Source organism: Achromobacter sp. SD115, from assembly GCF_017355315.1.
Taxonomy (GTDB): domain Bacteria; phylum Pseudomonadota; class Gammaproteobacteria; order Burkholderiales; family Burkholderiaceae_B; genus Achromobacter; species Achromobacter xylosoxidans_B.
Map to the genome: position 1 here is coordinate 1 of NZ_JADIJM010000038.1, position 42,961 is coordinate 42,961.

45 protein-coding genes and 1 other RNA gene are annotated in these 42,961 nt (G+C 65.0%); 23 read left to right on the top strand and 23 right to left on the bottom strand.

The features are described from left to right. Positions 1–81: 81 nt before the first annotated feature. Together IPU70_RS31375 and IPU70_RS31380 are read right to left on the bottom strand one after the other, a co-directional pair. A complete protein-coding gene (locus tag IPU70_RS31375; protein WP_207473466.1) occupies positions 82–969 on the bottom strand; it encodes an alpha/beta hydrolase in 888 nt (295 codons plus the stop codon). 38 nt (positions 970–1,007) lie between these two features. Next, on the bottom strand, positions 1,008–1,895 hold the full coding sequence (locus IPU70_RS31380; protein ID WP_207473469.1) for a LysR family transcriptional regulator: 888 nt from the start codon (positions 1,893–1,895) through the stop codon (positions 1,008–1,010). Between the two features lie 98 nt (positions 1,896–1,993). Between IPU70_RS31380 and IPU70_RS31385 the strand changes: the two genes are divergently transcribed. Both IPU70_RS31385 and IPU70_RS31390 read left to right on the top strand, forming a co-directional pair. Continuing rightward, entirely contained in the window at positions 1,994–2,398 is a 405-nt protein-coding gene (locus IPU70_RS31385; protein WP_207473471.1) for a CidA/LrgA family protein, read from the top strand. After that, entirely contained in the window at positions 2,388–3,080 is a 693-nt protein-coding gene (locus IPU70_RS31390; RefSeq protein ID WP_207473473.1) for an LrgB family protein, read from the top strand. The genes IPU70_RS31385 and IPU70_RS31390 overlap by 11 nt, the downstream gene beginning before the upstream one ends. 8 nt (positions 3,081–3,088) lie before the next feature. Here the strand turns inward: IPU70_RS31390 and IPU70_RS31395 are convergent, their stop codons facing one another. Next, entirely contained in the window at positions 3,089–3,733 is a 645-nt protein-coding gene (locus tag IPU70_RS31395; RefSeq protein ID WP_207473474.1) for a LysE family translocator, read from the bottom strand. After that, complete coding sequence (locus tag IPU70_RS31400) at positions 3,730–4,653, bottom strand: DMT family transporter (RefSeq protein ID WP_207473476.1); 924 nt, start codon at positions 4,651–4,653, stop codon at positions 3,730–3,732. Before IPU70_RS31400 ends, IPU70_RS31395 begins: the two co-directional genes overlap by 4 nt. A gap of 194 nt (positions 4,654–4,847) precedes the next feature. Between IPU70_RS31400 and IPU70_RS31405 the strand changes: the two genes are divergently transcribed. The 4 genes from IPU70_RS31405 (at position 4,848) to fusA (ending at position 9,592) form a co-directional block, all read left to right on the top strand. Next, positions 4,848–6,260: a PLP-dependent aminotransferase family protein gene (locus tag IPU70_RS31405; protein WP_207473558.1), complete on the top strand. Its 1,413-nt coding sequence runs from the start codon at positions 4,848–4,850 to the stop codon at positions 6,258–6,260. 41 nt (positions 6,261–6,301) lie between these two features. Next, positions 6,302–6,646 carry a TIGR01244 family sulfur transferase gene (locus IPU70_RS31410; protein ID WP_013391480.1) on the top strand — a complete coding sequence of 115 codons (345 nt, stop codon included), beginning with the start codon at positions 6,302–6,304 and terminating at the stop codon, positions 6,644–6,646. A gap of 100 nt (positions 6,647–6,746) precedes the next feature. Beyond that, positions 6,747–7,211 (top strand): universal stress protein, encoded by a 465-nt coding sequence (locus IPU70_RS31415; RefSeq protein ID WP_013391481.1) that lies wholly within the window; start codon positions 6,747–6,749, stop codon positions 7,209–7,211. 269 nt (positions 7,212–7,480) lie between these two features. Further along, positions 7,481–9,592: an elongation factor G gene (gene fusA, locus IPU70_RS31420; RefSeq protein ID WP_207473478.1), complete on the top strand. Its 2,112-nt coding sequence runs from the start codon at positions 7,481–7,483 to the stop codon at positions 9,590–9,592. Between the two features lie 25 nt (positions 9,593–9,617). Here fusA and IPU70_RS31425 read toward each other — a convergent pair whose 3' ends face one another. Continuing rightward, a complete protein-coding gene (locus IPU70_RS31425) occupies positions 9,618–10,517 on the bottom strand; it encodes a DMT family transporter (RefSeq protein ID WP_207473480.1) in 900 nt (299 codons plus the stop codon). A 301-nt stretch (positions 10,518–10,818) separates the two neighbouring features. On the opposite strand from IPU70_RS31425, the gene IPU70_RS31430 reads away from it, so the two are divergent. Continuing rightward, positions 10,819–11,289, top strand: coding sequence for an Lrp/AsnC family transcriptional regulator (locus tag IPU70_RS31430; RefSeq protein WP_207473483.1), 471 nt, complete (start codon positions 10,819–10,821; stop codon positions 11,287–11,289). A gap of 72 nt (positions 11,290–11,361) precedes the next feature. On the opposite strand, the gene IPU70_RS31435 is transcribed toward IPU70_RS31430, so the two are convergent. Next, positions 11,362–12,171: an alpha/beta fold hydrolase gene (locus IPU70_RS31435; protein ID WP_013391485.1), complete on the bottom strand. Its 810-nt coding sequence runs from the start codon at positions 12,169–12,171 to the stop codon at positions 11,362–11,364. 127 nt (positions 12,172–12,298) lie between these two features. On the opposite strand from IPU70_RS31435, the gene IPU70_RS31440 reads away from it, so the two are divergent. Then, positions 12,299–12,796: a YbaK/EbsC family protein gene (locus IPU70_RS31440; RefSeq protein ID WP_013391486.1), complete on the top strand. Its 498-nt coding sequence runs from the start codon at positions 12,299–12,301 to the stop codon at positions 12,794–12,796. Between the two features lie 17 nt (positions 12,797–12,813). Here IPU70_RS31440 and IPU70_RS31445 read toward each other — a convergent pair whose 3' ends face one another. The 10 genes from IPU70_RS31445 to IPU70_RS31490 all read right to left on the bottom strand — a co-directional run bounded on the left by IPU70_RS31445 (position 12,814) and on the right by IPU70_RS31490 (position 21,816). Next, positions 12,814–13,623: an ABC transporter ATP-binding protein gene (locus IPU70_RS31445; RefSeq protein WP_207473485.1), complete on the bottom strand. Its 810-nt coding sequence runs from the start codon at positions 13,621–13,623 to the stop codon at positions 12,814–12,816. Further along, positions 13,620–14,663: an iron ABC transporter permease gene (locus IPU70_RS31450; RefSeq protein ID WP_207473487.1), complete on the bottom strand. Its 1,044-nt coding sequence runs from the start codon at positions 14,661–14,663 to the stop codon at positions 13,620–13,622. The genes IPU70_RS31445 and IPU70_RS31450 overlap by 4 nt, the downstream gene beginning before the upstream one ends. Then, positions 14,663–15,352 carry a tol-pal system protein YbgF gene (gene ybgF, locus IPU70_RS31455; RefSeq protein WP_013391489.1) on the bottom strand — a complete coding sequence of 230 codons (690 nt, stop codon included), beginning with the start codon at positions 15,350–15,352 and terminating at the stop codon, positions 14,663–14,665. Before ybgF ends, IPU70_RS31450 begins: the two co-directional genes overlap by 1 nt. Positions 15,353–15,439: 87 nt before the next feature. Next, positions 15,440–15,940: a peptidoglycan-associated lipoprotein Pal gene (pal, locus tag IPU70_RS31460; protein ID WP_013391490.1), complete on the bottom strand. Its 501-nt coding sequence runs from the start codon at positions 15,938–15,940 to the stop codon at positions 15,440–15,442. Positions 15,941–15,971: 31 nt separating this feature from the next. Further along, on the bottom strand, positions 15,972–17,294 hold the full coding sequence (gene tolB, locus IPU70_RS31465) for a Tol-Pal system beta propeller repeat protein TolB (protein WP_041654868.1): 1,323 nt from the start codon (positions 17,292–17,294) through the stop codon (positions 15,972–15,974). 16 nt (positions 17,295–17,310) lie between these two features. Then, positions 17,311–18,432: a cell envelope integrity protein TolA gene (gene tolA, locus IPU70_RS31470; RefSeq protein WP_207473489.1), complete on the bottom strand. Its 1,122-nt coding sequence runs from the start codon at positions 18,430–18,432 to the stop codon at positions 17,311–17,313. A gap of 39 nt (positions 18,433–18,471) precedes the next feature. After that, on the bottom strand, positions 18,472–18,930 hold the full coding sequence (locus IPU70_RS31475; protein ID WP_041652194.1) for an ExbD/TolR family protein: 459 nt from the start codon (positions 18,928–18,930) through the stop codon (positions 18,472–18,474). Further along, positions 18,930–19,610: a protein TolQ gene (gene tolQ / locus IPU70_RS31480; protein ID WP_013391494.1), complete on the bottom strand. Its 681-nt coding sequence runs from the start codon at positions 19,608–19,610 to the stop codon at positions 18,930–18,932. Before tolQ ends, IPU70_RS31475 begins: the two co-directional genes overlap by 1 nt. A gap of 2 nt (positions 19,611–19,612) precedes the next feature. Then, on the bottom strand, positions 19,613–20,035 hold the full coding sequence (ybgC, locus tag IPU70_RS31485) for a tol-pal system-associated acyl-CoA thioesterase (RefSeq protein WP_088138355.1): 423 nt from the start codon (positions 20,033–20,035) through the stop codon (positions 19,613–19,615). Between the two features lie 53 nt (positions 20,036–20,088). Continuing rightward, complete coding sequence (locus tag IPU70_RS31490) at positions 20,089–21,816, bottom strand: proline--tRNA ligase (protein ID WP_207473491.1); 1,728 nt, start codon at positions 21,814–21,816, stop codon at positions 20,089–20,091. A gap of 65 nt (positions 21,817–21,881) precedes the next feature. On the opposite strand from IPU70_RS31490, the gene IPU70_RS31495 reads away from it, so the two are divergent. The 6 genes from IPU70_RS31495 (at position 21,882) to IPU70_RS31520 (ending at position 27,902) form a co-directional block, all read left to right on the top strand. After that, the gene (locus IPU70_RS31495; RefSeq protein WP_207473493.1) at positions 21,882–22,454 is read left to right on the top strand and encodes an RNA pyrophosphohydrolase; all 573 of its coding nucleotides are present in this window, start codon (positions 21,882–21,884) and stop codon (positions 22,452–22,454) included. Then, complete coding sequence (locus tag IPU70_RS31500) at positions 22,435–23,121, top strand: response regulator (RefSeq protein WP_013391498.1); 687 nt, start codon at positions 22,435–22,437, stop codon at positions 23,119–23,121. Before IPU70_RS31495 ends, IPU70_RS31500 begins: the two co-directional genes overlap by 20 nt. 30 nt (positions 23,122–23,151) lie before the next feature. Further along, on the top strand, positions 23,152–24,654 hold the full coding sequence (locus tag IPU70_RS31505; RefSeq protein WP_207473560.1) for a sensor histidine kinase: 1,503 nt from the start codon (positions 23,152–23,154) through the stop codon (positions 24,652–24,654). Positions 24,655–24,899: 245 nt separating this feature from the next. Beyond that, positions 24,900–25,328, top strand: a complete 429-nt coding sequence (locus tag IPU70_RS31510; protein WP_207473562.1) for a tripartite tricarboxylate transporter TctB family protein — start codon at positions 24,900–24,902, stop codon at positions 25,326–25,328. A gap of 6 nt (positions 25,329–25,334) precedes the next feature. Beyond that, a complete protein-coding gene (locus IPU70_RS31515; RefSeq protein WP_013391501.1) occupies positions 25,335–26,864 on the top strand; it encodes a tripartite tricarboxylate transporter permease in 1,530 nt (509 codons plus the stop codon). 108 nt (positions 26,865–26,972) lie between these two features. Beyond that, the gene (locus IPU70_RS31520; protein ID WP_207473495.1) at positions 26,973–27,902 is read left to right on the top strand and encodes a glyoxylate/hydroxypyruvate reductase A; all 930 of its coding nucleotides are present in this window, start codon (positions 26,973–26,975) and stop codon (positions 27,900–27,902) included. Here IPU70_RS31520 and IPU70_RS31525 read toward each other — a convergent pair. After that, positions 27,896–28,831: a LysR family transcriptional regulator gene (locus IPU70_RS31525; protein WP_088138358.1), complete on the bottom strand. Its 936-nt coding sequence runs from the start codon at positions 28,829–28,831 to the stop codon at positions 27,896–27,898. The two genes, IPU70_RS31520 and IPU70_RS31525, sit on opposite strands and share 7 nt — an antisense overlap. Positions 28,832–28,983: 152 nt before the next feature. On the opposite strand from IPU70_RS31525, the gene IPU70_RS31530 reads away from it, so the two are divergent. Further along, positions 28,984–29,613 carry an FMN-dependent NADH-azoreductase gene (locus IPU70_RS31530; RefSeq protein WP_207473505.1) on the top strand — a complete coding sequence of 210 codons (630 nt, stop codon included), beginning with the start codon at positions 28,984–28,986 and terminating at the stop codon, positions 29,611–29,613. A 65-nt stretch (positions 29,614–29,678) separates the two neighbouring features. Here IPU70_RS31530 and IPU70_RS31535 read toward each other — a convergent pair whose 3' ends face one another. The 4 genes from IPU70_RS31535 to IPU70_RS31550 form a co-directional block, all read right to left on the bottom strand. Continuing rightward, positions 29,679–30,584: an NAD(P)-dependent oxidoreductase gene (locus IPU70_RS31535; RefSeq protein ID WP_207473513.1), complete on the bottom strand. Its 906-nt coding sequence runs from the start codon at positions 30,582–30,584 to the stop codon at positions 29,679–29,681. Positions 30,585–30,660: 76 nt separating this feature from the next. Then, a complete protein-coding gene (locus IPU70_RS31540; RefSeq protein ID WP_207473522.1) occupies positions 30,661–32,265 on the bottom strand; it encodes a gamma-glutamyltransferase family protein in 1,605 nt (534 codons plus the stop codon). 185 nt (positions 32,266–32,450) lie between these two features. Then, complete coding sequence (locus IPU70_RS31545; protein ID WP_013391507.1) at positions 32,451–33,956, bottom strand: tripartite tricarboxylate transporter permease; 1,506 nt, start codon at positions 33,954–33,956, stop codon at positions 32,451–32,453. A 13-nt stretch (positions 33,957–33,969) separates the two neighbouring features. Continuing rightward, positions 33,970–34,434: a tripartite tricarboxylate transporter TctB family protein gene (locus IPU70_RS31550; RefSeq protein WP_013391508.1), complete on the bottom strand. Its 465-nt coding sequence runs from the start codon at positions 34,432–34,434 to the stop codon at positions 33,970–33,972. A 425-nt stretch (positions 34,435–34,859) separates the two neighbouring features. Between IPU70_RS31550 and IPU70_RS31555 the strand changes: the two genes are divergently transcribed. The 4 genes from IPU70_RS31555 to IPU70_RS31570 all read left to right on the top strand — a co-directional run bounded on the left by IPU70_RS31555 (position 34,860) and on the right by IPU70_RS31570 (position 36,675). After that, on the top strand, positions 34,860–35,306 hold the full coding sequence (locus IPU70_RS31555) for a hypothetical protein (RefSeq protein ID WP_207473524.1): 447 nt from the start codon (positions 34,860–34,862) through the stop codon (positions 35,304–35,306). Continuing rightward, complete coding sequence (locus IPU70_RS31560) at positions 35,306–35,617, top strand: cell division protein ZapA (protein WP_006388757.1); 312 nt, start codon at positions 35,306–35,308, stop codon at positions 35,615–35,617. The genes IPU70_RS31555 and IPU70_RS31560 overlap by 1 nt, the downstream gene beginning before the upstream one ends. 32 nt (positions 35,618–35,649) lie before the next feature. Then, positions 35,650–35,834, top strand: a non-coding RNA gene (gene ssrS / locus IPU70_RS31565) — 6S RNA. Positions 35,835–35,916: 82 nt separating this feature from the next. Next, positions 35,917–36,675, top strand: coding sequence for an SIMPL domain-containing protein (locus IPU70_RS31570; RefSeq protein WP_207473538.1), 759 nt, complete (start codon positions 35,917–35,919; stop codon positions 36,673–36,675). Here IPU70_RS31570 and lgt read toward each other — a convergent pair. Next, a complete protein-coding gene (gene lgt / locus IPU70_RS31575; RefSeq protein ID WP_013391511.1) occupies positions 36,650–37,438 on the bottom strand; it encodes a prolipoprotein diacylglyceryl transferase in 789 nt (262 codons plus the stop codon). The genes IPU70_RS31570 and lgt overlap by 26 nt on opposite strands. Before the next feature lie 126 nt (positions 37,439–37,564). Here lgt and ilvD point away from each other — a divergent pair, with 126 nt between their 5' ends. The 3 genes from ilvD (at position 37,565) to msrA (ending at position 40,203) form a co-directional block, all read left to right on the top strand. After that, positions 37,565–39,250 carry a dihydroxy-acid dehydratase gene (ilvD, locus tag IPU70_RS31580; protein WP_207473540.1) on the top strand — a complete coding sequence of 562 codons (1,686 nt, stop codon included), beginning with the start codon at positions 37,565–37,567 and terminating at the stop codon, positions 39,248–39,250. Further along, the gene (locus tag IPU70_RS31585) at positions 39,234–39,569 is read left to right on the top strand and encodes a c-type cytochrome (protein WP_054458538.1); all 336 of its coding nucleotides are present in this window, start codon (positions 39,234–39,236) and stop codon (positions 39,567–39,569) included. The genes ilvD and IPU70_RS31585 overlap by 17 nt, the downstream gene beginning before the upstream one ends. 79 nt (positions 39,570–39,648) lie before the next feature. Beyond that, complete coding sequence (gene msrA / locus IPU70_RS31590; protein ID WP_207473554.1) at positions 39,649–40,203, top strand: peptide-methionine (S)-S-oxide reductase MsrA; 555 nt, start codon at positions 39,649–39,651, stop codon at positions 40,201–40,203. An 82-nt stretch (positions 40,204–40,285) separates the two neighbouring features. Here msrA and hppD read toward each other — a convergent pair whose 3' ends face one another. Next, positions 40,286–41,398 (bottom strand): 4-hydroxyphenylpyruvate dioxygenase, encoded by a 1,113-nt coding sequence (hppD, locus tag IPU70_RS31595; protein WP_207473556.1) that lies wholly within the window; start codon positions 41,396–41,398, stop codon positions 40,286–40,288. A gap of 156 nt (positions 41,399–41,554) precedes the next feature. Here hppD and IPU70_RS31600 point away from each other — a divergent pair, with 156 nt between their 5' ends. Next, complete coding sequence (locus tag IPU70_RS31600) at positions 41,555–42,031, top strand: Lrp/AsnC family transcriptional regulator (RefSeq protein ID WP_013391516.1); 477 nt, start codon at positions 41,555–41,557, stop codon at positions 42,029–42,031. The last annotated feature ends 930 nt before the right edge of the window (positions 42,032–42,961 follow it).

Sequence of the window (42,961 nt, forward strand, 5' to 3'; positions counted from 1 at the left end):
GGCCGGGCAGGTGTACGGGAAACGCGCTATTGGCGCGTGCGGGCAGGGCCGGCTAAGAGCCAGCCGCGCCGGCTCGGGCCGTCAGCCCGCTTTGCGCGGATACGCGCGGCTGGCGTCCTGCATGAAGGTCTTCACTGCGGTCTCATACTGCGCGCCGCTGCGGAAGGCGCCCGAGTGCGTGGCGCCTTCGATCTTGACCAGGCGCTTGAGCTCGGGCGCGACATTGCTGGCGGCGGCGTAGAGCTCATCGCTCATGGTGTGCGGCACCACGCGGTCGGCGGTGCCGTGCATGAACAGCATGGGCGTGCGCATGCGCGCCAGCTTTTCCACCGAGGCGAAGGGCTGCGTGACCAGCAGGCTGGCGCCCGGCAGCTTGCCCCAACGCAGTGTGCCCAGCATCGCGCCGATGCTGGTGAAGCTGGATTCCACGATCAGGCCGGCGAATGCCGGCTGCTCCGGGCGCGCGGCCAGGTCGATCGCGATGGCGCCGCCCAGGCTGTGCCCGTAGATGAAGCGGCGCGCCGGATCGGGTTGGACTCGGGCCAGTTCCTTCAGCCCGGCCATGGCGTCTTCCAGCGCGCTGTCCTCGGACGGCAGGCGCGGCGTCGAGGCGCCGAAGCCGCGGTAGTCGATAGCCAGCACGGAATAGCCCATGCGGGTCCAGCCGTCGATGCGAAAGGCGCTGCCGTTCAGGTTCCAGCGCGCGCCATGCAGGTACAGCACGGTGGGCGCGCCGGCTTGCGGGCTTTGCCAGTACCAGGCGCGCACCTTGTCGCCGCCGGCCAGCGTCAGGTCGTAGACCTGGGTGCCGGCGGCGGGTTCGCGCCACCAGGTCTGCGGTTCGGACTGGGGAGAGAAAATCGTCTGCCGCTGCCAGGAATCGAGCTGGGTGCAGCCGACGACGCTGGCGCCGGCCAAGAGGGCAACGGCGAACAGGCGGCGGGGAGAGAGGCGGGGTATGGCGGGCATGGAGTATCTGACCCTGGCGGGGCGGCTGGGTTCCGGCATCAGCATACTTCGGGACGGACTTCGCGCGTCAAGGCCAGCCAGGCCTGGGCGGCGTGCGACAGGTAGCCGCCACGGCGCCAGACCAGCACCATCTCCCAGTCCGTGCCGGCATCGCGCAGCGGCACGCGCGCGACACCCGCGTGCAGTTCTTCCCGGGCCTTGAGGCGCGGCAGGAAGGCGACGCCCAGGCCGGCCGCCACCAGCGCCACGATGAAATCGATCTGGCCGCTGCGCGCGGCAATGGTGGGCGCGAAGCCGGCGCGCTGGCAGGCGTCCTGGAGAATGCGGTTCAGGGCGAAGCCCGTCTCGAACAGGATGAAGGGCGAGTCCCGCAGTTCGCTCAGTCCCACCGTTGCGGCGCGCGCCTTGGGATGGTCGGCCGGCATCAGCGCCACCAACGGTTCGCGCGCCACCGGCTGCCACTCGAAAATGTCGGGCACCGGCTTGAGCGAGCCGGCCAGCTCGATCTCGCCGGCCATCACCATTTCCTCCAGGCGGCGGCTGCCGTGTTCCACCAGGCTGATCTCGATCTGCGGGTAGCGGCTGCGAAAGCGCGCGAACATGGGCGCGAACAAGGTGCTGCTGCCCAGCGGCGGCAGGCCCAGCCGCAGCACGCCGCGCTTGAGCCCCTTCAATTCGTCCAGTTCGGCGTACAGGTCGTCGCGCTGCGCCAGCATGGCCACGGCGCGGCGGTAGACGATTTCGCCGGCGGCCGTCAGCCGCGGCGGCTGGGCGTGGCGGTCCAGCAAGGGCATGCCCAGCTCGTCTTCCAGCTGGCGCACCGCCTTGCTCACGGTGGGCTGGGTGGCGAAGACGATCTTGGCCGCCTGGGAAAAGCCGCCTTGGCGCACGACCTCGACCAGGGCGCGCAAGGGACGCAGTTCCATGGTTATGCCTGTTTGGAATGGGTTGGATTCGATGAATTCATTTTATCTATGGACGGCCCGGGCGTAAAACATCTACTTGCCGCTGGAACTTCCATTCAATGTCTCGCCCACGCCTCATCATTCTTCTACGCAGTTGGCTGCGCCGCAGCCGCGTGCTGCAGATCTGCCTGCTCGTCCTCTTTTCCCTGCTGGGCCAGGCGCTGGCGCAAGTGCTGGGCCTGCCCGTGCCGGGCGGCGTCATCGGCATGGCGCTGGTGCTGCTACTGCTGGCCACGCGCCGCTTGCGGGTGCGCAATGTGCACCGCGGCGCCAGCTGGCTGCTGGGCGAGATGCTGCTGTTCTTCGTACCCGCCGTCATGTCGCTGCTGGACCACCGCGAATTCCTTGGCCTGCTGGGGCTGAAGCTGCTGGCTGTCATCGTGTTGGGCACGGCCTTGGTGATGAGCGGCACAGCGCTGACCATCGACCTCTGCTATCGCTGGATGAACCGCCATGCCGGCTGATTTCAACCTGTGGTTCTGGCCCGCCGCGACCGTGCTGGCCTACGTCTGCGCGCGTCTGTTCTACCGGCGCTTCGCCTGCTGGTGGACCTCGACGCTGGTGGTGGCGCCGGCGCTGCTGCTGGGGCTGGCGCTTGCGCTGCACACGGGTTACCGGGATTACATGGCGGGATCGCACTGGCTGATGGCGATGCTGGGACCGGTCATCGTCGCGTTTGCGCTGCCCTTGTACGAGCAGCGCGCCTTGATCCGCCGCTACTGGCCGGTGCTGGTGGCCGGCGTGGCGGTCGGCAGCCTGATCGCGGGCGCCAGCGCCTGGATGCTGGGCAGCCTGCTGGGCCTGTCGCCGGACCTGCGCCTGAGCCTGCTGCCGCGCTCCGTGGCCACGCCGTTCGCGGTGGCCGTGTCGTCGCACGTGGGCGGGGTGCCGGATCTGACGGCCGTCTTCGTGATCGTCACGGGCGTGTTCGGTGCGGCCATCGGCCAGCTGATGCGGCGCTGGCTGCCGCTGCGCTCGGCCTTGGCGCGCGGCGCGCTGTTCGGCATGGGCGCGCACGGCGCCGGAACGGCCAAGGCCCGGGAGCTGGCGGCCGATGAAGGCGCCGTCGCGGGCCTGGTGATGGTAATGGCGGGCTTGTTCAACGTGCTGGTCACGCCCGCCGTGGTGGTGGGACTGCTGGCCTGACGGCCGCGTCAGTGCAGCATTTCCAGCGCCACCGGATACAGCGAGGCCACCAGCAGCAGCGCCATGCCCACATTGAATGCGCGGATCGCCCAGGGCTTGTGCAGCACGCGGCGCAGCGCAGTGCCGAAGGTCACCCAGATGCCGATACTGGGCAGGTTGACGATGCCGCAGACGACGGTGGCGATGACCAGGTTGGCGAAGAAGCCATTCTGCGGCGTGTAGGTCGCGATCACGCCCACGGCCATGACCCAGGCCTTGGGGTTGACCCACTGGAAGGCAGCGGCCTGCAGAAAAGTGAAGGGCTTGCCGCGCGCCTCGCCGTCGTCCATTTCGCCGGAATTCGCGATCTTCCAGGCCAGGTACAGCAGATAGGCCGCGCCGGCGTACTTCAGCACGGCGTACAGCTGCGGCACCTGCTGGAACACCGAGCCCAGCCCGATGCCCACCAGGAAGATCATGAAGGTAAAGCCCAGGTTCACGCCCAGCAGGTGCGGCACGCTGCGGCGGAAACCGAAGTTCAGGCCGGAGGAGGCCAGCATCACGTTGTTGGGACCGGGCGTAATCGAACTGACCAGCGCGAACATGGCCAGCGGGCCCAGCAAGGACAGGGACATCAGGGGCACGTCGGCCCAGTTGGAGGGGAACGGATTCATTTTTTGGTCCTGACGATGGCGCGGCGTCCGCCGGCGATAACGGCGATCACGGCAGCGGCGAAGACATACGTCGCCGGCTCCACGGATTCGCCAAACAACATTGCGGCCGCCACCACCGTCAGGAACGGTTGCAGCAACTGCACCTGGCCGACCCGGGCGATGCCGCCCACGGCCAAGCCGCGATACCAGGCAAAAAAGCCCAGGAACATCGAGCCCAGCGCCAGATAGGCGCAGGCATAGATTACCGAGGTGGTGGGCCAACTGGCCTGCTGCGCGGCCATCCAGCCAACAGGCGCCGCCACCACGGGTGCGCTGACCACCAGTGCCCAGCAGATGGTGCGCCCGCCGCCCAGCGTGCGGGAAGCGCGCGCGCCTTCGGCGTAGCCCATGCCGCCCAGCACCACGGCCAGCAGCAGCCAGAGGTAACCCGTCTCCAGTGTGCCGTTGCCTTGGCGCAAGGCATAGGCCGTGACCAGGGCGGCACCCAGTACAGCCCAGGCCCAGAAGCCGGGAGAAGGGCGCTCGCCGCTGCGCAGCGCGGCAAACGCCGCGGTCGACAGTGGCAGCAAGCCGTTGAACACCGCGCCCTGCGCAGCGGGCACGGTCTGCATGGCGAGCGAGGACGCCAGCGGCCAGCCCACCACGATCCCGAGCGCGGCCAGGATCACGCCGGGCCACTCCTCGCGGTTCGGCCGGCGCGCGCGCGTCAGCCAGAGCACGGCAACGGCTGGCACGGCCGCCAGCAGGGCGCGGCCCAGCCCCACCAGCAGCGGCGCCAGTTCGGCGACCGCCAGACGGGTCATGGGCAGCGTCAGGGAAAAGACCAGCACCCCCAAAAACCCATAGCCATAGCCCTCCCAAAGCGCAGCGGGCGCGGCAGGCGCGCCTTGGGAGGTCGGATAGAAAGCGGGACGGGTCATTACAGCCACCAGGGTATGGGAATGCCGCGGGCATCGCGCCCGTCCGCTCTTGCGGGTTTCCGGCATTGCTGTCACTCTACGCATAGTTATCGGTACAGTACCGGTACACTTTTGCATATCACTTTAACCACTGGCCTGGTGAAATTCCCATGACAGTTGCGTCCGCCGCTACCCCCTCCATGCCCTGGCAGCCCGTGCGCCAGGCCGACGCTACCCTGGTGGCGCAACTGGCCGACGGGCTGGCGCGCCGCATCGACGAGCAGGGCCTGCGGCCCGGCACCCGGCTGCCGTCGATCCGCAAGATGGCGGAACAGTCAGGCGTCAGTCGCTTTACCGTGGTCGAGGCCTACGACCGGCTGGTGGCCCGCGGCCTGGTGCAGTCGCGTCGCGGCGCGGGTTTTTTCGTGCGGGCGCGCAGCGGCCAGTTGGCGGCGGTCGCCAGCGCGGCGCCCGTGGCGCTGACGCCGCCTGCCCGCATCGACGTCGCCTGGCTGCTGCGCAGCATGTTCCGCGACACCAATCCCTCAGGCATGCCGGGCGGCGCGGGGCTGCTGCCGGCGGACTGGCTGGATCCGGAGATGGTGGCGGGGGCGGTGCGCGCGGTGGGGCGCTCGGTGCGCGGACACCTGGTCAGCTATGGCCATCCCCAGGGCTTTGCGCCGCTGCGCCAGCAGATCGCCGCCTTTCTGCAGAACGACGGCGTGCCGGCGCACCCGGAACTCAATCTGCTCACCACCAACGGCGTCACGCACGGGCTGGACCTGATCGCGCGCCACCTGGTCAAGCCGGGCGACACCGTGCTGGTCGAGGATCCCGCCTGGTTCGTCATTTTCGGCCGTTTGGCCGCCTTCGGCGCGCGCCTGATCGGCGTGCCGCGCGGCCCCGACGGCCCCGACACGGCACTGCTTGAACAGTTGGCGGCCCAGCACAAGCCCAAGCTCTTCATCATCAACAGCTCGGTGCACAACCCCACCGGCCACCGGCTGTCGGCCGGTGCCGCTTACGACATCCTGCGCATCGCCGAACGCCACGATTTCCTGGTAGTCGAAGACGACACCTACGGCGAACTGCACCCCGGCGGCGCCATGAAGCTGGCCGCGCTGGACGGCCTGAAGCGGGTGATCCTGGTGGGCGGCTATTCCAAGATGCTGGCCGCCAGCCTGCGTGTGGGCTATCTGGCCGCGAATCCCGAGATCCTGCAGAAGCTGGCGGACCTGAAGATGCTGGCCGGTCTGACCTCGCCCGAACTGGGCGAGCGGGTCATCCACCGCGTGCTGATGGAAGGTCAATACCGCCGCCACATCGAGCGCGTGCGCCTGCGGGTGGACGACGCCCGCCAGCGTTGCCTGAAAGGGCTGCTGAAGCTGGGGCTGACGGTGCCGCATGAGCCGCATGCGGGAATGTTCGTCTGGGCCGACTATGGCCGCGATACCGAGGCGCTGGCGCGCGTGGCGGCCGATCACGGCATGCTGCTGGCGCCGGGCACGCTATTTTCCCCGTCACAGGCGCCTTCGACCATGCTGCGCTTTTCGGTCACCATCGTCGATCATCGCGGCGTCTGGACCGATCTGGAAAAAATCTTCGCGCAAAACGCCTCCAGCAATTAATAATAGAGAGCTATCTCGTTGACGCCATTGAAGGAAACGCCATGTCCGCACCCATCAAGCCCCTGACCCAGAATTTCGCCGTCGCGCCGCAGCTCGGCCCGGACGACATGGCGGACGTCGCCGCCGCCGGCTACAAGAGCGTCATCATCAACCGTCCCGATTTCGAAGGCGGCCCCGACCAGCCCACCGCCGCGGACGTGTCCAAGGCCGCGCTGGCCGCCGGCCTGCAGATCGAGTACCAGCCCGTGGTGGGCAGCGCCATGACCTCCGCCGACGTGGTGCGCTTCGCCGAACTGCTGCGCACCCTGCCCGGCCCGGTCCTGGCGTATTGCCGCACCGGCACGCGCTGCACCAATCTGTTCGCCGCTGCTCAGCAACTGGGCTGAACGCGCGCTTGACGCGCGTCAAGGCGCGCCGGGTTCCGTTGATGTGAACCTGGCGCGTTTCCGGTAGCATGGAGGTACCTCACAGACAGGAGCAGGCAAGATGTTCAAGAAGATCCTGATTCCCACCGACGGTTCTCCGCTCTCGGCCCAGGCCGCCAACGCCGGTATTTGCTTCGCGCGCTCCGTGGGCGCTGAAGTCGTCGCCCTCTACGTGACCCAGCCTTTCGCTGCCACGATCGGTTTCGACGGCATGGCCGCCGCTTACGCCATCACCGACGAAGACTACGAAAAGGCTTCGGCCGAGCAAGCTGACAAGTACCTCAAGCAGATCACCGATCGCGCCGACACCGCCGGCGTGAAGTCCGAATCGCGCGCCGTGTCCAACTTCAACGTGGCCGACGGCATCGTGCAAGCCGCCGCCGACGCCGGCTGCGACCTGATCTTCATCGGCAGCCACGGCCGCAGCGGCCTGTCGCGCCTGCTGCTGGGCAGCGTCACCGCCAAGGTCCTGTCGCTGGCCAGCACCGCCGTGCTGGTGTACCGCGTCAAGGAAGAAAAGAAGTAGCCTGCTGGATCAGCCGCCGCGGAATGCTCTACGGAGTTGCCCCAGGCTGGTGCATGGCTACCGAGCCCCTCTCGCTGGAGGGGCTTTTTTTATCCTTGGCCTTTGCAGGGACTAGGCTTGTTTCTTGCTACGCCGCGCGTAATATTTGTGGATCAGTGCGGGCGCGATTTCGCCATTCTCAAGCACCCTACGCGGCATGGCGCCCGCCGCGGCAAGGCCCGGTCGGGCTTGCCGTCTTCGCCCGGTAGTTCACTGCAAGGGAAGAGGCCATGACTCGCAAGACGCGTATCGAGCTATACCGCAATATCGGCATCAGCGCCCATATCGACGCGGGCAAAACGACCACCACCGAGCGCATCCTCTTCTACACCGGCATCACCCATAAAATCGGCGAAGTGCACGACGGCGCCGCCGTGATGGACTGGATGGAGCAGGAGCAGGAACGCGGCATCACCATCACGTCGGCCGCCACCACCGCCTTCTGGAAGGGCATGGCGGGCAATTATCCCGAACACCGCATCAACATCATCGATACGCCGGGCCACGTCGACTTCACCATCGAGGTCGAGCGTTCCATGCGCGTGCTGGACGGCGCGGTCATGGTCTATGACGCCGTGGGCGGCGTGCAGCCGCAATCCGAAACCGTCTGGCGCCAGGCCAACAAGTACAAGGTGCCGCGCCTGGCCTTCGTCAACAAGATGGACCGGGTCGGCGCGGATTTCCTGCGCGTGCAGCGCCAGATCGCCGAACGCCTGAACGGCGACGCCGTGCCTATCCAGTTGCCGGTGGGCGCCGAGGACCATTTCGAAGGCGTGATCGACCTGGTCAAGATGAAGGCCATCATCTGGGACGAGGACAGCCAGGGCGTGCGTTTCGAGTACCGCGACATTCCGGCCGAGATGCAGGCGCAAGCCCAGGAATGGCACGACAAGATGGTGGAAAAGGCGGCGGAAGCCAACGAAACCCTGCTGGAGAAATACCTGTCGGGCGAAGCGCTGACCGAGGACGAGATCAAGCAGGGCCTGCGCATGCGCACGGTCGCCAACGAAATCGTGCCCATGCTCTGTGGCAGCGCGTTCAAGAACAAAGGCGTGCAGGCCATGCTGGACGCGGTCATCGACTACATGCCTTCGCCCGTTGACGTGCCCGCGATCAAGGGCCACGATGTGCGCGACCATGAAATCGAACGCCATCCCGCCGACAACGAACCGTTCTCGGCCTTGGCCTTCAAGATCATGACCGACCCCTTCGTCGGCCAGCTGGTGTTCTTCCGTGTCTATTCGGGCGTGGTGAAGTCGGGCGACTCCGTCTTCAATCCCATCAAGGAAAAGAAGGAGAGGCTGGGCCGCATCCTGCAGATGCACGCCAACGAGCGGCGCGAGATCACCGAGGTCTACGCGGGCGACATCGCCGCGGCGGTGGGCATCAAGGACGTCACCACGGGCGACACGCTGACCGATCCCGCCCACATCATCATCCTGGAACGCATGGTGTTTCCGGAGCCGGTGATTTCCCAGGCCGTGGAGCCCAAGACCAAGGCCGACCAGGAAAAAATGGGCATCGCGCTGGGCCGCCTGGCGCAAGAGGATCCGTCGTTCCGCGTGCGCACCGACGAGGAATCCGGGCAGACCATCATTTCCGGGATGGGCGAGCTGCACCTGGAAATCCTGGTCGATCGCATGAAGCGCGAGTTCGGCGTCGAAGCCACCGTGGGCAAGCCCCAGGTCGCGTATCGTGAAACCATCCGCAAGACCTGCAACGAGGTCGAAGGCAAGTTCGTCAAGCAATCCGGCGGGCGCGGCCAGTACGGCCACGTGGTGCTCAAGCTGGAACCGCAGGAACCGGGCAAGGGCTACGAGTTCGTCGACGCCATCAAGGGCGGCGTGGTGCCGCGCGAATTCATTCCGGCGGTCGACAAGGGCATACGCGAAGCGCTGAACGCGGGCGTGCTGGCGGGCTACCCCGTAGTGGACGTGAAGGCGACGCTGTTCTTCGGGTCCTACCATGACGTGGACTCGAACGAGAATGCCTTCAAGATGGCGGGCTCGATGGCCTTCAAGGAAGGCATGCGCCGCGCGGATCCGGTGCTGCTGGAGCCCATGATGCACGTCGAAGTGGAAACGCCCGAGGACTTCACCGGCAACGTCATGGGCGACCTGTCGTCGCGGCGCGGCATGGTGCAGGGCATGGAGGACATCGCCGGCGGCAGCGGCAAGCTGGTGCGGGCCGAAGTGCCGCTGGCCGAGATGTTCGGCTATTCGACGTCGCTGCGTTCGCTGACCCAGGGGCGCGCGACCTACAGCATGGAGTTCAAGCACTATGCCGAGGCGCCGCGCCAGGTGGCGCAGGAAGTGATGGCGGCCCAGGGCGCCGGCCGCTGAGCCGGCGTCGCGGGCGGTGTGCTTTTCAGGCGGGCGCGGCGGCGGTGGCCGCCGCCGCGCGCATGCGCGACGAGGCCAGTTTCACGCCCAGCAGGATCATTACGAAGCCGTAGGCATGGAATAGCTGCGGGGCCTCGCCCAGCAGGGGCCAGGCCAGCAGCGCGGCATAGACCGGCACCAGGAACATCGACAGTCCCGCGGTGGCCGGGCCGGCCTGGCTGATCAGACGGCCATACACGTAGTACGCGCCCAGGCTGGGCACCACCGCCAGGAACAGCAGCACTGCCGCCAGGCGCGGATCGCCCCAGGGCGGCGTGGCGCCAGTCGCGGCCTCAATGGCGGCGAAGGGCGCCAGCGCCAGCACGCCGCCCAGCATCAGGGTCGCCAGCCGGGCGCTGTCGGGCACCGCAGGCAGGCGCAGGCGCTTTTGCAGCACGGTATAGAAAGCCCAGCCGGTGGCGGCCAGCAAGACCCAGAGGTCGCCCTGGCCGAAAGCCAACCGCGCCAGCGTCTGCGCGTCGCCGCGCGCCAGCACCACCAGTACGCCGCCCAGGGCCAGCGCCAGTCCCGCACCGCGCAGGGTGGACAGCGGCTTGCGCCAGATGACGGCTTCCAGCAGCGCCACCAGGATGGGGCTGCACGAAAAGATCAGGGCGATATTGGTCGCGCTGGTGCTCTGCGCGCCGATGTATTGCGGCGCCACCGCCACGCCCATGCCCAGCACCGCCAAGGGCGCCAGCGAGGGCAAGGCGCGCCACAGCGTCTTGCGATGCGTGCGCAGGGCGGGTGCGGCGAGCGGCAACAGGATCAGCAGGGCGATCAGCCAGCGGCCGAAAGCCAGGAAGACGGGAGGAAGGTTGGCGTCGTGGGCCCAGCGGGCCGCCACCATGTTGGAGGCGAATAGTGCCGGAGCGGCGAAAAGCATAGCGGTGCCGGAGAGGCCCTGGCCGGTTCTTGCGGGTGCTGCTGCTGCGAGAGACATGGTTTCCTGCCGCGCGGATCGGCGCGCGGCGTGCTGCGTTGATGCTGCCGGCGCCTGCGCCAGGTTGTGCCGCAGCGTGGACGCCGAAATCGGACGGCCAGGATAGGTGGCCGTCTTGCAGGAGAGTCTACGGGCAGGAAAGCAAAATAGGTTTCCTGATTCACGCCTTTTTGGCCAGATGTGGAAAAGATCTGTCTTGTAGAATTGTTTTTTTTAGAGATATTATCTTCAGATCAGGCCCGCCATGCCCGCACCCCCCAAAATCGACGAAACCGACCGCAAGATTCTGCGTGCCTTGCGCGCGGACGGACGCCTTACCAATCTGAAGCTGGCCGAACAAGTGGGGCTGTCGCCCACGCCCTGCTGGAACCGGGTCAAGGCGCTGGAAGAGGCGGGCGTGATCGAGGGCTACGCGGCGCTGCTGAACCAGAAGGCGCTGGGTTTGCCGGACACCGTCATGATCGAGGTGACGCTGGAGCATCACGACGACGACACCCTGGCGCGCTTCGGCGAAGAAATCACGCGGCTGCCTGAAGTGGTCGAGGCCTTTCTCGTGACGGGCGAGTACGACTATCTGATCAAGGTGGCGGTGGCGGGCACCGAAGGCTACGAGGAATTCCTGCGCAAGCGGCTATACAAGCTGCGTGGCGTGCGGCACAGCCGCTCCACTTTCGTGTTGCGGCGCTTGAAGCACACGCCTTCGGTCGAGCCCTAGCCCTGGCGCGCTGTCGGCCAAGTCCAGGCTGGTGCGCTTACGGCCGCACCCCGACGCATTGCCGGCGCCGGCTCAGCCGCCGATGAACGTCTCGATGGCGCCGTTGAAGGCGCGGGGATTGCCCAGGTTCATGCCGTGCGACGATCCCGTGATGGTCACGCGCTGCGCCTGCGGCAGCCACTGCGACAGGGCGTCCAGCACGGCCGGGTAGGGCGCGGGGCTGAGCGCGCCGCCGATCAGCAGGGTCGGCAGCTTCAGCGTGCCGATCTGCGCCGGCGTCAGCGCCTCGGGCTTTTCCTCGGCCTGCCCGAACAGCGTGCCGACGTTATCGCGCACCATCTCCTTGAACCACGGCACCATGCGCTGCCAGGTGTCGGGTCCGGTCACGGTATCGACGAACAGCGCCAGGCCGGTTTCGATCTCGCCGTCGCGGATGAGGGCCAGCGCCCGCTGGCGAAAGCCGCCGCGCTGGTCGTCGTCGCCCGGCAGGGGCAGGCCGGGGTCGGCCAGGGTCAGGCTGCGCAGCGCGCCGGGCTGTTGCAGCGCCGCTTCCAGCGCCACGCGGCCGCCGCGGGAATGGCCCACCAGATGGGCCGGTCCGCCGGCCACGGTATCGATGAATTCCAGCACGTCATTGGCATGCTGCTCGATCGAAAAGCCTTCGCCTTCGCCGTCCCAGGTTTCGGGCCAGTAGCGGCGCAGGCACACCGCCAGCACACGGAACGACTTGCCCAGCGGCGCCATCTGCGACTTCCAGTAGCGGCAGTCGGACAGGGAGCCATGCACCAGCACCATGGGCGCGCCGCTGCCGTACTCGGTGTAGGACATGGCGTAGCCGCCGATCAGCGCGGTTTGCAGGGGCAGGACGGGTTCGGAACGCATGGGTGTCGTATGGGAAAGCCAGGTCCGCATTCTAGCCCGCTGGCGTCTGCCGGCGGCGCTGATAAACTCGTTTCCGACCTGCCGGCGCGCTGTCCGCGCCGGCTTTCCACCCAACGGAGCCGTCCCGATGTCCCCTGAGTCGCTTGCCGCCTTGCCCGAATCCGCCCAGCGCGTCGCGCGCCTGCTGCTGGAGCTGGGGCATGACAAGCCCGTGGTCGTGCTGCCGCAAACCGGCAAGACCTCGGCGGAAGCGGCGGCGGGGCTAGGCTGCGAGGTCGCGCAGATCGCCAAGTCCATCATCTTCCGGCGCGCCACGGACGACGCTCCGGTGCTGGTCATTGCCAGCGGCGCGAACCGCGTGGACGAGGCCAAGGTGGCCGCGCAGGTGGGCGCGTTGGCCAAGGCGGACGCGAAGTTCGTGCGCGACATGACCGGCTATGCGATCGGCGGCGTGTGTCCTATCGGCCACGCGGTCAAGCCGGTGATGCTGCTGGACGCGGATCTGTTCAACTACGACAGCCTGTGGGCTGCGGCGGGACATCCGCATGCGGTGTTCAACCTGACGCCGCGGCAACTGGCGGACATGACTGGCGCGCCGGTGGTGGACGTGGCCCTGCGCGGCTGAGTCCGCGCCTGCCACAATCAGTGCGGGTGCGTGTCAAGGCCGTCGATCAGCACCTGCCGCAAGCCGCGCGAGCAGGTCTCCACCCGCCCTTCCACCCCGTAAACAGCGGCCAGCGAGGCCGGCGTGATCACGTCCGCCGGCAAGCCCGCGGCATGCAGTCTGCCTTCATGGATCATGAGCGCGCGGTCGGCGTGCTGCAGCGCCACGTTCAGGTCATGCAGCACGATGACGCTGATCAGGCCGTGCTCCCGGGTTTCCTGCCGCAGCAGCCGCATGACGTGGAACTGGTAGTTCAGGTCTAGCGCCGATAGCGGCTCGTCCAGCAGCAGCACGCGGGGATGCCGGATCAGCGCCTGCGCCAGTCCCACCAGTTGCTTCTGCCCGCCGGATAGCGAATCCAGATACTGCAAGGCCAGATGGGCAATGCCCAGCCGCTCCAGCAGCCGGTCTATGGCCTGCATGTCCACCGGCGTGACCAGGCCGTCGCCGGCCTTGGCCGCCACCAGCACGGACTCGAACACCCGCAGGTGGACGGCGGCGGGCAGGCCCTGGGGCAGGTAGACCACATGACGGGCGCGCTCCCCGAAACTCTGGCGGATCAGATCCCGTCCATCCAGCGTCACGTCGCCTGCGCGCACACGAATCAGGCCCGCCAGGGCCTTGAGCAGCGTGGATTTGCCGCTGCCGTTGGGGCCGAGCAGGGCGGTCACCTGGCCGCTTGCCAGTTCAGGCAGCGACAGCCCCTGCAGCACGTCCGCGCGGCCATAGCCGGCTGTCAGGCCGCGCACGGCCAGCGCAGACGAGGGGGCGGTCTGGGGCGCGGTCATGGCATGCGCCGGCGCAGCACGACCGACGCGAAGAAGGGTATGCCGACCAGGGAGGTCACGATGCCGATCGGCACGATCACGCCGGGCATGAGATTCTTGGAAGCGATCGACGCCAGCGACAGAATCACGGCGCCCACCAGCGCGCTACCCGGCAGGAAGAACCGGTGATCCTCGCCGAACAGCCGCCGCGCAATATGCGGCGCGACCAGCCCGATGAAGCCTATGGTGCCGACAAAGGCCACCGCCAGCGCCGACAGCAGGCTGACCCGGGCCAGCGCCGCGACGCGTACCCGGCGCACGTCCACGCCGAAACTCGCGGCGCGGTCCTCTCCCAGGCGCAGCGCGGTCAGTTTCCAGGATTGGCGCATGGCCAGCGGCAGCGCCAGCGCGAAGGCCGCCGCCAGCACGGCCACGGTGGTCCAGCTGGAGCGCGACAGGCTGCCCATGGTCCAGAACACCAGGTTCTGCAGCGCTTCGGCGCTGGCCATGAACTGCACCAGCGATACCAGGGCATTGAAGGTGAACAGCATGGCGATGCCGAACAGCACCACGCCCGAGGTGTTCATGCCGCCCCAGCGGGTCACGGCATCCAGCAACAAGGCCGCCAGCAGGGCGAACAGGAAGGCGTTGCCCGCCACCAGCCAGGCGGCGGGTATGCCGGGCACGCCGAGCTGCAGCACGATGGCCAGCGAGGCCCCGAAAGCGGCGGCTGAAGACACGCCAAGGGTGAACGGGCTGGCCAGCGGATTGTTCAGGATGGTCTGCATTTCAGCGCCCGCCATCCCCAACGCCATGCCGACCAGCGCGGCCATCAGCGCGGACGGCAGGCGGATGTCCCACACGATCACGCGGGTGGTCGGGTCGGCGGCGGCGGGGCGGGTGAGTGTCTGCCAGAGCTCGCCCCAGGGCAGGCCGGACGGACCCACCGTGAAGTCGGCCAGCAGCGCAATGAAAAGCGCCGCCAGCAGCAGGGCGATAAGCCCTGCCCGGCGGCGCAGGATGTGCCGGTAGGCGGCAACCGCGCTCGCGGTTGGCGGCATTACTGCAGCAGCTGCAGGCGGCTCTTGGCCGTGCTCGCGGCCGGCGTGGTCGGATAGTCGCGGACGATGCGTTGCAGCGTGGTCTTGGCGCCGGCGCGGTTGTTCATTTCGATCTGGCTACCGGCGATGACCAGCAGGGCGTCCGGCGCACGCGCGTTGTCCGGGGCCTTCTGCACCATGGCGTTCAACTGTTCGATGGCGCCCTTGAAGTCCTTCAGCGCGTAGCGGCTGCTGCCCAGGTAGAACTGGGCGCTGGGCGCAAGCTGGCTGGCAGGGTACAGGGCGGTGAAGGCGGCCAGCGATTCGGACGCTTCCTTGTACTGGCCCTTGCGGAACAGGTCGATTGCGCCGTCATAGGCCGCCTGTTCCTGGGGATCGCCGGCGGAGGCTCCCGGAGGATTGGCGCTGCCCGCGGCGCCGCCCGGCTTGGCCGAGGGCTGCTGGCGCGATACCAGTTCCAGCTGGTCGCGCAGTTGGGCGACTTCCTGCTGCAAGGCCTGGATCTGGTCGGCCAGTTGCAGCTTGGCGCGCTGGCTTTGTTCGTTCTGCTGCTGCACCTGTTGGCGCAAATCCAGGATGGCCCGGCGGGCTTCATCGTCGGAAAAAGCGTGGGCGGGCGCCGCCAGGGCCGCCAGCACCAAGCCGGTGGCCGCAATCAGAGGACGCAGGGACAGAACGTTATCGCGCATGAAAATTCCCGGGGTATAAAAACAAACGTCGGGACGGCCGGTTGACCGTCCCGACGCGTGGTAGGGCTCTAGACTATACGAAAAAGCTTAGCGGCGATAAACGATATCGGCGCGGCGGTTTTCCGCAAAGTCGGCTTCCGACGTGCCAGTCGACTTCGGCTTTTCTTTACCGAAGCTGATGGTTTCGATCTGGTTGTCGCTGACGCCCAGCAGGGTCATCATGCGGCGCACGGCGTCGGCACGGCGCTGGCCCAGGGCCAGGTTGTATTCAGCGCCGCCGCGTTCGTCGGTGTTGCCTTCGATCTTGATGGTCTGCTGCTGATGCGAGGCCAGGTACTTGGCGTGGGTTTCGACCAGGCTGCGGTACTGGTCCGACACCGTGTAGCTGTCGAAGTCAAAGTACACCGAGCGCTGTTGCGCCAGGATGCTTTGGGGGTTGAAGGGATCAAGGATCTGGCCAGAGGCCGAGGATCCTTGGCCAGCGCCTCCGCCCTGACCCGCTTTATCGTCGAGAGGGACGGAGCTGCAAGCTGCCAGGGCGGCAGCCAGAGCGGCGATGGTTAGGCTTTTGGCAATGCGCGACTTCATGATAGTTCCTTTGCAAAGAGAGTCACACGTGTTATCGGGTAAATGGGCCCCAAGTCGGTTCACGTATTTCCCCATTCAGTACCGAAAGCGTCTGCCGTACGCGGCCATCGCTCGACACACCAGCAAGCACGCTACGTCCATTTTGGATGGCGGCGTAGAGGACTTGCATTCCATTTGGCGCAAAACTCGGGGACTGATCGTCACGACCATCAGTCAGCAAGGTCTCGGAGCCTGAGGACAGGTTCAGCGATGCGATACGAAACGCGCCGTCGCGTCTTGCAACGTACAGTAGCGTCGATCCATCGGGGGAAATTCGGGGTGATATGTTGTAACCACCATTAAACGTGAGGCGGCGTGCTTCGCCGCCACTCGAGCCGGTCTGATAGATTTGCGGCCCGCCGCTGCGGTCACTCGTAAAGATAATGGAAGCACCGTCTGGCGTAAAGCTCGGTTCGGTGTCAATCCCGGGAGAACGCGTAACTCGCGTCGGATTGGAGCCGTCTGTTGCGCCAACGATGTAAATTTGCGACAAACCATCGCGCGTCAGGGCCACGGCCAGCTTGCTGCCATCAGGAGACCAGCCGGGGGCACTGTTGTTGCCCTTGAAGTTGGCGACAGGCGAGCGGGCGCTGGTGGCCAGATTGTGCACGTAGACGACAGGTTTGCCGGATTCGAAGCTCACATAGGCGAGCTTGGAGCCATCGGGCGACCAGGACGGCGAAATGATGGGCTCGCGCGAACGCAGCGCCACCTGGGGGTTCTGGCCGTCGGCGTCCGCCACCTGCAGTTCGTAGGTGGCGCCCTTCTTCAGCACATACGCGATACGGGTCGAGAAGACGCCCTTAACGCCGGTGATCTTCTCGTAAATGCGGTCGGCGATCTGGTGCGCGACGCGGCGCAGTTCCTGCTCGGTGCCCGAGAACGCCACGCCATCCAGCTGGCTCTTCTTGACCGTGTCGGCCAAGCGGTAGCGGACGTCGTAGCGGCCGTCGCCGCCGCGCGTGATGCTGCCGTAAGCGATGAAATCGGCACCCTTGCCGCGCCAGTCGTCGTGGGCGATGGGGGAGTCCACATTCAGGCCGGAACCCGCGGCGTTGATCAGGCGGAACTGGCCCGTGCGGGTCAGGTCGGCGCGGATCACTTCGGCCAAGGCGCGGCCATGGGTATCGTCAACCGCGAAATCGGCGATGGCCACGGGGTACTGGGTGGCGCCGGTGCCGGAAATGTCGACACGCAACTGCGCATGGGCGGGCTTGATGGCCATCAGGCAGGCCAGGGTCAGCATCAGCAGCCCGAGTCCATACGATCGCCAGAGAGCGAGGGGGGGTACTCGTCGGCTATAAGCGGGAGTCATATTCATCAATCTCCTGTCAATCATACATTCTGTACACAACGTCAATAATGGGTTCGTAGCGGCCCGTCGAGGGCTTCGGGAACGGGTTGCAACGGCGGATGCCTGTCTCGACCGCACGGTCGAAGCCGACATTGCCCGAAGAACTGGTCAAGGTGACGCCATTGACCTTCCCGTCGGAACCTAACTGTACCCGGTATTGTGCCGTGGGATTTTCCGATCCGCTGCGGGCCGGGGGCGGATATGCCACCCCGGGTTGTACGCAGGCGCGGACCTTGGCGCCATAGCCGCTGTCACGTCCGCCGCCCGCCTGGTTGCGGTCGGCCGTGCCGCCGGGGATGCCGGCTGCGCCCAGGGCGTCGTTGCGGAAGGCATCCTTCAGCGCCTTGTCGGCGGCAGCCTTCTTGGCGGCTTCTTCCTTGGCCTTCTTCTCGGCTGCAGCCTTTTTCTCGGCGGCAGCCTTCTCGGCGGCGGCTTTTTCGGCCTTTTCCTCGGCCGCCTTGTCGGCGGCAGCCTTTTCGGCAGCGGCCTTCTCCGCCGCCGCCTTCTTGGCGGCGTCGTCCTTGGCCTTCTTTTCCGCGGCCGCCTTGTCGGCGGCGGCCTTTTCAGCCGCGGCCTTCTCGGCAGCAGCCTTGTCGGCGGCTTGGCGTTCCTGCTCCAAGCGCTTCTTTTCCTTCAGTTCGGCCTGCTTGCGCTCTTCCTCGAGGCGCGCCTTTTCTTTGGCGGCTTCGGCCGCCTGGCGTGCCTTTTCTTCCTGCTCGCGCTTCTTCTTGGCTTCCTGCAGCGCGATCTCGGGGTCGACTTCCTCGGTCTTGGGCTGAGCTTCGGGCTCAGGCTTGGGAGGAGGCGGCGGAGGAGGCGGCTCGGGCGCCTTTTCAGGCTCCGGCTTGGGTTCCGGTTTGGGCTGCGGCTTCGGTGGTTCGGGTTGCGGCGTGGGCGGCGGAGAGTCGGGCGAGTTGCCGTCTGCCCAGAGCTGGACCTGGACGGGGCCGGGGCTCTCGGAGCGCCAGTTCACGCCAAAGATCAAGACGATCAGCAGCAGCACGTGCACCGCCACGGCCAGAATCAAAGCCTTCCGGTTGTCGTGGTTGGGCGGGGTGGCCGGGGGGCCGCTGCGGTGTCGGATTATGGGTGGCGTCATGAGCGTTGCATGCCGGCGGCGCCGGCGGAAGGCGTCGCGTTAGCGTTTTTTCGCGGGTGCGGGCTGGGAGCCGCCGGCGGACTGGTCCACCAGCAGGCCCAGGCGGGTGATGCCGTTGGTGCGAAGTTCATCCATGACCTTCACGACCGTCTCATAGGGCACCTTGCCGTCGGCGGCGATGACCACCGGGGTTTCCGCGGTAATGCGCGAACGCACTTGCGCCACCAGTTCGGGGCGCGCGATGTCCTGCATGGTGGCGCCGGGTTCGCGCATGCGCAGGGCGATCTTGCCGTCTTCCGAAATCTGGACTTCCAGCGGCTTGACCGGCACGTCCGAAGCTGCGCCGACCGAGGGCAGCTGGATCAGGCCGGGTGTGATGAGGGGCGCGGTCACCATGAAGATGACCAGCAGCACCAGCATCACGTCGATGTACGGCACCACGTTGATGTCGGCCTTCATGCGGCGGCCGGACCTGCCGCGTGAGCTTACCGAGGGCATTAGCGCACCTGCCGTTGCAGAATGTTCAGGAATTCATCGACGAAGCTGTCGAAACGGATCGAGATGCGATCGATGTCGTTCGTGAAGCGGTTGTAGGCGACCACGGCCGGAATTGCCGCGAACAGGCCGATGGCGGTGGCGATCAGTGCTTCCGCGATGCCGGGGGCCACCGAGGCCAGCGTGGCCTGCTGCATGTTCGACAGGCCGATGAAGGCGTGCATGATCCCCCAGACCGTGCCCAGCAGGCCGATGTAAGGGGACACGGAGCCGGCCGAAGCCAGGAAGTTCAGGTGCGACTCCAGCGAATCCATTTCACGCTGGTAGGCGGCGCGCATGGCGCGGCGCGGGCCGTCCAGCACGGCGGTGGCGTCACCCGCGGCATTGCCGCGGCGGGCTTTCAGGAATTCGGTCATGCCGGCGTCAAAGATGCGGGCCAGGGCGCCTTGCTCATCGCGGCGCGAGGCCACGGCCTGCTGCAGCATGGAGAGGTCGCCGCCCGACCAGAAATCGTCTTCGAAACGGCGGGTCTGGGCGTGGGCCCGCTTGATCGCCAGCCGCTTGGCGAAAATGTAGGTCCAGGACATGATCGAAATGCCCAACAGCATCAGCATGATCAGCTGGACCGGCACGCTGGCGTGCGAAATCAGCGAAAGCAACGACATGTCGTTGGTGACTTGCATGGTTATTCCTGAATGAATTCCAGTTTGGCGCGAACGTCAGCCGGCAACTCCGCCGGCCGCATGTGAATGGCATCGACGCAGCAGACTTGGATGTTGCCTTCGGCAAGCAGTTCCCCGTCGCGTTCCGCGCGTTGCGCGAAGTGTATCGAAGCGCGGCCCAGTCGTGTGACCCGGCTGCGTATGGTAAGTAAATCGTCCAGCCTGGCCGGCTTGCGGTAGGACATGTCCAGGGAGCGGACAACGAATAGCCGTTGCTCGCTGACCGCCAGGTTGGACTGGTTGACTCCCAGGTCGCGCAGCCACTCGGTGCGTGCGCGTTCCAGGAATTTCAAGTAGTTGGCGTAGAAAACCACTCCGCCTGCATCCGTGTCTTCGTAGTAGACACGGACTTGCAGGACGGATTCGGCGGACTTCGGATCGGTCACGATGGATGGCAAAGGGCGGTCGGGACGCGAAAAGTCCGTAGTTACTATAAGGTTTACAGCGTGTCGAGTTTCGTCAGCACGGCTTCAAGCGCGGACTCTACCGGAATCTTGGCCGCTTCGGTTTCCCGACGGGCCTGCAATTCCACCACACCATCGTTCAGGCCGCGTTCTCCAACTGTTACACGCAGCGGCGCGCCGATCAGCTCCCATTCAGCAAACATCACGCCCGGGCGGGCATCGCGGTCGTCCAGGATGACGTCCACGCCGCGCGCCAGCAGCGATTCATAAAGTTTCTGCGCGGTGTCACGCACGGTTTCACTTTTGCCCCAGCCGACCGGGCAGATTACCACTTCGAAGGGGGCGATCGCGCGCGGCCAGATGATGCCGCGGGCATCGTGGTTCTGCTCGATGGCCGCGCCCACGATGCGGGTCACGCCGATGCCGTAGCAGCCCATTTCCAGGACGGCGGGTTTGCCGGTCTCGTCCAGGAAGGTGGCCTTGAGGGCCTCCGAGTACTTCTTGCCCAGGTAGAAGACGTGGCCCACTTCGATGCCGCGCTGGATCGACAGGGTGCCCTTGCCGTCCGGCGAGGGGTCGCCCGCGACCACGTTGCGCAGGTCGGCCACCAGTTCGGGCTCGGGCAGGTCGCGGCCCCAGTTCACGCCCTGGATGTGGAAGTCTTCCTTGTTCGCGCCGCAGACGAAATCGGCCATGTTGGCCACGGTGCGGTCGGCGATGACGTGCACCGGACGGACGGTCTTGACCGGGCCCAGGTAGCCGGGCTTGCAGCCGAAGGCCTCGACGATCTCGGTTTCCGTGGCGAAGCGGAAACCGGCCAAGCCGGGCAGCTTGCCGGCCTTGATTTCATTGAGTTCATGGTCGCCGCGCAGCAGCAGCAGCCAGATGTCGGCGCCTTTCTCGCCGTCGGTGGCCAGCACGATGGATTTGATGGTGCGTTCCAGCGGCAGGCCCAGCAGCTTGGCCACGTCTTCGCACTTGGCGGCGCCCGGCGTGGGCACGTCGGCCATGGCCTGGGCAGGTTCGGCGCGGGTGGGGTACAGGGCCACGGCCTCGGCCAGTTCGATGTTGGCGGCGTAGTCGGTGTCGGCGTTGTAGACCAGCAGGTCTTCGCCGGTGTCGGCGATCACCTGGAATTCGTGGCTGCGGGTGCCGCCGATCGAGCCCGTGTCCGCGGCCACGGCGCGGAATCCCAGGCCCAGACGGCCGAAAATGCGCATGTAGGCGTTGTACATGGTGTCGTAGCTGGCCTGCGCGCCAGCTTCGTCACGGTCGAAGGAGTAGGCGTCCTTCATGGTGAACTCGCGGCCACGCATCAGGCCGAAGCGCGGACGGCGCTCGTCCCGGAATTTGGTCTGGATGTGATAGAAGTTCACCGGCAACTGGCGATAGCTGTGGATTTCGTTGCGCGCGATGTCGGTGATGACTTCCTCGGACGTGGGCTGCAGCACGAAATCGCGCTGGTGCCGGTCCTTGATGCGCAGCAGTTCGGCGCCGTATTGCTCCCAGCGGCCCGATTCCTGCCAGAGCTCGGCCGGCTGGACCACCGGCATCAGCAGCTCGATCGCGCCCGCGGCGTTCATTTCTTCGCGGACGATGGCTTCGACCTTGCGGATGACCTTCAGCCCCAGGGGCATATAGGTGTAGATGCCGCCCGCGAGCTTGCGGATCATCCCGGCCCGGGTCATCAGCTGGTGGCTGGCGACTTCGGCTTCGGAAGGGGCTTCTTTGAGGGTGTTGATGTGGTAGTTGGATGCGCGCATGTTTAAAGGTGGCAGCAGATACGTATAATCGACCGTAATTGTATTGAATTCGGTGGGGGTGGCCCATGCTTGACCGCGAAGGCTACCGCCCCAATGTCGGCATCATTCTCGTCAACGGTAGAAACGAGGTCTTTTGGGGCAAGCGTATCAGGGAACATGCCTGGCAGTTCCCCCAAGGCGGCATCAAGTACGGCGAAAGCCCGGTGCAAGCCATGTATCGCGAACTCCATGAAGAGGTGGGCTTGAAGCCCGAGCATGTCCGTATTTTGGGGCGTACACGCGATTGGTTACGTTATAACGTGCCCGATCACTTCGTCCGGCGTGAGTGGCGCGGCCACTATAAAGGACAAAAGCAGATTTGGTTCTTGTTGCGCCTGGTAGGACGTGACAGCGATGTGTGCTTGCGCGCGACGCAGCATCCGGAATTCGATGCCTGGCGCTGGAGCCAGTATTGGGTGCCCCTGGATGCCGTGATCGAGTTCAAGCGCGATGTCTACACCCAGGCGCTGAACGAGCTGTCGGCTATCCTCTTCCGGCGCCATCACGAAACCCGCTACCTGCGCCAACGGGTGCACGGGCAACGGACGGCAGACAATCTGCCCGAAGGAACGGACGGTCATGCGCATATTGTTGGTTGAAGACGAACGGGACATGGCGTCCTGGTTGATGCGCGCGCTCGCCCAGAGCGGATTCGTGCCGGACCACGCGGCCGATGCCCGAACCGCCGAAGCCTTCATGGCGGGTACCGAATACGACGCCATCGTCATGGACCTGCGCCTGCCCGACAAGCACGGGCTGGTGGTGCTGCGCGAAATGCGCAACCGCGACGACCGCACCCCCGTGCTGCTGCTGACCGCCCAGGGCGCCCTGCAGGATCGCGTGCGCGGCCTGAACCTGGGCGCGGATGACTTTCTGACCAAGCCGTTCGCGCTCGAGGAACTGGAAGCGCGCCTGACCGCGCTGGTGCGCCGCAGCCGTGGCCGCCAGCATCCGCGGCTGCAATGCGGTTCGCTGTCCTACGACAGCGAAAGCCGCGCCTTCACCCTGGATGGCTCGCTGCTATTCCTGACCCCGCGCGAACATGCCGCCCTGGCCGCCCTGCTGACCCGCAGCGGCTATCCGGTGGACAAGTCCCAGCTGTTCGGCAAGGTCTTCACCCACGACAGCGAAGCCAATCCGGACGCCATCGAGGTCGTGCTGCACCGGCTACGCAAGAAGCTGACCGGCAGCGACGTGCGTATCGTCACCGTGCGCGGGCTGGGCTACATGCTGGAAAGCGTCGCCAGCGAGTCCGCGGAATCCTGAGTGAGGCTGCGGCTATCCGAGCTGCCGCGTGTGGGCATCCGCGCGCTGCTGATCATTCTGCTGCTGCCCGGCGTGATCATGCTGCTGGTGGTGGACAGCGTGAACGACTACCGCACCCTGGCCGAGATCACCAACGAAGCCTACGACAGCGCCCTGGTGGAGCCGGCCCGGGTGCTGGAAAGCAGCCTGGAATTCACGCCTGACGGCAATCTGCAGGTCGCCACGCCGCTGTACGCGCAGGTGATGCTCGAGTCCCGCGCGGGCCTGCGCAAGTACTTCCGCATCGAAGAGATCGACCCGCCCCTGCCCGACGGCGCCGCGGTGCCCACGGCCCCGGGCAAGACCCTGCTGGGCATGCCGGAAATGCCGCGTCCGCCCAGCTGGCCGCGATCCAACAGCCAGCCTATTTTCTACGACAGCGTCTATCGCAACGATCCCGTGCGGGTCGTCGCGGTGGTGCGGGATCTGTATTACCAGGGGCAGCACCGGCAGGTACTGGTGGTCGTGGCCGAAAGCACCGGCAAGCGTATCGAAGCCGAGAACAACGCGCGGCGCCAGGAAATCCTGCGCGACACGCGCATGCTGGCGCTGGTGGCGCTGCTGGTGTGGTGGGGCGTGTCGTGGGCGCTGAAGCCGCTACGCCGGCTGCGCAACGATATCCGTGCGCGCCGCCCGGATGACCTGACGCCGCTGGACGCCTCGCGCGTGCCCAGCGAAGTGGCGCCGCTGGTCGATGCGGTCAATCACCATATCGCCCGCTACCGTCGCGTCCTCGATGAACAATCACAATTCCTGGCCGATGCCTCGCATCAGCTGCGCACGCCGCTGGCCATCATGCTGACCCAGGCCCAGTACGCCCTGCGCGAGCGCGATCCGGCCCGCGCGCAGGAAGGCCTGCGCGGCATCGTCGACCAACTGGGCCGCACGCGCCGCCTGACCGAGCAGTTGCTGTCCCTGGCCCACGCCAATCAGGCCGATCAGCTGCCGCGGCAGTTGCTGGGCATGAACGCCGTGTCGCGCGAGGTGGTGCTGCAATACCTGCCGCTGGCGCACGAAAAGCAGCAGGACCTGGGCTGGGTGCAGGCCGGCTCCGAAGAGGGGCTGGAGATCCCCGCGCCGGTTTCGGGCAACGAGGCCGAACTGCACGAGGCGCTTTCGAACCTGGTGCACAACGCCATCCATTACGCCCCAGTTGGCGCGCGCATTACCGTATCGGTCTGCTGCCACGCCAACCGCGCCGAGGTTGCCGTGTCCGACAACGGGCCGGGGCTGGACCCGATACTGCGCCAGCGGGCCTTCGCGCGTTTCGAACGCGTCGGCACGGACAAGCCGGTCGCCTCGTCAGGGTCCGGCCTGGGGCTGGCGATCGCCCGCGCCTATGCCCGCCGCAACGACGGCGACATCGAACTGCGCGACGGCGAACCCAACGCCCAGGGGGGCGTAGGACTGGCTTCCGTGCTGTGGTTGCCGCTCGCGTCCACCGTCTCGCAGTATCCGCGTCCGCTCGATGTCGAGCTCAAGGGCGATCAGTAACTTCTCCGCATTTCCGCTTTCATCCGCAGCTTCCGTTCAGGGATAACCCCCGAATTCAGGATCGCGACAGCGCACAGAAAGCGGATTAGCAGCTTCCTTCCGTAATCTGCGTCCGGGCCTGTCGCCAGGACCCGGGTCGCGCTCGCTTCGAGCGGCACATCCCCGGGCAGGCGCGCGGCCGCACCACGAAGGAGGATGAAGTGCAAAAGACAATCAATAGAAAGGACTATTACGGCGGAGCGCTGATGGTCCTCATCGGGCTGGGGGCAATCTACGGCGGGACCGACTATCACATCGGCACCTTGAGCCACATGGGACCCGGCTTTTTCCCTGCGGCGCTCGGCGGTCTGCTGGCGCTGACCGGCGTGCTGATCGCCATCTCGGCGCGCTCGGGCGAATCGTCGGCGCCGCCACCCGGCGACGGCCACGGCCATGGACTGCCGGATTTCCGCGGCGGCGCCTGCATCCTGCTGGGCATCCTGGCTTTCCTGCTGCTGGGCCATTACGGCGGCTTGCTGCCCGCTACGTTCGCCATCGTATTCATCTCTGCGCTGGGCGACCGCAAGAACACGATCAAGCAGGCCATCCTGCTTTCGGTCGCCATGACCGCCATCGCGGTCGTCGTCTTCTGGTGGGCGCTGCAGCTGCAGCTTCCCCTGTTTCGCTGGGGTTGAAGCGCCATGATTTCGCAATCCTTGATGGACCTCTGGTACGGCTTCGGGGTCGCCTTCCAGTGGCATAACCTGATGTGGTCGTTCTTCGGCGTGCTGGTGGGCAACCTCATCGGCGTGCTGCCCGGCATGGGCGCGCTGTCAGCCATTTCCATTCTGCTGCCGCTGACCTACGTGATGCATCCGGTGCCCGCCATCCTGATGCTGGCCGGCATTTTCTATGGCTCGCAGTACGGCGGCGCCATTGGCGCGATCCTGCTGAATCTGCCTTCGCACCCGCCGCACGCGGTCACCTGCCTGGACGGCTATCCGCTGACCAAGCAGGGCAAGGGCGGAACAGCGTTGGGCATCACGATGATCTGTTCGTTCTTCGCCGCATCGGTGGGGATCATTGTCATGATCTTCGCTTCGCCGCTGCTGGTGGAAGTCGCGTTCAAGTTCGGTCCGACCGAGATTTTCTCGATCATGCTGCTGGGTCTGTTGGCCGGCGCCACGATGTCGCGCGGCTCGCCGCTCAAGGGCGTGGCAATGACCTTGTTCGGCCTGATGTGCGGCGTGGTGGGCACGGACGTGAACACCGGCACCATCCGCTTCTCCTTCGGTCTGCTGGACCTGTCCGACGGCCTGGAACTGGTGGCGATTTCGATGGGCCTGTTCGGCGTGGCCGACTTCCTGATGAGCGTCAACCGCATGACCATCATCGGCAGCGGCGCCAAGCTGCGCCTGCGCGACATGCGGCCCAGCAAGCAGGAACTCAAGACTGCTTTCTGGCCCATGGTTCGCGGCACGGCGGTGGGCACGCTGTTCGGCGCCATGCCCGGCACCGGTCCCACCATCACCACCTTCGTGGCCTATGCGCTGGAGCGCAAGATCTCCAAGACGCCCGAGAAATTCGGCACCGGCATGATTGCCGGCGTGGCTTCGCCCGAAGCCTCTTCGCACTCCAAGACGCAGGTCGACTTCATCCCCACGATGAGCCTGGGCATTCCCGGCGACGCGGTGATGGCGCTGATCCTGGGCGCGCTGCTGATCCAGGGCATCCAGCCCGGCCCGCAGCTGATCACCGAGCATCCGGACATCTTCTGGGGCCTGATCGCCAGCTTCTGGGTGGGTAATGTGCTGCTCATGGTGCTGAACGTGCCGCTGATCGGCGTGTGGGTGAAACTGCTGCAGGTGCCGTACCGCTACCTGTTCCCGTCGGCGCTGTTCTTCATCGCGGTGGGCGTGTTCAGCACGCAGAACAGCCTCTTCCAGATTTGGGAAGTGCTGGCGTTCGGCGTGATCGGCGCGATCCTGATGACGCTGGAGTTTTCCGTCGCGCCCATCCTGCTCGGCTTCGTGCTGGGGCCAATGGTCGAAGAGAACTTCCGCCGCGCGCTGTTGCTGTCCCGTGGCGATCTGGCGGTATTCGTGGAACGGCCGATCAGCGCCTGGTTCATTGGCGCAAGCGCCTTGCTGATCTTCCTGCAAGTGTGGGCATTCCTGCGCCGCAACAAGAACAAGGACAAGAGCAAGCCCGAGGTGCCGCAAGCGGCCTGAGCGCGGCTGCCCTCAGCCTGAACACGGCCCGGCATCTGCCGGGCCGTTTGATTTGTGGGGCGGCATCCCTCATGCTTGAGCCTTCCCGAGCCTGCACTCAGAGCCATCATGCACATACTCTTTGCCTGCCCCCACCACGATCCCGCCGCCTGGGTTCCGCTCCTGGAAGCCGCCATGCCCGGCTGTCGCATCTCCGTGTGGAACCCTGACGGCCCGCCCTCGGGCGCGGAAGCCGCCCTGGTCTGGCGTCCACCGGCAGAGCTCTTCGCGCACGAGACCGGCCTGAAGACGCTGTTCAATCTGGGCGCCGGCGTCGATGCCTTGCTGAAGATGCCCGAGATCCCGCCGCATGTGCGCATCGTCCGCCTGGAGGACGCGGGCATGTCGGTGCAGATGGCCGAGTACGCGCTGTACGCGCTGCTGCGCGTCTCGCGCGATTTCGAAGACTTCGATCATGCGCAGGCGCGCCAGCATTGGGACACTCGCGAAGGCTCGCGCCAGGCGGACTGGCCGGTCGGCGTGCTGGGGCTGGGGCAGGTGGGCGCGCGCGTGGCGCAGATCCTGGCCCAGTTTGGCTATCCCGTGGCCGGCTGGTCGCGTTCGCCGCGCGAGATCCCGGGCGTGGAGTCCTACGCGGGCGAAGCCGCCTTGCCGGCGTTCCTGGCCCGCACGCGCTTCCTGGTGAACGTGCTGCCGCTCACGCCGGACACGATCGGCATCCTCAATCGCGACACGCTGTCGCAGCTTCTGCCGCATGCGCATCTGGTCAACGTGGGCCGCGGCGAACATCTGGTCGAAGACGATCTGGTGCAGATGCTTGAAGAAGGCGAGATCGACGGCGCCACGCTGGACGTCTTCCACACCGAGCCCTTGCCCAAGGACCATGCGTTCTGGCGCGATGCGCGCGTGCACGTCACGCCGCATATCGCGGCGCGCACCTTGCGCGACGAAAGCATCCGGCAGATCGCGGACAAGGTTGCGCAACTGCAGCGCGGCGAATCCATCACCGGCGTGGTAGACCGCTCGCGCGGCTACTGAGCCGGGGGCAGCGGGGCCTTTTCCAGCCGCTGGTACATGGCGGGCAGGCGCTCCGACAGGAAATCGAGCAGGGCGCGCACGGCGGGCATCATGCCCCGCCGCGACGGATAGATGCAATGCACGATGCCTTCGGGCGACTGCCACTGCGGCAGGACCTGCACCAGCTGGCCGCGCCGCAGCTGTTCATGCGTGGCGATCGAAGGCAGCAGGGCGATGCCGCGACCGCGCACCGCGGCCTCGGTCAGCACGATGAAGTCGTTGCAGGACAGCTGCGGCTTCAATTCCACATGCACCTCTTCGCCCTTGTCGTTGCGCAACGGCCAGCGCACTTCGTTTTGCGGATCGCTGAAACTCAGCGTGGTATGCGTGGCGAGATCTTGCGGCGTATCGGGCGTGCCGTGGCGCTGCAGGTAGCTGGGGCTGGCGACCAGCGTGCCGCGCGCCGTGCCGAAGTGGCGCACGACCAGCTCGGCGTCCGTATCCAGCTTGGTGCGTACGCGCAGGGCCAGGTCCACGCCTTCGCGGATCAGGTCCACGCGGCGGTTGGTCACCAGCAATTGCACCGACACGGCGGGCCAGGCGTCCAGGAACTCGGGCAGCAGCGGCGACAGCACGTCCTGCGCGATGGACACCGGGCAGCTCACGATCACAGGGCCGGTGGGCTCCGCCTGCAACTGTCGCATGGCGTCGTCCGCCGCGCGCGCCGAGGCGGCCATTTCACGGCAATAGTGCAGATAGCGTTCGCCGGCCGAGGTCAGGCGCAAGCGGCGCGTCGTGCGTTGCAAGAGGCGCACGCCCAGGCTTTCCTCCAGGTGCGAGATCCGGCGCGACAAGCGGGATTTCGGGATATCCAGCGCCCTGGCCGCCGCACTGAAGCCTCCCTGCTCGACCACCTGGGAGAAGTAATAGAGATCGTTGAGATCTTGCATAATTGTTCTATTCCTGGAACGAATAGTTCATCATAACCGTATTTATGTGAACAATTAAGCGGTCTACAGTGACGCCATGCACTCGGGATCTGATCAAAGCCTACGGATCCTGACCGCCCGCAGCGAGCGGGCCCTCACTGGAGAAATTTGCAATGAAGACCCTGGTTATCCTTTCCTCTATTCTCGGCGATCGTTCCAACAGCAAGCAATTGGCCGATCACCTGATCAACCGCGTCAAGGCGTCCAACCCGGCCGCGGCCATCAAGGTCCGTGACCTTGGTGCGCAACCCATCCCGTACTTCGACGGCAACACCGCCGGCGCGCTGTTCACCCCGGCGGATGCCCGCAGCGTGGAACAGCAACGCCTGGTTGAGATGAGCGACACGCTGGTCGCCGAAGTGATGGAGGCCGACCGTATCGTCTTCGCCGTTCCGGTCTACAACTTCAACATGCCGGCGCAGTTCAAGAGCTATCTCGACCATCTGGCGCGCGCCGGCATCACCTTCCGCTATACCGCCGAAGGCGTGCCGGAGGGACTGGTCAAGGGCAAGCAGGTGTTCGTGCTGACCGCCCGCGGCGGCAAGGCCGAAGGCACGCCCTCGGATACGCTGACACCTTACCTGCGCCAGATGCTCGCCTTCCTGGGCATGACTGACGTCAACTTCATCGCCGCCGAAGGCATGGCCATGGGCGAAGTGGCTGCGCTGGAAGGCATTGCGCAGGCCAAGCAGCGTATCGATGCGCTGCTGCCCGTCGTGCAACAGGACAGCCTGGCCGCTTAAGCGCAGGCGCCCAAAGCAAAGGCGAGCCGCGCGGCTCGCCTTTTTTCTTGCCGTGAAGGCCAGGCTCAGTCGCGCAGGCGCTTGATCAGGCTGGACGTATCCCAGCGGCTACCGCCCATCTTCTGGACGTCGCCATAGAACTGGTCCACCAGCGCCGTCAGGGGCAGGCGTGCGCCGTTGTGGCGGGCTTCGGCCAGCACCAGGCCCAGATCCTTGCGCATCCAGTCCACCGCGAAACCGAACTCGAACTTGTCGTCGACCATGGTGCCGCCGCGGTTCTCCATCTGCCAGCTCTGGGCCGCGCCCTTGCTGATCACGTCCAGCACGAGTTTCATGTCCAGATCGGCCGCCTGGCCGAAAGCGATGGCTTCGGACAGCCCCTGCACCACGCCCGCGATGCAGATCTGGTTGACCATCTTGGCCAACTGGCCCGCTCCCGGAGGGCCCACCAGCGTGACGGCGCGGCCAAAAGACTGCGCCACGGGCTTGATCGCATCGAACACGGCCTGTTCACCGCCGCACATGATGGTCAGCACGCCATTGACCGCGCCCGCTTGTCCGCCCGACACCGGGGCATCGACGAAATTCAGGCCGAGGTCCTTCGCTTGCGCGTAGAGCTCGCGCGCCACGTCGGCGGACGCGGTGGTGTGGTCGACGAAGACCGCGCCCGGCGCCATGCCCGCGAAGGCGCCGTCCGGTCCCAACACGACGCTGCGCAGGTCATCGTCATTGCCCACGCAGGCGAACACGATTTGCGCGCCGGCCACGGCCTCGCGCGGCGTGGCCGCGCTCTTGCCGCCGAACTCGGCGACCCAGGCCTGCGCCTTGGCGGGCGAGCGGTTGTAGACCGTGACCTCGTGTCCCGCGCGCGCCAGATGGCCGGCCATGGGCAGGCCCATCACGCCCAAACCGAGGAAAGTGACTTTCTGGGCTACGACAGCGTCGTAGCTCTTGGTACCGATCGTTGCCATGCAGGGAACTCCGCTTTATGAAGTTAGGGGCATCAGGGGCGCTGGCGCCTGTAAACAGGTCCTAACCTTAACGCAATCAAAAGCCCGCGGCGAGTCCATCGCGCCGGCTGTCGCTGGCGCTGACATATCCGTCCACGGCCGGGTCGCCCAGGCGCCAGATGAATTGACCCGATCCGAAATCCATGTAGGGGTCCGCCATGCTTTCGAGCACGTGGCCGCGGGTGCGCAGCCCCTCGGCGACCGCCGGGGCCATGCCGGCCTCCACGTCCAATGACAGCCCGTGGTTCCATTTCCAGCGAGGCGCGTCGCAGGCGGCTTGCGGCTGCTGCCCGTAGTCCAGCATCCGCACCAGCGCCTGCACCTGCCCCTGGGGCTGCATATTGCCTCCCATGACCCCGAAACTCATGACGGGGGCGCCATTACGCATCAGGAAACCGGGGATGATGGTGTGGAAAGGGCGCTTGCCGCCCGCCACCGCATTGGGGTGGCCGGGATCGGTACTGAAGCAATGACCGCGGTTCTGCAGGCTGACGCCCGTACCCGGCACCACCACGCCGGAACCGAAGCCCATGTAGTTCGACTGGATGAAGCTGACCATCATGCCGCACTTGTCGGCTGCGGTCAGGTAGACGGTGCCCCCGCGCGGCGCATGGCCGCTGGCTGGAGCCTGTGCCGCGTTGAGGTCGATCAGGCGCGCGCGCTGCGCCAGATAATCCGCAGCCAGCATCTGTTCGGGCGTGACGCGCATGTGGCGCGCATCGGCCACGTGATCGTAGACATCGGCGAAGGCCAGTTTCATCGCCTCGACCAGCAGATGCTGCGTCTCGGGATGGTCCACCGGGCGGGCCGCCACGTCGAAGTATTGCAGGATGCCCAGGGCGATCAGGGCGGCGATGCCCTGGCCATTGGGTGGAATCTGATGCAGCGTGTGGCCGCGATACGCCTGGCTGATCGGCGTGACCCATTGCGGCGCGTAATCGCGCAGGTCCGCCAGCGTCAGGGCGGCGTCGTGGGCCTGCGCATGGGCCACCAGCTTGTGGGCGGTTTCGCCTTCGTAGAAGTCCCTGCCGCCGCTGGCCGCGATGCGCTTGAGCGTGGCGGCCGCGCCTTGCAGCACGAAGTGCTCGCCGACTTGCGGCGCGCGCCCGCGGGGCAGGAAATGCTCGGCGAAGCCCGGCTGCGGCTGCAGCACATCGGCTTGCGCCGCCCATTTCTGCTGCACGATGGGCGACACGGCAAAGCCGCGCTCGGCGTACTCGATGGCGGGCGCCAGCACGTCGGCATAGGCCAGGCGGCCCAGTTTTTCATGCAGGGCGGCCCAGCCGGCCACGCAGCCCGGCACCGTCACGCTGTCCCAGCCCCGGGCCGGGATGGCGCCCTGATGCTTGCGCCGGAAATAATCCATGTTCCATCCGGCCGGCGCCGTGCCCGAGGCATTCAGCCCATGCAGTTTGGAGCCGTCCCAGACGATGGCGAAACAATCCGATCCCAGCCCGTTGCTGACCGGCTCCGTCAGGGCCAGCGTGGCGGCCGCGGCGATCGCCGCGTCGACGGCATTGCCGCCTTGCGCCAGGATCCGCAGGCCCGCCTGCGCGGCCAGCGGTTGCGAGGTGGCAACCACGTTGCGTGCGAACACCGGGCGCCGGGTAGTGGGATAAGGGTTGTTCCAGTTGAAATTCATCTCGAATCGTCGCGTGGGGTAAACCCCTAGCTTAACGTACGCGAACGGCGTTTGAACATAATCCGTATTGAGTAGTATCGATCCGTAGCGTTTGTCGGACTGGATTCCGTGTGCGCAAAGAAAAACCCCCGGGCGGAACCCGGGGGCTTTCAGGGCGGGACTGCCGCAGGGCGGCAGGCTGCGCCTTACTCTTCTTCGACGAAGGTCTCTTCGCGCTTCTTGCGGATCGCGGGCAGGGCCACCAGGATCACCAGGAAGACGGCGATGGCCAGCAGCGAGGCCGACAGCGGACGCGTCACGAAGGTCGTGAAGTCGCCGCGCGACAGCAGCAGGGCGCGACGGAAGTTCTCTTCCATCATGGGGCCCAGCACCAGGCCCAGCAGCAGCGGTGCGCCTTCGCACTTCAGCTTGGACCAGACGTAGCCGATGATGCCGAAGATGGCGGTGGTGAAGATGTCGAACGTGTTGTAGTTCAACGAGTACACCCCGATCGTGCAGAACACCAGAATCGCCGGGAACAGGATGCGGTAGGGCACCTTCAGCAGCTTGACCCACAGGCCGATCAGCGGCAGGTTCAGCACCACCAGCATCAGGTTGCCGATCCACATCGAGGCGATCAGGCCCCAGAACAGCTCCGGGTGGCTCGTCATGACTTGCGGGCCGGGCTGGATGTTGTGGATGGTCATCGCGCCGACCATCAGCGCCATCACGGCGTTGCCCGGGATACCCAGGGTCAGCAGCGGGATGAACGAGGTCTGGGCCGCAGCGTTGTTCGCCGATTCCGGGCCAGCCAGGCCGGCCGGGTGGCCCTTGCCGAAGCGTTCCGGATTCTTCGAGATCTTCTTTTCCAGCGTGTAGGAAGCGAACGACGACAACACGGCGCCACCGCCCGGCAGAATGCCCAGGGCCGAACCCAGGGCCGTGCCGCGCAGCACTGCGGGAGCGGCTTCCTTGAATTCCTGCTTGTTGGGATACAGCGAGCCGATCTTGTCGGTGATGTCGACGCGGTTTTCCTTCTGCTCGAGGTTGGTCATGATTTCGGCGAAGCCGAACACGCCCATGGCCACGATGGCAAAGTCGATGCCGTCCTGCAGTTCGGGGATGCCGAAGTCGAAGCGGGCAACGCCCGAGTTCACGTCGGTGCCGACCATGCCCAGCAGCAGGCCCAGCAGGATCATCGCGATAGCCTTGGGCAGCGAACCCGAAGCCAGCACCACGGCGCCAACCAGGCCCAGGCACATCAGCGAGAAGTACTCGGCGGGGCCGAACTTGAACGCGACTTCAGCCAGCGGGGGCGCGAAGGCGGCCAGCAGCAGCGTGGCCACGCAGCCTGCGAAGAACGAACCCAGCGCGGCAATCGCCAGCGCGGCGCCAGCACGGCCATTGCGGGCCATCTGGTGGCCGTCCAGCACGGTCACCACCGCGGACGTTTCCCCTGGCAAAGCCACAAGAATTGCCGTCGTGGAGCCGCCGTATTGGGCGCCGTAGTAGATGCCTGCCAGCATGATCAGGCCGGCCACCGGGGGCAGCACGTACGTGATCGGCAGCAGCATGGCGATGGTCGGGACGGGGCCGATGCCCGGCAGCACGCCGATCAGCGTGCCCAGGATGCAGCCCAGCAGTGCGTAAAGCAGGTTCTCGGGCGTAAATGCCACCGAGAAGCCCAACATCAGGTTGTCAAACAATTCCATGACCGGGTGCTCCTTAGTTCATGCCCAGAAACGACGGCCACAGCGGGAAAATCAGCCCCAGCCCCTTGACGAACGCCAGATACGAGAACAGCACCAGGAAGATGCCGTTGGCGACGGCGACCTTCAGGCTGAATTCGTGGCTGGCCAGGCTGCTGACGACAACCAGGACGAATACCGAAATGTAGATGCCCAGCAGCTTGAGGATGAAGCCGTAGAGCACGACCGATCCGACCACCAGGAACACGATGCGCCAGTCGAATTTGTCGACGTGAGTGTCGTGCGCCTTCTTGGACATCGAGCCAAGCAGCACGATGGCGCCCAGCAATGCCAGAACAATGCCTAGCCAGAAAGGAAAATACCCTGGGCCCATTCGGGCGGCAGTACCCATTTGGTAGCTGCTGGCCTGCCAGGCGAATCCCAGTCCAAGGGCGATGAACATCACCCCCGACCAGAAGTCCTGTCGATTGCGTAGCTGCATGATTGGTTGGCTCCTGTTTACAGCATGTAGATAAAAAAGGTCTGTGGCCAATCCCGCCGACAGGCGAGTGACAGGCACAAAAAAGGCACTTCGGGGTGCCGTTTGTTCTTATGAAAGCTAAGGCTGGGATTCTTGAAAGGGCGAATGGTAATGGACGTCCGCCACGCTGCAAACCCTGTAAGGTCGGTGAAAGGCTGGGGTTTTCCCTAAAATTCGGGAACTCCCGACCCCGAGTTGTAACGGGTCAGGAAGTTTGAGGGCTTTTTGAAAGCTAAGTGAAAGTTTATAGAAAGAAAGACGAAAGCAGGATCGGCCGGATGCGTGGCTTTCGAATGAGTGAGGGATAAATCCTACTGAATATTGCCGGGTTTCTCACCTTGCGTGAAGAGACCACGTTCAACTCAGGATGGTTTACGATAGCGCCCATGCTGCAAGATCTAGACCAACTCGCCGCCCGCATTGGGCAACTGGTGCAACGCACCCGCCAACTCCACGCAGAGCGTGACGCGTTGCGCCAACGCCTGAATGACACCGAAGCTGAGCAGCGTGTGCTCAAGCAGCGCGCCGCCGAGCGCGAGGCCGAGATCGTCACGCTACAGAGCAAACTTCAGGATCACGACGGCGCGGTCACCGCCATGCTCGAGCAAGCCCAGCAGGCTGAGGTCTCGCTGCGCGAACAACTGGCCCGCGAGACCTCCGAACGCCAGTCGCTCGAATCGCGTTTTTCCGCCCGCGAAACCGAATTGCAAGGCAGCTTGCAGACCCGCGACACCGAATTACAGCGCTTGCGCGTGGCCGCCGCATCGGCCCGCGAGCGCATTGACGCCGTGCTGGCCCGCCTGCCGGGCGCACCGTCTGGAGAGCAACACTGATGGAACGCGTAGATGTCACCATACTGGGGCGCGACTATTCCCTGGCGTGTTCCGCCGAAGAGAAACCGACACTGTTGGCGGCCGTGCGTCATGTGGACCAACTGATGCTGCGCATCCAGGGCACGGGCAAGGTCTCCAGCAATGAACGCATCGCCGTGATGGCCGCGCTGCAAGTCGCGGGCGAACTGCTCGCCATGAAAGCGCCCGATGGTCCCCTGGGCGGTTTGGCGGTCGGCGACTTCAAGCGTAGAATTGAGGACATGAACGCAGTACTCGATGACGCCTTGTCGGGTCAGGAAAAACTGCTCTGACAGTTCATAAGCAGTATTCAAGTATTTTCAGTTTGTCCCTGCCGTGTCCGTGACTAGGCCATACATTCTCTGAACCTATGTCTTTTGGCATATTGGTTGCGGGAGTGCAGAGCTGGAGTGATCGTCTCCCGTAGACGAACCCGACGCTCTTCGGAACGCGACCACCTTGAACCTCAGGGTTCGAGATGCCGGCCTTGACGGCACAGGCGGGGCATCTATCCCAGCGGGCCTGCCATAAGAGCAGGTCCGCCCCGGGCGCCTCACCACTCCCTCTTCGTCCTCCCTCCTAGGACCAGTCCATGTTCAAACACCCAGTTTTCTCGCTGACCAAACTCGGCGCGGCGTGCGCAACCGTGGCCGCTCTGAGCGCTGCGCCGCTCGCGCATGCGCAGACCCAGGCGCCCGCTGCCGCCACCGAAGCGGCCGCCAACCGCGCGCCGGAACTGACTCTGCAGGCTAACGCGTCTTCCGAGGTCAAGCAGGATACGGTGCGCATTTCCTTGTCCGCTGAAGTCGAGGCGCCCGACCAACCGGCCGCGGGCAAGAAGCTGAGCGCTGCCCTGGACGACGTGGTCAAGCGCGCGCGCGACGTCAAGGGCGTGGAAGTGCGCACCGGCGGCTACAACGTCTGGCCGAACACTTCCAGCAAAGGCAAGATCGGCTCCTGGCGCGGCCAGGGCGAAGTGATCCTCGAATCCAAGGACTTTGAAGCCGCCGCCGCATTGGCCTCCAAGCTGTCCGACAAGACAGCCATTTCCAACATCAGCTTCCTGCTGTCGCGCGAGGTGCGCGAAGCTGAAGAGCGCAAGCTGCTGAAGGAAGCCGCGCAAGCCTTCAAGGACCGTGCGTTGGCCGCGGCCAACGCCTTCGGTTTCTCGGGCTACCGCCTGTCCAAGCTGGAACTGGGCGGTTCCGGCGGTCCGGTACCGATGCCGCGCATGATGGGCGCCGCGGCCATGTCCAAGGATGCCTCGGGTGGCTATAGCCCGGACGTGCCGCTGGAAGCGGGCAACGTCACGGTCAGCATCGCGGTCAACGGGACGATCGTTTTGCAGTAAGACTGAACATGATGGCGCCCAGGGCGACCATCGGCACGGACAGCCACTGTCCCATGCTCAAACCGCCCGCGAGCAGGCCCAGGAAGTTGTCCGGCTCGCGGGTGAATTCCACCAGGAAGCGGAACGTTCCGTAGCCCATCAGGAAGAGCCCGCTCACTTGTCCCAACGGGCGCGGCTTGCTCGAAAACCACCACAGCAGCGCAAACAGCACGATGCCTTCCAGGCCCAGTTCATAGAGCTGCGAAGGGTGGCGCGCCAGGCCGTCGCCGCTGCCAGGAAACACCATGGCCCACGGCACATCGGTGGGCCGGCCCCAGAGCTCGCCGTTGATGAAGTTGCCCAGGCGGCCGAAGCCCAGCCCCAACGGAATCAGCGGTGCAATGAAATCGCTGACCGCAAAGAACGGCAGCTTCTTCTTGCGCGCGAACAGCAGCATCACCACGATCACGCCGATCAAGCCGCCATGGAACGACATGCCGCCCTGCCACAGATACGCCACTTCCAGCGGATGGGACAGGTAATACGAAGGCTTGTAGAACAGTACATAGCCTAGCCGTCCGCCCACCACCACGCCCAGCACGCTATAGAAGATCAGGTCTTCCAGGTCCTTTACGTTCAGCGATGTGGTGTGGCCGCTGGTGATGCGCCGGCGTCCCAGCAGGTACACCAGGGCAAAGCCCACCAGGTACATCAGTCCGTACCAGTGGATGGCTAGCGGCCCGATCTGCAGGGCGACGGGATCAAATTGGGGATATTGCAGCATGTTCTGCCCGACACAATAAAGTTGAATGATAATAACCGGCGAACATTGAAGATTCGCGCGCAAGCGAGCCAGTTCCCCCGGGGCGGTCGCCATGTCCGAGCCCCGTCGGCCGACAGGAGACAGACCATGCCGCACAACGAACGTTCCCGCCATATCACTCACGGTGTCGCGCGCGCGCCCAACCGCGCCATGTATTACGCGCTGGGCTATCAGGAAACCGACTTCGAAAATCCCATGATCGGCGTGGCTAACGGCCATTCGACGATCACGCCATGCAACAGCGGCCTGCAGCGCCTGGCCGACGCCGCCATCGACGCCATCCGCGCGTCCCGCGCCAATCCCCAGGTGTTCGGCACGCCCACCATTTCCGACGGCATGTCCATGGGCACCGAGGGCATGAAGTACTCGCTGGTATCGCGCGAAGTCATTGCGGACTGCATCGAGACCGCCGCGCAAGGGCAGTGGATGGACGGCGTGGTGGTGATCGGCGGCTGCGACAAGAACATGCCGGGCGGCATGATCGCGCTGGCGCGCACCAATGTACCTGGCATCTATGTCTACGGCGGCACCATCAAGCCCGGCCACTACAAGGGCAACGATCTCACCATCGTCTCCGTCTTCGAGGCGGTGGGCGAATACACCATGGGCCGCATGCCCGAAGAGGACTTCAAGCAGATAGAGAAATGCGCGATTCCGGGTTCGGGATCCTGTGGCGGCATGTATACCGCCAACACCATGAGCTCGGCGTTCGAAGCCATGGGCATGAGCCTGCCATATTCCAGCACCATGGCTAACGAGGACGAAGAAAAGGTCGTTTCCGCGGCGGAGTCGGCGCGCGTGCTGGTCGAGGCGGTCAGGAAAGGGCTGCGCCCGCGCGACATCATCACGCGCGAATCCATCGAAAATGCGGTGTCCGTCATCATGGCCACGGGTGGCTCCACCAATGCCGTGCTGCACTTCCTGGCGATTGCGCACGCCGCGGAAGTGCCGTGGACCATCGACGACTTTGAACGTATCCGTAAGCGCGTGCCGGTGCTGTGCGACCTGAAACCGTCCGGCAAATACGTCGCCACCGACCTGCATCGCGCCGGCGGCATTCCGCAGGTCATGAAGCTGCTGCTCAATGCCGGCTTGCTGCATGCGGACTGCATCACCATCACTGGCAAGACCATCGCCGAGACCTTGGCCGGCGTGCCCGATGCGCCCAGGGCGGACCAGAACGTCATCATGCCGCTGGACCGGGCGCTGTATCCGCAGGGCCATCTTGCCATCTTGAAAGGCAATCTCTCGCCCGAAGGCTGTGTTGCCAAGATCACCGGCCTGAAGAACCCCGTCATCACGGGCCCGGCGCGCGTCTTCGATTCCGAGGATGACGCCATGACAGCCATCATGGCGCGCGAAATCCGCGATGGCGATGTGGTGGTCATCCGCTACGAAGGCCCCAAGGGCGGTCCCGGCATGCGCGAAATGCTCGCGCCTACCTCCGCGCTGGTCGGCCAGGGGCTGGGCGAAACCGTGGGGCTGATTACCGACGGACGCTTTTCCGGCGGCACCTGGGGCATGGTCGTGGGCCATGTCGCGCCCGAGGCGTTCGTGGGCGGCCCCATTGCGCTGATCCGCGAGGGCGATTCGGTTACCATCGATGCCCACAAGCTGCTGTTGCAGCTCAATATCAGCGACGAAGAAATGGCGGCTCGTCGCCAGGCCTGGGTGCAGCCCCGGCCGCGTTATACACGCGGTGTGCTTGCCAAATTCGGCAAGCTCGCCAGCACCGCGAGCCGTGGGGCAGTTACCGATGCATTTGAAGAGTAGTCTGTTGTTGGCCGCCGCCTGCGTGCTGGGCGCGGGGGCGGCGCAAGCGCAAACCACCGGCTTGGACCTGGCCAAGAACAAAGCCTGTATGGCCTGCCACCAGGTCGAAGCCAAGCGCGTGGGGCCGCCGCTCAAGAGCGTGGCCGAACGCTATGCGGGGCAGGGCGACGCCATGGTCGATTATCTGGCGGGCAAGATCCGTGGCGGCGGCCGCGGCGCCTGGGGTGCGGTGCCCATGCCCGCGCAAACCCAGGTCAGCCCGGACGACGCCCGCGCGCTGGCCGAATGGATCTTGTCGCTGGCGCCGCCCAAGCAGTAGTCTTATTGTCTGCACCCCGCGCATGCAATCCGGGGGCACCAGGCCGCACTCCGCGGCCGCCTATCAAGAAGGAATCGTCATGGCAGAACAACCCTCTCCGGGCAACGAAGTCGCCGTACTCGGCGGCGGCTGCTTCTGGTGCGTCGAAGCGGTGTTCACCGAGCTGCGTGGCGTCAAGAGCGTGTTGCCCGGCTACAGCGGCGGCCATGAGGACAACCCCAGCTATGAACAGGTCTGCGGCAAGGGCACGGGCCACATCGAGGTCGCCCGGGTGGAATTCGATCCCGCCGAGCTGTCATACAGCGATTTGCTGCGCGTATTCTTCGCGACCCACGATCCCACTACCCCGGGCCGCCAGGGCAACGACGTCGGCCCGCAATACGAATCCGCCATCTTCTGGCAGAACGAAACGCAGCGCGAGCAGGCACAAGCGGTCATCGCCGAGGTCGAGGCGCAGAAAGTCTATGACGCGCCCATCGTGACCCGCTTGCTGGCGCCGGCCAAGTTCTGGCAGGCCGAGGACTATCACAGCAACTACTTCGCCCTGCATCCCGAGCAAGGCTATTGCCAGTTCGTGATCGCGCCCAAGGTCGCCAAATTCCGCAAGCAATTCCAGGACCGGCTGCAGAAGTAGCAAGCGAAAAAAAACCTCACCAAAGGTGAGGTTTCAAAGCCAGCGCCGATGCCTGGGCACCGGGCGCTGGCGGGGGAAGTCTTTACTCGACGGTCTTCACCACGCCGCGGCGCATCTGGTCCAGCTCGATCGATTCGAACAGGGCCTTGAAATTGCCTTCGCCGAAGCCGTCGTTGCCCTTGCGCTGGATGATCTCGAAGAAGATCGGGCCGATCTGGTTTTCGGTGAAGATCTGCAGCAGCAGGCCGCCGCCGGGGGCGCCGTCCAGCAGAATGCGGTTCTTTTGCAGGCGCGCCACGTCCTCGCCGTGATTCGGCAGGCGGCGGTCCAGCAATTCATAGTAGGTTTCCGGCGTATCCAGGAACACGACGCCGTTCTGGCGCAGCGCCTCGATGGTGCTGTAGATGTCTTCCGTGGACATGGCAATGTGCTGGATGCCTTCGCCGCGGTACAGGTCCAGGTATTCCTGGATCTGGCCTTTCTCTTCCGTGCCTTCTTCGTTGATCGGAATGCGGATGTTGCCGCAAGGCGAGGTCATGGCCTTGGACTTCACGCCCGTCACCTTGCCCTCGATGTCGAAGTAGCGCACTTCGCGGAAATTGAACAGGCGTTCGTAGAACTCGGCCCATTCCGCCATGCGTCCCTTGTGCACGTTGTGCGTCAGGTGGTCCACCAGCGTCAGGCCGGCGCCGCGATGATTCAGGTCGGCCTGGGCGTTCTGCGGATCCACGGGTACGAAATCCACGTCATAAATGCTGATGTCGCCGATGCCGCCGTGGCCGTCCTTGCCGCTCCAGCGGTCAACCAGGTAGATCAGCGAATCGCCGATGCCCTTGATCGCCGGAATGTTCAGCTCCATCGGGCCGCTGTGGGAATCGAAACCCCATGCGCCCAATTCCAGCGCGCGCTTATAGGCAGCGTTGGCGTCCTGCACGCGAAAGCCGATCGCACAGATCGACGGGCCATGCAGGCGCGCGAAACGTTGGGCGAAGGAATCCGGCTCGGCGTTGATCAGGAAATTCACGCCGCCCTGGCGGTACAGGGTCACGTCTTTGTGGCGGTGCTTGGCGATGGCCTTGAAGCCCAGCAGCTCAAACACTTTGCGCAGCGCGACGGGGTCCGGCGCGGCGTATTCAATGAACTCGAACCCGGCGGTACCCATCGGGTTGTCCCAGGGTTGGAAAGCGCTGCTCATAAGTCTGCTCCCTTGCATCGTTTTTAAGGACGACTTGTTCTTCAAGTCTAGACGGAGATTGTAGGAAGGAACGACGGGCAGACAATTGCAAACATGTCGCGAAAGCCGCTTGGTTGAGCAATAATATTGCCGTACACAAAACATTCAGGGCTGAAAATGTCTGACATTGAGCTAGATAGGACAGATATACGGATTTTGGCTGAGCTGCAGCGGGATGGCCGCCTGAGCAACCAGGAGCTGGCCGACCGGGTGTCGCTCTCTCCCAGTCCCTGCCTGCGCCGGGTTCGCCGGCTCGAGGAGAAGGGGTTCATCAAGAAGTACGTCGCGTTGATCGACGCGGGGAAGGTAGGTCTGGGCCTGCTCGCCTACGTGAATATCCGCCTGAACAAGCACAGCGGGTCCAGTCATGCACCCATGAGCGACTTCGCGCGCGACGTGCAACTCTGGCCCGAGGTGGTCGAGTGCTATGCCATGTCTGGCGATATGGACTACCTGCTGCGCATACAGGTCGCCGACCTGGCGCATTTCTCCCGGTTCGCCATGGATACGTTGATGCGTCACCCCGCCGTGGTCGACATGCGCTCATTCTTCGCGCTTCAACAGATCAAGGAAACCACGGAGCTCAGGCTGTAGTTGCCGCGCTTTGTCGCCCTCTATATATATAGGCGCCGTTGAAATGGGCCGGTGCGGATGTTCCGGTGTGTCCCCTAAAAATTCATCTTCTTGAAAAAAAGGTGCCACTTCCGCGGGTTAGGAAAAATTCCGTGCTATAGTCTCGCTCCTTCGCGATTCGGGAAGTTCTGAGACGCGAAGCCAAGCAAGCACACAGGCCAGCATGGGCAACCAAGCCTGACCTGCCGTCAGGCGATCAGCAATGGAAGCCCAGCGGTTATTGCAGGGATTGCGGCAAATCAGGCAGAAGCCAGTTGCACAATTCGCAAAAATAGTGCTATAGTCTTGGGCTTGGCTGGTGATGTTAATTGAGGGTTTACCCTTTGATCTCAGCCACTCAATGGCGGTAACCGATCCCTGTGTTCCGGGGTCGCGACTGAGGCGAAAGTCTGGTTGCGGGGTTGCAAGATAGGGTGCAAGTTAGGCAAAAGCCGGTTGCGCAATCTGCAAAAATCGTGTTATAGTCTTGGGCTTGGCAGTTGCCGAAGGATTAGGGTTAACCCTGATATTTCGATAGCTGCTAAAGAGAGGCGGACCTGAAGAGGTCGCAGGCAAGAAAGCGAAACGATGGATGTGACGCTGACTTGACAAGCGATAAAAACTTCTTCATAATCTCGTTTCTCTGCTGCAAACAACGCGGCGCCAGCGAAAGCGGCGTAGCGAAGCGAGCAGGCAGTAAGTAGTACAGAATTTGGCAGTACCGCTCTTTAACAATTAAACAACCGATAAGTGTGGGCGCTTGATGCGAGTGCAGTGTGACTTCGGTCACAAGCACAATGAAATCAAGTGCTCACTAGAAGTGAAGTACCTTAGACGTCAAGTTTAAGAACATACCTCACTTCCTTTGAGTAGCGACGTATGACCTGGTTCGGATTGGTGTAAATCAACCTG

Excerpts from the sequence above, each read along its gene's own strand:
- IPU70_RS31525 (WP_088138358.1), bottom strand. The coding sequence starts at position 28,831 with ATGCAAGATCTCAACGATCTCTATTACTTCTCCCAGGTGGTCGAGCAG.
- IPU70_RS31585 (WP_054458538.1), top strand. The coding sequence starts at position 39,234 with ATGCATTTGAAGAGTAGTCTGTTGTTGGCCGCCGCCTGCGTGCTGGGC.
- IPU70_RS31445 (WP_207473485.1), bottom strand. The coding sequence starts at position 13,623 with ATGACCGCGCCCCAGACCGCCCCCTCGTCTGCGCTGGCCGTGCGCGGC.
- lgt (WP_013391511.1), bottom strand. The coding sequence starts at position 37,438 with ATGCTGCAATATCCCCAATTTGATCCCGTCGCCCTGCAGATCGGGCCG.
- IPU70_RS31375 (WP_207473466.1), bottom strand. The coding sequence starts at position 969 with ATGCCCGCCATACCCCGCCTCTCTCCCCGCCGCCTGTTCGCCGTTGCC.
- msrA (WP_207473554.1), top strand. The coding sequence starts at position 39,649 with ATGGCAGAACAACCCTCTCCGGGCAACGAAGTCGCCGTACTCGGCGGC.
- IPU70_RS31385 (WP_207473471.1), top strand. The coding sequence starts at position 1,994 with ATGTCTCGCCCACGCCTCATCATTCTTCTACGCAGTTGGCTGCGCCGC.
- IPU70_RS31570 (WP_207473538.1), top strand. The coding sequence starts at position 35,917 with ATGTTCAAACACCCAGTTTTCTCGCTGACCAAACTCGGCGCGGCGTGC.
- tolA (WP_207473489.1), bottom strand. The coding sequence starts at position 18,432 with ATGACGCCACCCATAATCCGACACCGCAGCGGCCCCCCGGCCACCCCG.
- IPU70_RS31555 (WP_207473524.1), top strand. The coding sequence starts at position 34,860 with ATGCTGCAAGATCTAGACCAACTCGCCGCCCGCATTGGGCAACTGGTG.
- hppD (WP_207473556.1), bottom strand. The coding sequence starts at position 41,398 with ATGAGCAGCGCTTTCCAACCCTGGGACAACCCGATGGGTACCGCCGGG.
- pal (WP_013391490.1), bottom strand. The coding sequence starts at position 15,940 with ATGAAGTCGCGCATTGCCAAAAGCCTAACCATCGCCGCTCTGGCTGCC.
- IPU70_RS31500 (WP_013391498.1), top strand. The coding sequence starts at position 22,435 with ATGCGCATATTGTTGGTTGAAGACGAACGGGACATGGCGTCCTGGTTG.
- IPU70_RS31510 (WP_207473562.1), top strand. The coding sequence starts at position 24,900 with ATGGTCCTCATCGGGCTGGGGGCAATCTACGGCGGGACCGACTATCAC.
- IPU70_RS31550 (WP_013391508.1), bottom strand. The coding sequence starts at position 34,434 with ATGCAGCTACGCAATCGACAGGACTTCTGGTCGGGGGTGATGTTCATC.
- IPU70_RS31450 (WP_207473487.1), bottom strand. The coding sequence starts at position 14,663 with ATGCCGCCAACCGCGAGCGCGGTTGCCGCCTACCGGCACATCCTGCGC.
- IPU70_RS31390 (WP_207473473.1), top strand. The coding sequence starts at position 2,388 with ATGCCGGCTGATTTCAACCTGTGGTTCTGGCCCGCCGCGACCGTGCTG.
- IPU70_RS31380 (WP_207473469.1), bottom strand. The coding sequence starts at position 1,895 with ATGGAACTGCGTCCCTTGCGCGCCCTGGTCGAGGTCGTGCGCCAAGGC.
- IPU70_RS31425 (WP_207473480.1), bottom strand. The coding sequence starts at position 10,517 with ATGCTTTTCGCCGCTCCGGCACTATTCGCCTCCAACATGGTGGCGGCC.
- ilvD (WP_207473540.1), top strand. The coding sequence starts at position 37,565 with ATGCCGCACAACGAACGTTCCCGCCATATCACTCACGGTGTCGCGCGC.
- IPU70_RS31495 (WP_207473493.1), top strand. The coding sequence starts at position 21,882 with ATGCTTGACCGCGAAGGCTACCGCCCCAATGTCGGCATCATTCTCGTC.
- fusA (WP_207473478.1), top strand. The coding sequence starts at position 7,481 with ATGACTCGCAAGACGCGTATCGAGCTATACCGCAATATCGGCATCAGC.
- IPU70_RS31535 (WP_207473513.1), bottom strand. The coding sequence starts at position 30,584 with ATGGCAACGATCGGTACCAAGAGCTACGACGCTGTCGTAGCCCAGAAA.
- ybgF (WP_013391489.1), bottom strand. The coding sequence starts at position 15,352 with ATGCGCGATAACGTTCTGTCCCTGCGTCCTCTGATTGCGGCCACCGGC.
- IPU70_RS31415 (WP_013391481.1), top strand. The coding sequence starts at position 6,747 with ATGTTCAAGAAGATCCTGATTCCCACCGACGGTTCTCCGCTCTCGGCC.
- IPU70_RS31545 (WP_013391507.1), bottom strand. The coding sequence starts at position 33,956 with ATGGAATTGTTTGACAACCTGATGTTGGGCTTCTCGGTGGCATTTACG.
- IPU70_RS31530 (WP_207473505.1), top strand. The coding sequence starts at position 28,984 with ATGAAGACCCTGGTTATCCTTTCCTCTATTCTCGGCGATCGTTCCAAC.
- tolB (WP_041654868.1), bottom strand. The coding sequence starts at position 17,294 with ATGACTCCCGCTTATAGCCGACGAGTACCCCCCCTCGCTCTCTGGCGA.
- IPU70_RS31435 (WP_013391485.1), bottom strand. The coding sequence starts at position 12,171 with ATGCGTTCCGAACCCGTCCTGCCCCTGCAAACCGCGCTGATCGGCGGC.
- IPU70_RS31600 (WP_013391516.1), top strand. The coding sequence starts at position 41,555 with ATGTCTGACATTGAGCTAGATAGGACAGATATACGGATTTTGGCTGAG.
- IPU70_RS31520 (WP_207473495.1), top strand. The coding sequence starts at position 26,973 with ATGCACATACTCTTTGCCTGCCCCCACCACGATCCCGCCGCCTGGGTT.
- tolQ (WP_013391494.1), bottom strand. The coding sequence starts at position 19,610 with ATGCAAGTCACCAACGACATGTCGTTGCTTTCGCTGATTTCGCACGCC.
- IPU70_RS31400 (WP_207473476.1), bottom strand. The coding sequence starts at position 4,653 with ATGACCCGTCCCGCTTTCTATCCGACCTCCCAAGGCGCGCCTGCCGCG.
- IPU70_RS31440 (WP_013391486.1), top strand. The coding sequence starts at position 12,299 with ATGTCCCCTGAGTCGCTTGCCGCCTTGCCCGAATCCGCCCAGCGCGTC.
- IPU70_RS31515 (WP_013391501.1), top strand. The coding sequence starts at position 25,335 with ATGATTTCGCAATCCTTGATGGACCTCTGGTACGGCTTCGGGGTCGCC.
- IPU70_RS31410 (WP_013391480.1), top strand. The coding sequence starts at position 6,302 with ATGTCCGCACCCATCAAGCCCCTGACCCAGAATTTCGCCGTCGCGCCG.
- IPU70_RS31560 (WP_006388757.1), top strand. The coding sequence starts at position 35,306 with ATGGAACGCGTAGATGTCACCATACTGGGGCGCGACTATTCCCTGGCG.
- IPU70_RS31540 (WP_207473522.1), bottom strand. The coding sequence starts at position 32,265 with ATGAATTTCAACTGGAACAACCCTTATCCCACTACCCGGCGCCCGGTG.
- IPU70_RS31475 (WP_041652194.1), bottom strand. The coding sequence starts at position 18,930 with ATGCCCTCGGTAAGCTCACGCGGCAGGTCCGGCCGCCGCATGAAGGCC.
- IPU70_RS31395 (WP_207473474.1), bottom strand. The coding sequence starts at position 3,733 with ATGAATCCGTTCCCCTCCAACTGGGCCGACGTGCCCCTGATGTCCCTG.
- IPU70_RS31430 (WP_207473483.1), top strand. The coding sequence starts at position 10,819 with ATGCCCGCACCCCCCAAAATCGACGAAACCGACCGCAAGATTCTGCGT.
- IPU70_RS31490 (WP_207473491.1), bottom strand. The coding sequence starts at position 21,816 with ATGCGCGCATCCAACTACCACATCAACACCCTCAAAGAAGCCCCTTCC.